Consider the following 57,671-nt stretch of genomic DNA (forward strand, 5'->3'; position numbering starts at 1 on the left):
TTCTGGAAACGTAGCAAAAAGTCTGTTCATCTTGTCAAGCATATCGTTATTTGGAGATATGATGTCGAGGAAGTACTTGATGATGCACATATCAAAGTACACTTTCAAAGGATCTGTCGGCAAGGTAATCCAAGGACGTGACATTCTGATTGGCATGGTAGCACGAATAGAGAATACCCTATTCCATACACGTGCATGATGACAACATGAGTTTCTTGTTACAGTGATAATGGTAAGCCAAGATTCAAAAGGTGCAACTTGCAAGCCAAAAGACTGTGCAATACGCTTCTTTATCTTCTTATTCTTGATGTTGGAATAAATATTGGTGATTACACCAAATGGCAATATCTCGGTCAGCATCCATGAAGGTGGGTACTGATTGGTATATGTCTCTTTGAAATGGTTGATGAAATCCTCTTTTGTATGGTTCAGTTCATCTTCTATAAGACGTATAGAGCGATTGAACTTGGACGGATTTGAGAAATTGTTGGCATCAGTCATCCAAAAAGGGTTACCTGTCATTTCCGTTCCAAAGTTCACGATTGCACAACGCACTGCGACCTCTATCTTTTCAATTTCATTGAATAAAAGTAGGCGTAGCTTCTTGTCAAAGCGATACAACATCATAACCTTACCGAAAGTCACTCCTTGCTTGAATAGATGTTGCTCCTTGGGAATAGAAAGCAATGGGTACATATAGGCAGACAAACGATAGTAACCGATGTGGGAAAGATAATGCTGAGCCTTTTCTTCATCGGTTATCTCCATACCTCTTGTTTTGAGTAGTTGTACTAACTCTTGGGGTGTGGAGTATGTTTTTATGAACGGAATTTTTGTTGCCATATACCTATAAAAACAAAAACGACCCGCACATTTGAGCATCGTTGAGAGGCTTGGCGGGTTCTCGTATTGCAAAGATACGAATAATCATTGATAATACAAACTTTTTAGCAAGAAAAATCACGCAAAAGTGGAATTCTTTGACATATTTATATTTAATAATGTTAAATCGAACCTTAAAATCAGATTTTACCAGCCAAACAAAGTGGTTTCCAAGATAAAAGTGTTATCTTTGTAACGTCTATACCCATACCGGAAGCCCCGATGGGCAGAGGTTGGGCAGACATACATATGGTAAAAGGCGTTTTTGTACGCTTTGGTTTTGACGCTATAAGAATCTCGCAAATTCAACGACAAGTCAAGAACAAAGCAACAAAGAACGCCTCATGAGGTGTATTATATACAGCCCTCATTGGCTTCGGACGATTCCATTGTTCGTTGTCAAGAGTGCTTTCTATATACTTACACTGGCGTGGGGCTTTCGGCGTTGTATCAGCGTTGTACATTGAAAGACTATATTTATTATTTGTTACCTACTTGATTATCAGCAGGTACAGGAAAACTCAAACGTAAGCATCATTTTATTGGGTGACAAGAAAGAACCAACAAAATGAAAAACAAATCTTGTGCAACAAATTTTGCTACCCAACAACCATTTTCCCTGTTACTTTTATTTCAAGAACCGTTTTTACTGGCGGAAAGAAAAAAGATGTGTTACTTGTCTATGGCTGCCAACCAAAGCCAATACACAAATATAAATTCATTCATCTTAGGATATATATACTAATGGATTGGATGAACTGAACGAATTGCGGAGCGATAGCCCAACCATGCCATGTGTTGTATTGGGGTGTCGCTCTCTTTCTTTCCGCCAGTAAGAACTCTTGTATGATTTCTGTTACTTTCCACTTGTAACCGCTTGTTTCAAGTCATTCTTAGCTCTTTTATTCTCATTTCTCAATTATTCTAATTGTTACTCCGTTACCTGAATCTTCATCACCATTTCTGGGCTTTGATAAATTTGGTTGCAAAGGTAATGTCTGTACCCATATTCCTTGCAAGGTCAGTGCCTATGGTCTCTTGCTAAAATCTCCACCTTGCAGGTTGTATTTTAGCAGAGAACCTTGCAGGAAAAGCACAGACACCTTTTGAGGCAACAAAATTTTAATCAATCCCGAAATTGCAGATGCAAAATTAGGGAATAAAAAATGAAGACTTATGGCAAACATTTGTGACACTCAGTACAAGGTGATGGGCGAACGCAAGGCGGTAGCCGACCTTTGGAACACGCTCCAAACAATGGAGGTGAACACCAAGAACGTATATCTCTACAAGTTGGCGGAACACTATGGCATCGACTATGAGAAGATGGGCATATCGGTAAGAGGACATATCTATTGGGCAGAGTTTGAGGCAGACGAGGACATCAGCTTGTTGTCCTTTGACACCGAAAGTGCATGGTCTGCCTGTGAGGAGTTCTTTGATGTACTGAACAAAGTTCTTGGTGGAGAACTTTCCGTCAGTTATCGTGAGATAGAATGTGGATGCGACATTTTCTATGTCCATGACGAGCAAGGCTTCTTCCCAGAGGAATGCTGTGTGAGTTCTTCGGGCGAGCCTTTCGAGGATGCTTGTGAGGACATCTTTGACACTTGCCAAGATGCTATTGCCAAGTGGTGTGAGAAGATGGCTATCTCGCAAGGTGACAGAACCGATGATGAAATGATGGATTTCATCAACGGCTATGAGTATGAGAACGAGGACACCTATTATTATATAAACAAGTTCATGTTTAGCTGATGAAAAGATTTGAGACGATAGAGAAAATCCCCACTTGGGCATTATGCTATATCATCAATGGCGACCCTACGGGATTGAGTGATGAAGACATCAAGATGGTTGATGGCTTCATGCAGAAATGGCAAGTGGAGATTGTTTCTCCACTCAGCCAAGACGGAAACGCATCATTCTCGCACTATCCTGCCTTTGGACTACCTGCAGAGGTTGAGGAGTGCAAGGTGATTTATCATTCGGAGAACCCACAAACTTTATAGAGCTATGTTTGAATACGAAGAATTGACCGATATTATCGGTTGCAGTTGCACACTGCTGATACCCTACAGAGGACGCACAGAAGGTTTCGTTGTTGCAGACTATGGTGAGGACATCGTAGTGAAATTGCGCAATGGCAAGGAAATTGTAGAAAGACGTGATGACGTTCTTGTCTATGACTGACGAAAAGGATGCTTGGTGAAGGTTATACTCGCCAGGCATTTTTTTTTCTTTCCGCCAGTAAAAGCCCTTTTGTATGAAACGGCAAACTCCCTTCATCGTTTGCCGATAAACTTTTATATGGCTATGCTTTGATGGTTGTATTCGCCAAATGGCGACCTGCCTCTTTGTATGAGACAAAATCTGCGACTACGCCTTTCTTGGAGCTTTTCGTACAATGAAGCATTTTGTCTGAGGATGGATCTTGTTTGCAGCATTGCGATTGTAGTTGGTTGCTCATGCTTACTTTCCTCTACAAATAGGAGTAGCCTTCGAAGCTGGTTCTCCTTCTGCTTGTCTTGGTCAATATGCTCATGCGACCACCCTCCATGCGGAAAAGTATATTGCCTGTTGGTTAACCATTGTTGCTGACGGCAAAACGCCATGGAAACGTGCTTTGCATTGATGATGGTTGCTGCAAATGATTGTACCATACGATGCTGTTACGGTGTTCTTGCGTCCTTTTCTGAATTACCGATTTTTTGAAGCCACTATTTTTCCTATGCAAAGGTAGCGTGATGCTTCGACAGATGGAATCCGTCTTGTGCGGTCGCTTCGCTGTGACCAATAAAATAGCCGATAATCTTCCTTTTTCTCCTCACCGCCAACAGAAAACGAGTATTATAGTCGATTTTCATGGTGCTGCCCTCATGTGCCACATCCCTGCTCTTGGATTGCATGTAAAAATTAAGTTTCACTTCAAAAAGTAATTCAATATGAAAAAGATCGAGAACACTTTCGTAGTAACAGGATTCGTAGGCAACAACGCAGAAATCCGTCAGTTCACCAACGCTTCAGTAGCACGTTTCTCATTGGCAGTCAGCCGTCAGGAGAAGAATGGTGAGGAAACCAACAGAGTATCAGCTTTCATGAACATGGAGGCATGGCGCAAGAACGAGCATGTTGACTCTTTCGACAAGCTGCAGAAGGGAACCTTGCTCACCGTCGAGGGCTACTTCAAACCAGACGAGTGGGTTGATCAGCAAGGCACCAAGCACAACCGCATCGTCTTCATCGCAAACAAGTTCTATCCTACACCAGACAAGGAGGAAACTCCAGCGGCAGAGCCTGAAAAGCCTACCAAGAAAGGCAAGAAATAGGATTTCTTCATTCTCTCCAATAAACAAAGCGGCTTCGGTCGCTTTTGTTTTGCTCATACAACCATGTTTACTTTTATACTCACTATTAGCAAGTTTACTCTTATAACCGCATGCGTACTGCTATTATAAGCGTCAAGCCGTCTTCCCTTTTTATTACTTTGTCCCACCCATCTGCGAAACCGCACCAACAGTTCGTCAAAGCGACATTCTTTATTTATCGGGAGTAAGATCCCGAAAGATGAAGAATGACCATTTGCCGAAGGACAAGCACGAACAGAATGGCATTGGCTAACGGCATCCGTGACGCAACCGTCACTTACATGCTGTCTACCAATGCCACCCCTTTCGTTAAGTTGCTTGTCTGGCTGTTGCGCAGTTTCACTCCCACCCATATCTTTTATATTCGCTTCTCGTCTTCCTTTTATAATCCATGGTTTACCCTTTTATAGCCGTTACAAAGATTTCATGCCAAAAGGCTCCTTGACTGTGGCGACCAACTGTCGCTACTGCAATAAGCCACATGGCATGAAGGCTGGAGCGGAAACACACTCGGCATGGATGCCAAGAGAGTTTCCCAATTACTCCTGCCGCATCTTTGTTCCGTCCTTCTGCTATAATCGGCAAACCGTTCTCTCTTTATAGCACTTCGTCCCACCCTTGCGGAATTGCACCGATGGCGCAGTTCCACACCCACCCTTTTCTTGTTGTAATCTTATGTAGTAGCACTTATAGTCATTTCATTTCGTCCATCGTCTTTGCCGCTTCGGATATTTTCCGCAAAGGTACCAGTTGCGTGGCAAATGCCAAATTGGGCATCATGGATGCTTTTCAAAAAATCTTCCTCTATGTGCCTTGCATATAGAGCGTATTTTTCGCTTCCGATTTGTCTTTTTGCCTTCCAACACCTTTGCGTGGCGGAAAAATATCCCTTGGGCAAGCCGAAAGGCTTCCGAAAATAGGGAAAATAAAAATTGAGTTTAACACAAATAATTTTTCCGACTATGGTAAGAATGATAGACGACAGCATCAAGAGACAGCTGAGCAAGAGGATGGATTTCTTCTTGAAGTATTTCCCTGTGAGAGTTCGCAATGTGGGCGAGGACGCAGTGGCTGCACGCCAACTGATTTGGGCGTTCAAGGATGCAAGGGACAACGCTTTTGAGAAGGTGGCGCAAATGACCGCAGCACATCTTATCAAAGTTTGTGGTGAGAAGATAAAGGACATCGTGTTTGTATGTGTGCCAGCCAGCACCCAAGCCAAGAACGAGAGTCGATACATGGCTTTCTGTAATCGTGTGAGCGAGCTTTGCGGCATCATCAACGGCTATTCGCACATATCCGTTTCAGGCGACCGCTTGGCAGTACACGAGCACCGCCATGACAAGGAAAAGAGCATCACTAAGACACAAGTGATTGAGTTTGATGAAGCCTACTTCAAAGGCAAGGACATCTATGTTTTTGATGATGTGGTAACGACCGGCGCAAGCTATGCTATTTTTGCCAATCAGTTGGAAATGTTTGGCGGAAACGTATTGGGAGGTCTTTTCTTGGGACGCACACACTATAAATATGCAAAGTGATATGGATAAGACAAAGTACATCAAAGCCAATTCCGTGGCTTTTTCGGGACATCGCACGATAGCGGAAGACCGCAAGGACGAGATAAGGAAGAAACTGAGGGGCAAGATAAGGCTGCTCTATGCTATGGGTATCACAAATTTCTATTGTGGCATGGCACTCGGCTTCGATATGTTGGCTGCTGAAGTGGTGATTTCATTGAAAGCGGAACTTACCAATTTAAAACTTATTGCCGTCATTCCCTATGACGGTCAGAACGAGAGGTGGAGCGCAAGGGAGCAAGACCGCTATTGGGATATTCTTGACAAGGCGGACGATGCTATCCTGTTGAGTAAGTACTATTTCAATGGATGCTTGCTCAGACGAAATGATTATATGCTTTCTCATTCGTGCGGACTGATTGCTTTCTTCGACGGCAAGCCCAAGGGCGGCACGTTCTACACTTGCCGAAAAGCCAAGTCGATGGGGATGGACATCATCAATCTGTACAAGTCACAAGTATAACAAACGAAAACTATAGCTTATGAACGACATCGTATCTTTGTTCGTGGTATTCTTCGTGTTCAAGGCTTTGGGCGGAACGCTCAAAAGCCTTTTCCACGGAGACAAGCGAAATGATTTCAGAAGAGACAGATAAGGAATTGCCTTATCTGCCAATAATATTATTCCACAAGGTCAGAACATCTTGCGTGCTTTTTCGTGCGCAGATAGCTATGGCTTTGTGGACGGAAAGCGTTCGTGTATTCGAAGCCACAAAAAAAATATCGTATAGCAGCATCTGTAGGCTGAATATTTTTCAACAAGCAAGAAATGCTGTGATATTGATGATTTAATGTCCTATCGCAAAGTCTATCTCGCCATTTTCTAACATATACTGTGCGATACTTATTGCCTCATTTTCATCATTAGCATTTATAAGAATACACTCCGTATCAATTTCAGTTGTGATTTCAACTTGATATAAATTCATTTTGTTGGAGTATTTATTTGAAATAAAAGTCTTTCCGTCTTATGGGATATATCTACAATCTTTAAATTTCCAATGAAGTTGGATTTCTTACTGTGGAAACAAAAGGAATTTGTCCCAGTATGAGTACGATGCCAGATGAACATCTTTTATCTACTTCTTGATTGATATAATCCCTTGTTATTTTTCCTTTTCTAATTAATTCGTTATATGCAAAACGGAAACCGTCTATAGAGATAGAACTTCGTCTTTTATTTGAAGTTATTCTTGTAATACCGCCCCAATTTACATCCAGAATTTTATTTTCTCCTTTTGTATTCCATAGTGTCACTCCTTTTAAAGGCATAATGTATTTTCTCCAGACTTCATCAAACGTTGGATATTCCATACGAAAATCTTTATGGATAGAATCTGAGTTCTCCTCTTCTTTTTCTTTATGAAAAGTTGAAACAAAATTTGTTTTTGTCGTCAATATCTCTATTTTCAGCTTCTTTGCCACTGATATAGCATCATCAAGAAGTTCTCCATCGGTGGCAATTACCGCTTTTGTACAGTCTTGATAGGCCATAGCTCCATATAGTTGCATAATGGCAGCTCTGTTGACTTTTCTTTTATTTCCATACATTTTAGCTTGAATTGCTATTTTTTCTTTACCTTTTATAGCAATAACATCTATACCCCAATCATTGGAGTATGGAGTTACAAGAGTTTTATATCCTTGATTTTGGAATATACTTGCTATATATTGCTCATATTCTTTTGGTGTCATACGTCTTTAATTTTGGAATATACTTGAATGTTATAGTGATTATTCATTCTCATCCTTGGGCTTTCTCTTGCCAAGCGGTCCGCTGAACTTGCCTCTGTTCAGCTTCACCCCATACTTGTTGAGTATGCGGAACACAGAGCTGCGGCTCCTGAAGCCGCTGACCTTCCAGATGTCATCGATAGTGTAGTTGTTGTTATACATATTGACGATGTTCCTCTCACGGTCGATACCTTTCTTTGGAGTTGAACTCTTGGCTGGTTTAATACCCGACTTGATATATTCCACATGGGCAGTAGCCTTGCGCAAGGCTACGACCTCTTCGGACAACGAACCGAACATGAAAAGCACATCGGCTATTGATGTACTTGGGAACAACTCCCCCTTTGAGTCAATCTTATCCTGAATGGATATTATCCTTATCACCTTCACCCTGCAAAACTCCAGGAACATCGCCAATTCCCGAACACCACGCAGCGCATTGCTGAACTTCGATATGACCAGTTCATCACCTCGTTCCAGACAATCCATGAGCTGCTTCCATTCCGGGCGTGTCTTCTCTTGGCTTGCACTATCTTCTATGATACGGCAACAGCCATACTTCTCCATCCAAGCCCGGTCAAAGGTGAATGTGTCATACTGCTCCGAGTTAAATATGTAACCTACTTTTGCCATAGCTATTATACACTGATTTGTAATTTGCCGACAAAGATACTTATATTCCATCAAAGTATAATCATACTCTGATAATTATTATAGTTAATTAAAGATTGATGTACTGCACTTTCTTGGATATATTATCATTTCATATCATGCTATAAAGTATGAATTAGAATAAAATATAAAGTTTGATTTAGTTTGAATGAATACCCGATAAATAGTCGTAAATTCGCACCGCAAATTTCAAACAAAGTCCGAAATGGAAAGTATAAACATTATCATATCTGCGGCAAAAAGCCGATTGAGGGTGAAGTGCAAACAACCTTGCACTTCAAGTTTTCGCATATCATACTTTGGAGGAAGAAAACAAATGTCCATGTTGTCTGCCATCACACTTGCCATTCTTTTGCTGGCATCCTGTTCAAAAAATGCCAGTGAACTGTCTTTCCATGATGCAAGGGAGGCATTGGATGCGCAAAAGGTGTTCCTCTCAAGGATGAAATCAGACAAGGATTTGTCTATGGAACACCTTGCTGACAAAATGTCCAAATGGCGTACTTTAGAAGACTCGGTTTCTGCTTGTCTGATACGGGACACCATCAAAAAGGCACATTCGTTTCCGATGGAAGAATTTTCCAATGTCCATGACTCAATCCGTGACGAGTTTATGCGCATAGCTACCGCCAAGCGAAGGACATTCAAGGATGTGCTCCTGTTGAAGATGAACGCCTCCCCTTATAAAGGTAAGAAGGACACGGACAGCCTTTCCTTGGTGGCTTCAAAGTTTTTTGAGAGTATGGACACCATACCATTATATAAAGGTGACAAGACAAGGATCTTGACCACCTATCATTTCTTCTTGGAGAAGGTGAAGAAGGAAGGCATTGCCAACAAATCACAGTTCCTCGCCTTTCTGAAAACGGAGGATAGGTTATTCAGAACATTTCTATCTCATCTATACGAGATGAGCGACGTGTCGGTTTCGCATATAACAAGTGGAACAGAAGATGTGTGCAAGATGATTGCTCAATCTTCAAGGAAAGGAAACTTACCGGCAAGGGATGCCGTGACCTATATGGCGGTTCGTACCAATCGAAGAATCATCGCCAATGCGCAGACTTGCGTTGCTGATATTAAGAGTGGAAAGGTTACTTCCGCTGAACAACGGACTGCCTATTTTTGGATGATACTGCAACCATTCCTGTCCATTGATGACTTCGGAATGGCGATGCTTTCAGAGAATCAGCGAAAGGATTTGGTGCAACTATCAATAGATGCTTTAGGCACAATCGCCTGTCTTAGCCGTTCCTTGCAGATGGACAAGAATATGACAGACGGGTTACCAGATATGTTCATCAAGCTATACATTTCTTCATTATAAACACAATAGTTATGCTGCATAAATTTCTCAACGACTTCCTGGCACTGGCACCATTGCAGTTGCCAGAGCTTATCAACCAGGAGCGCATGGAACAGCCAGTCTATGAAGACGGCTATGTCCTGCTTGACTTCAAGTTGGAAAAGCCTTGTACTCTCGAAGAGGTGATGAACCTTTTTGAAGACCAAATGGAACTGGTCATCCTTTACCACAAGGTGACTTCCGTATATACAGAGTTCGGACAGTTCTGCTGTGCCTTCTCCAACCCTAATTTCGGGCGGATGTACAAGATGAATGCCAGTACGGATGTCAATGGAAATGTCCACTCCGTCATGGTGACAATCTATGAGTCCTTGGAGTTCATGTACGGTGACTTGTGCCACGACATGGAACTGCAAGCGAGGACAGGCTTCTTCAAGTACAAGCGTGACAAGGCGGACATGCTGATGTGTTTTATGTGACATTACGTTCCATTTATGAGTGACGTGCAGCTTCAGAACATCGTGGACATCATCCACAAATGCCACACATGGATAGACGTTGGCAGTTCGTTCCATTGGAAAGACACCGCCGTTTCACGGCATGGCATGGTTCAGACCGTCTGCTGTCGGTGTCTGACTCTTCGAGCCTGTCATTCCAACAATGATTATGTCCGTGGGCAGGAGTGGCATATTCCTCTGCTTGACATTGACCGAAGTGCCAAGATTCTTATGAGAAAGGATGCTGGTTTCAAGAAACGCCTTGCTTCAAATGCTTTGACAATGACGGATGTCGAGCGACTTTTCATGGAAGTCACCTATGGAATTATTGAGTTGGAGCTATTCGAAGGTTATTGACCGTTTTACATTACAATTTGATCTATGATATTCAAGATTATCTTTCTTTTCTTCCCTATGCTTCTTCTCTTGGCATCAACGATGTGCTACAGAAAGAACAATCGGATGATGCAGAGATTTTATCTCCGCATGGTGTTTTCGCATAATTTTCGGAAACTGTACACATTGCTGTTGCTGATGGCAATATTGGTGTTCAGTTTCGTGGCATATCAAGTACAGCCCAACGAGATTGGTGCTCATGTAACGGCACTGTTGGCATTGTTGCTGTTCAAGTTCTCCTATGCAGACAATCTGCTGCATAGGTTGCATGACAACAGGAAATCATGTGCCATCGCTTTTACAGCCTCATTGGTGTTTATGTTCACTCCCTATCTGTACACATTGGGAGTGATGGTGGGCTTGCTCTTGGTGGCATCCATCTACTATCCGTCCTCAAAGGTCATCTTCAAGGCACAATGTCCTGACAGTGGCAGACACTTGGCGCAATGTCCTGAGGACATCGTAAACTTCTACTTTTAGTCCATTCTTGGAATATGCCACTTGGTACTTGGCACATTCTACAACACTCAGTCTAAAATGAGAATCATTATTTCACAACATCAACAAGACATTTTCAATGAAACATATACCAAAGGAAAATATAAAGGTAAGTCTCTCTGTCGGCTTTCTGGCATCTCTACAGGACCGACATAACGAGCGGTATTCCAAACACGAAGCGTTCTGCTATCTGCTGGACAAGGCTTGTGAACACTACGTGCCGAAAGCCGTAAGCAAGGAAGTGGTAGATGAATTGAAAGATTTTCAGTTTATCACAACCAAAACTCAACTTGCAGAGGACTGGCATTGGCATCGTGCCACCGTGCGTCAGTTCCTCGAAAAATTAACGGAACATGGGCTGATACTCTGCAAGGAGTTTGAAACGAAATACACCATCATCACGATGATTGGCATGAAGGACGGTAACGCTCCGACAATGCGAAATAGCATATTGGAACCAATCATCCGTTTCACAATGGACAGTTGGTTCAATGGCACTTCCACCACAGAAGAGACTGCCGTTGTTTGTGGTCAGATTGTAAAGGGTGCAGTAGCATTATCGCAAGAAAACAACTCTGCTTCTACATCATCTGACAACCAACTTTCATCTGATGATATTGCCACTTACATGATTGGCAGACTTGTAGATTGTATGCCTCTTGTAGATGAGGAAGAACATAACAAACTTCAGTTGCGTAACGCAATCTTCAAGTTCTTCACTCGTGTTCTCAATCGAGACTGGCTCCAGTTGTTTCTTCTGATAAAGGAACTGCCCGAAATCGCCAGTCATGGAAAGTCTGCTTCCGTCAAATTGAACACAGCAGAAGACATGAGCCTTTTCCAATCCCTGTGTTCCGCTTATAAGGCTTGCTGTCCTACCTCAACAGTTGAGACAGCTGCCAAGCCAGTTGTAACCGCCAAGGCGGACAACCATAAGTAGAGTTCATTCTGTTCCATTATAGCTGCCTTACGGACATTCTCCTTTTAAGACCTCACGGTTCGGTACTGGCATATCGCACTCGTCGTGGCTTGCCTTTTTTAGCGCATCGGGCTTGCCCGCTGTTCACGAATTTAGGGAGTGTGGTAACTCATTACCCCTACGACCTAAAAGTCTTCGGGAGAGTGTCCGCCAAGGCAGCAAGCTGGGACACTGTTTTTACTGACACATATAAGCATATCAGAGATATGGAAAGAATAGCAAAGCAGGTTTTGAACGTCAGGGGGCGTAAGGGATGCGCCGCCGCTCTCAGCCGTGAATACCAACGCAACTGGAGCGACAGGGCATGGCAGGTGGCTATTGCAAAAGGCAACTATGACCTCGGCAGACAGCATCTGAACTTCCAAATTTCCAAGGGAGGAAAGATAGCACCTATCGACAAGAGTAAGTATATTCCACAGTTGATGGCTGAGAACTTGGCAGCTCGTGGCATCAAAGACAAGAATGAGGGGTTGGCAGAGCCACGCTTCAGAACTGTAGCGGATTTCATTTTTAGCGGTTCACAGTGGAAGATGCGAGAACTTGCCTTCGGTGAACAAAAGGTTGTATTTAAGCCTGGTGACAACAAGGAAAATTATGCAGTCAAGCGTATGCCTGAGATTGAGCAATGGGCGACGGACATTTATAATTTTGTCGCAGGAAAGTATGGTGAAGAGAATATCGTTGCCTTCTATGTACACTTGGACGAGACTTCACCACACATCCATTGCGTTCTTCTGCCAATCAAGGACGGCAAGTTTGCCTTCAAAGAAATCTTCGCAGGTGCCAACAATCGGGAATATAGTCAACGTACATCGAAACTTCATGACGAGTTGGCGATGGTCAATGAGCCTTGGGGACTGGTGCGTGGAACGAGCCAAACGGAGACTCGGCAACGACACAGACCTACGGAGGAATACCGTAAACACCTGTCCGAGGAATGTTCTTCAAAGGAAGAGGAGCTGGACAACCTTAACAAAGCTGTAAGCGACCTTCGGGTGGAAATAGCACTGGCAGAACGTCGTGTGAAAGGTCTCTCTTCTATGGTGGAACATCTGGAAGAAGAGAAACATCAGAAGATGTTGGAGATTGACAAGTTGAAGATGCAGATTGCCAACAAGGAAGGAGATAGTTCCATCTTGTCGCAGAAGTTGGAAAAATTACAAAATGAGTTGGCTTCCGTTGATGAGAAACTGGCTGACAAGAAAGACAAGCTCGCTGTAGCTGACCAGCAGTTGGATGAGTTGAACAAGGACATGGAGTTTGTCAAGGAGCGGACAGAGACGCTTCGACAGGATGCCATGCAGTTCTCTCGTGAAGCTCAGACTGGTGCTGGCACACTTATCAAGACTGCTATGTTGGAAAGCATGGTCACTGACTACCGTTCTAAGATGACATTGTTGCCACCTGAAATCAAAGTCGCATTTGACGGTTCGCCATTGGAAACCATAGCCGAGCACACTGCCGAAGTTCTTCATTGTGCCACCTTATTATACCTTGGCTACATCGACCAAGCCACGACATTCGCCGAAGGGCAAGGTGGCGGAGGCGGTGGCAGCAATGACATGAAATGGGGACGTAACGAAGACGAGGATGACAGGCGTTGGGCGCACCGTTGCCTTGCGATGGCAAACAGGATGATGCGACCGAAAGGCAGCAAGAGTAGAAAGCGTTAATAGAATAAATAATCGACAAATTGAAATTTATGATTAGAAAAGCAATATTTATGATGGCATTGTGCCTATGCGGACAAATGCAAGTCAATGCAGAGACTATGGATGATGGCACGGATGATTTGGTGCCGTCTGGCATAAATGAGGATATGCTCCGACAGATTGAGCCTACATACCTCAAAGAAGTGGCAGTTCCTTCTGCATGGTCTTCCAACTGGTTCGTTTGTGTATCGGGTGGCACTTCCGCTTTTGTAGGAAAACCGCATGGTAAAGGAAACTTGTTCGACAGGATGAAACCTTCCTTGGCAATAGAGGCAGGAAAGTGGTTCACGCCAGAGATTGGGGGGCGGTTGAGTTTCCAAGGTTTTCAGTTCAAGGATGCCAGCAAGAATGTCCGTGATTACAAGATGGTTCATGCGGATTTTCTTTGGAATGTGACCAACAGTTTTGTCAAAGACCATGCCACCACACAAAGATGGGGATTCATTCCGTATGCTGGTTGCGGTATTATCCATAACGAGGATAACGGCAAGAGTCCGTTTGTCATCAACTATGGTGTGATTGGACAATATCATTTAACAAAGCGTTTGGCGGTCAACATGGAATTGGGTGGCGCAACCACATTCCGTGACTTTGATGGTGTGGGCGCATCCAATAAGTTTGGTGACAATTTGTTCACCTTGTCTGCCGGACTGACTTTCAACATCGGAAAGGTCGGTTGGAAGAAGGTTGTAGATGCCACTCCTTATATCAACCAGAACAAATGGCTGGCAGATTACACCAATGATTTGTTGGCTCGCAACCAAAAGTTAAGCAAAGCTCATGCGGAGGATGCCAATGTCATCGTTGAGATGAGAAAAATCTTGGAGATTGAAGGATTGCTGAAAGCCTATGCCGACCGCCTGACATATTATGCGGATAGTACGGAGCATCGCATCTACCCGAAAAATGACTACAGCGGTTTGAACTCGCTCCGTGCAAGATTGGCTCACAAGGATTGGAATGGCATGGGAAAACCAAAAACAAGCCGCTCTCTGGAGTATAGTTTCTCTGTTTCCGATTCTGTTTCTTGGAACAAATACGTTGCAGAAATGACAGGTGGAACCAAGTGCATCGGTTCGCCAGTTTTCTTCTTTTTTAAGATTGGAACCGCGCAGTTGGTTGACGTTTCACAGATGGCAAACTTGGATGAGCTTGCTCGTATAGCAAAGGCTTATCATCTCAAAATTTCCGTTGTTGGTGCTGCCGACAGTGCCACAGGAAACGATGGCATCAACAATCCTCTCAGCAAGTCAAGAGCGGATTATATCACGCAACAGCTTGTGGCAAGAGGCATTGACAAGTCCATGATAATATCAAAAAGTAAGGGCGGTATTGATAAGTATTCACCAATTGCAGTCAACCGTCATACGGCTGTCAGACTATTTGCACAGTAAATGTGTTTTACTATCATTCATACGATAAGCGGTAATCTGCAAAACAATGATTATCAAAAGAAAGAGTCCGTTCGTGATGAATGGACTCTTTCTGCTATTGGTTGTTTTGTTCTTTCTCCTGTCGCAATATCTTGTTTATGACAGTGATGACTTGCTCTTGTATATAAGCTTTGAACATCGTGTCATCCTTTATGGCAAAGTCCAACTGTTCATATACTACAGTATTGACAGAACTTCTGAGTTGTTTTAACTTGTCATTTACTGGTATCTGTCGATGGGCTTGCCAATAGAACGTAACTTCATCTTGCACTATCGCTTTCAACACCATTTTCTGTTCACGGCTGAGTTTCTTGAAAGTCTTGTTTTCTCGTTCTTCGTTGTTGCCATATAAAATAGTATCGATATATTCATCGGCATCAACGATCTCAAACTCATTGTCCCCGAAAGGCAAGTCCAAAATCTTCTTGTTGCTTTTCTTCATCTCACCCATGCACTCCTTACAGATGTGTTGGACATGACCTTTCCTCGAAAATGACTCGTTCGGCTTGTATTCACCACAAATCTTACAGTAATGTCCTTTATGCTTCTTCTTTGCCATATCTCTTATCTTATCAAGGGTTATGCAACTGTATGAGAATGCAGGATGCATCATCTTCCAAGTATTCTATACGACTTGGCAATTTGTTTTCTACTATAACAGAATCTATGCAATCCTTGGATTGATAAAATCCATCTGTACATAAAAACAACAAGTCCATGTCTGATATTTTTGTTTCTTGAATGGATATAGGGTTGCGGAAACCTCTTCCATTCACGCAACGAGTCAGAAAGGTACAATTATCACCTTCCTTCAGGTGGTCTTCAGTAAGTTGATGTATACCTTTTTCTTTTTTGTAATATAAACGGACATTTCCTTGCCATGCGTAATTGGCAGTATCATCTTTTATGTATAAGACGGTAACTGCTGCTCCCATTTTGCAACAAAGAGCCTTGCATTTATCTGCAACTGCAATGTCTGCTTGTTCAAAAACCTTTGCTAACAGCTCTCTTATATCCACAGAATTATGTTCTGCCAATATTTTATAAATACTTTGTGCAACAGTGGCAGCTGCGATCTCACCATATTGTAAGCCACCCATACCATCGGCAAGGATAGCGATGCAACTCCCATCTTGTAATTGTTTGCACAAAATAAAATCCTGGTTTGTATCACATAAGCCTTTTTGACTACAATAATTTATATCTATCATTATAAATCCCTTTCTTCTGTAGCAGAGCGAAACACTTCTGAAATGACTTGCCATGTTCTCCTTACTTGGTCATAATTCAAACCCGATTGTGAATTGAGAGTTTGGCTTATCAAATAGCTTCTCTCCTCCAACTGCAATTCCTCGTCAATTTTGTCTGCATAATATACAAGTTGGTCTCGGTTCAATAACTTTGCCAAATCGTTTGCCAGCCAATAGCCACCAGCCACATATTCGTCAAAATCTTCCCAATCATACACTTCCATATACGCTTCTCGATCCAAGTTTGCCATAAGGTAGTTGTCCAATATGAACGACATATCCTCTGCATCCTTGTTTGTGGTTAGATGTCTGTCCATCCAAGCATTGAACTTCAGCAAGAATAATCCATGCAAAGAAGCTATCTTTACAGTGAATCTGTCATCAATACTAACCGTTATAGCATCAGAAAGCACTTCGTCAAACCCTTTTACGGACATGGCAATTGTTTCTTCGGGTGGCCAATAGATGTTGTCATCTTCCTTGGCGACATATCCGTATGGAACAACATCTATCTCATAGTCACCATAATAGAAGCGTTGGTGTTTTGACTTGTCCTTCTCGAAACCATCCGCAATCAAACTATTTTTGATTTTGTCAAATTCCTGCCAGTTTGGAACAGCTATAGCTAGATCCAAGTCTCTTGTCTTTCTACGTGATGACGTGTTCAGCATCTGCTGCATGACTATATCTCTAGCGGTGGCTCCTATGATAAAGAAGTCGTGATCCATTCTACGGAAGCTATCTGTAAGTTTCTCCAACAAATCCACAAGAAATGGATTGTTTATCTTTTCACTCGAAATCTTTAAGCTCATTCTTTAATATGCGTTGCGCAGCCTCAAAGCAGCGACTATTGCCACTACCCATCAAGTCTGCATAGATTAATATAGCAGGAACAGTTCTGTTGTCTGTTTCCCAATTCCAAAATTTGTTGTACAGATGAATTTCCCCATTTGCATCTTGCTTGACGACACCTGTTCGTATAAGATGTGCTGCAGGTATTTCCGTGTATATGTCGAAAATTCCTGGTTGTAAGTAGCCATCCGTCAAGTTTGCGGCAGGTTCTCCTCCCCATGACATGCCCTTTGGCAATGCTATGTTTTTCCACTCATTTCTATTCGCTTCTGTTCGAAATGCCATTGCGCCTACCAGCAATTTGGGTTTCAATACTTCATTGTAATTGCTAACCCATAAGTCAAGCAGTTGTTTTTTGTCTTTTATTATGCGCCCGTTTTTAGTGTCACAAACAAAACCACGTCTTGTAAGTTCATCCAAAACGTTTTTCACGCTTCCCAAAGATACACCAATTTGCTCTTTTATCTCTCGATAAGGCTTCTTTATATTGTCTGCATCTTGCAACAGATAAAACACGACCTTCAATCCTGCATCTTGAAACACGGGATAGGTTTTCACCTTGGACTCTGTATTTTTCCTTCCTTGATTAAATATTTGGAAAATCAAGTTTCCTGCCTTTGTATATCTGACAAGGCAGTTTCCTGCACAGTCCAGATAGTTGATACCTCTGTTTGCCAATTCTGTTGATACCTGCGGCGTGACGTATTGCGTAACAAGCAAGATTTGCTGCTTGTCATTGTTCATCGTTTGCATAGTCGCTAATGTCGGATTTAATGTGGCCTTGGTTATGTTTTCCCTTACATGACACACAAAATCTACATTCATTATTTTAACAGTGACATCATTTTCATTGGTACAATTTACTTTGACGGCTGTTGTTGACACAACATCCCCCACAGGAAGGCTTGCTCTAAGAGCATCCAATGCTTGGTTTATTATGATATTGTTTGCCATCATTTTATGTTGTTTGTTCAATATATCAGTTGTGTTCAATTTGATTGAACATTGCAAAGATAATGAACAAAACTTAAACGAACGAACTTTTTGTTCAATATTTCATCTTGTTCAATACTATTTAACATAGTGCGAAGATTGAACAGGGATATCTTCAGAAATACAATTCCCGAAAAGTGACACAAATGACAAAAAACGGGAATGCTCGAACTGTATATGCCGGTTCTAACAGATCTCTCTATTATCAAAAAGTGGTAATCATACCACTTTTCGTCACTAGAATATTCCCATACCCTTCATCCTCCCTTGTTTTTCCTTAGCAAATTTAGTTCAGCCCACCAGACTGTCAAGTACCGCCTTGCTATTAGCAGGTTATTTCATCAGCAGCCTTCCACCAATCAAAGATTGGGGTATTCCAATGAAATAATCTTCCAATTCCTTGTCTTGTCTGCCTCCATGTCCGAACTCTTGATTGCACGTAAAATCAATTCCCTCGATGAAGTCGTAAAGGCTTCGAGAATAGGGAAGAAAAAGAAGTTTCACAATTTAATCCGAACAGATATGAACGATATGATTAACGAAAGAGACAAGGAGTTTGCCAATGAGTTTTCACGCTTCGTGAACGGCAAGATGTGTTCCGCATCCAAGGTGGGTGCAGAGTTTGCCAATGACCACCGCTTTCTTGTAAACGAGAAGTTCAAGGTGATGATGGCTTTCATGGAGCAGTTGGCAATAAACTATCAGAAGGGCTATTATGACCTTCGCAATGAATGGGCTTGCACTTTGGCACATGCAGCCATTGAAGCCTTGCGTGAGCAGCAGCTCTACAATCCATCTTCATCAGAGTATTCACCCAATAAATAATGCAGTTATGACAAGCAGATTGATTACACCACAGTTGGCGGAGCAGTTCAAGCAATATCCGCTTTATTCACAGGACGGCAAGAAGAAGGATGCCATTTGCCAATGCGTCTTCTTCATCGGCAAAGTCCGTTGGTATGTATTGGAAGGTCAGCCGGAAGGCAATGACTTCACGCTGTTCTCTATCGTTGTCGGTCTTGCCGATACAGAATATGGCTATGCTTCCATCAAGGAAATGGAAAGTATCAGCGTGGATGTCGGACATAACCTTCCTAAGATACCGATATTGCAGGACAAGAGCTTCAAGCCTTGCCCAATCGGAAACATTCCCGACGAGAGATTGCAGTCGTTTCTGTCTGACATGTATGACAGGGAAGAAGTTTAAACCAAACATCAGCCGTAGGCTTCTTGCCTATGGCTGCTAAAAATCAAACGATATGATACAGCAAAAGATAACGGAGATAGCCGAGATATTAGGATGGAGCGTTGATTTCTCCGAGCCACAAAACGGCAAGACAGATGTAAACTTCGCCAAATATACTTCCTATGGTCAAGATTTCAATTTCAGCGTGGAACTTGAAGGCGGTGATATGGAAGCCTTCATCGACAATATCCATGAGTATTACGAGAACTTTGATGTTGACGAGGAAGCGTACATTTGGATTGGCTCAGACGGTCACGGCAAAAATGGCGCACCTTACCACATTGCCGATATAGTCAAAGACATGGAGGAAGCCGAAGTCATGATGGCTGACCTTTATGAGGCATTCAGACAATATTATTCACAGTTGGAACTTCAAACCGTATGACAATAGAACAATATCTTTACCGTCTATGTCGAAACATTCTCAATGAGCGTTTCGACTGGCGCAAATACCTTACCACCCGAAGCTATTTCGGCAGAGACCTTTGCGTCACTCCGCTCCATGTCTCCTATGGACAAATCGGCTATACCATCCATTTCCCTTACTCTCGTGACCCAATGCCCGAACTCGCATATGATTGGGAAATGGACGACCTCACCATCGATGAGAAAGATTGGCAGAAATGGCTATCACCCGAAGAAGATGATGAGGAGGAAGAATAAAACTCCCCAAACGAAAAATCCAAGATGCCTACACATTATTATATATGTGCGCATCTTGGATTTTTGCATGTTTGCCACAGATTGACTCGTTACCGACGGAACGCAGACCGTGCGACTTTTTCCTCTTCTACCTCAGTCTGCTCATTATCATTTGATGATGCAGATTGCTTCATGTCCTTCGCATCCTTGTTTTCTTCCGATACTGAAGCTGCAACATCCTCACTCTGTTGCTCCTTCATTTCCAAAGACACTTCGTCTATTCTCTGCGTGAGAATGGACGTTGCCTTTTTCACATCCATCAAGGTGGTCTTGATGAAACTTGGCGTCTCCTTCAGACTGCCGAGCCACGATTTCAGATAGGCGGCACTATCTTCCTTCAGATTCTTGGTCATGCCATACTTCTGGCACACCAACGCACTGCCCAACTCTGCAACAAGTTCCTCCCTTGCATATTCATCTGAGCCAAAGCCCGATTGAGGATGCAAACGGTTCAACTGATTTTCCGCTCCTGTCGAGTGAACCATCTCATGAAACGCTGTTCCATACCACGACTCACCGTCTTTAAACTGTGCCTTCTCAGGAATGGTTATCTGGTTGCGAGAAATGGAGTAGAACGCATTGTCCTGGTGTTCGATGTTGATGGGGCAAATCCACTTCTGTTCCTTGAACATCTTATCTACTGCAGGAAACGAGTACATGTCACCTTCCTGCACCAATGCTTTCTCTGGCTTGTTCTCGGCTTCTAACTTGGCATACAGTTCGGGTCTTGCCTCCTTCAAATTGGTCTGTGCCACATTGAAGACTTGGTACACATTCAACTTCGGATAGACATTATACTCCTTCTGCTCCTCAGCACTCATTCGCTTGTAGTCGTCATAGGGTATCTTTTCTTTTGTCTCCTTGTGTACAATGGTGAAACTTGTCAGCATCACCGGAAAACTCTTCTCTCCCTTGTTGATGCAGACCTTGGGCAACGGCTCACCATTAGCATCCACCATCTGCTTCTTGTTACCTTGCTTGTCGGTCTGATAGTTCAAACCCACTGCACGGTTAAAGGTGCAGAACACTGGCAACTCGTAGCCTTTCTTCTCGCAGAGCATGGTGAGCAACAAGGCATTCATGCCGTTATACTCCCTGCCAGACAGGTTCTTCGGCCAGCTCAATGTACCTTCCGTAAACCAAGGCTTTTGCCATCCGTCCTTGCTTCCCAACGACTCGATCTTCTCTATCATCATGTTTGCGAAGGTGTCCAAGGCTCTGTCCTCAGCATTTTTTCCATCGCCATTATTCTGTGGACTCTTATTGTAATATGCCATACTTGCTAATTGTTAGGATGATACGTTTTCTTCTCCCACTGGTTCAACTCCGCCACCTTGCAGCCTAAGTTGAGTCTGTCGTTATACACCGAGATTTCCAACTCGCCCTTTGCCTCGATGGTGGCTTTCGACTGCAGCCATTCTTCCTTTTTTTCCGAGAACCGGACAAAGCGCACCCATGTAAAGGCAAATTCTTCTCCAATCTTCTCTGCACTGAAAGCAGAAAACATCAGGAAAGCCTTACCATTTTTGCCTTTCTTCATATCAATGTCTTTACCGACCTTGCCCTTGAACTCCATGTCGCCCACGATGCCATCCTTGCTTTCCGATACAGGCGAAAGGTTCACTTCCGATACTTTCAAGTTGAAATACAGGTTGTCATCTCTCTTCTTGAAGGTCAATACACCTTTCACATCGATGCGATTGCCCACAACGATAGCTTCGGCACAATCTCCATCCATGATGCAGCTTACCATCACCGTCTTGTTGATACCTTTCTTGGCTGGCACCACCACATCTACGGAATATGTAGTAAACGGCATTCCGTCCTTTCCATTGCGAACCACAGCAGCCTTGCTAACGGTTCCGCACACACTTACGTTACATTTAATCATAGCTCAAATACTTTTTTATTCGTTTTCAATCGACCAAGATGTGGAACTTCCAAGTATCTTACTTTCTTTGCATTGTCTGACTTTGACCTTCTTGCTGTTCCAGGACTTGCTCATAGTTTTGCGATGCCTGTTGCGTCAGCACGATAGTATTCACCATTCCAGCGATGCGCATTTTCTTGGCATCATTGCTCAGGTTGGTATCACCCAACACTTGCGACAATCTACAGAACTCCGCATTGGTCAGCTCTCTCGTCACTTTGGTAGTGCCATTGTCCGCTTGCAACACAGCCTTTCCATTGTCGCCAACGCTCAGCACACATTCATTCATAGTCGGTATCAACGGTTTCAAGTCCACCTGCCTTTTGCTTACAGCTTCTGAGATTTGCGCTTTTTGCTCTTCCTCGCTTTTACTGTCTATTTGCACAGCGAGGGCAAGCAGACTGCTATACATGGTAGTCACCAATCCCATTATCGGGTCTGTACTTGACAATCCTGTGCTTGCGTCCTCGGATGAAAGCAGTTTCTTCATCCAATCGTCAGGTGACAGACTCGTGTCCACTACCGAACTATTTCCCTTGTATTTTGCCAACAGGTCATTGCCGTTATACAATGCTTGTTGCTTCAGATTACCTTTCTGCGCTATCTCCGCCAAGTATGATGCAGGATCCACGTCCCTTGTCTTGCCGTCTGCCGATATGTTTTTCACTCCGAAATGCAAGTGTTCGCCAGTAGTGCGTGTGCCGGTATTTCCCGACACACCTAACTTTTGCCCAGCTTTCACCTCGTCACCCACCTTCACGGCAATACTGTCCAAGTGCATATATGTGGTCTGCACCTTGCTTCCGTCCGATCTTGCGTATTCCACTGTCACAGACTTGCCACCGCCAGTATTGGCATTGTGGTTCACAGCTACCACCTTGCCACCATTCTCGGTTGCCAACACATCATCATGCTTGGCTCTGATGTCAATGCCCTTGTGCATCTGCTGTTTGCTTTTGTCCATAGGGTCTTGACGCATACCGAATGGAGAAGTGACAAACAAGAACTCGTCCCTTTTCACAGGGAATGAGTATTTGTCGTTGGTTGTTTGAGATGCTGTTTGCTTCTTTTCGTCATTATTGGATGTCGATACCGAAGACGATACCGTTGCTGAAGTCCTTGCATTCTGTTCTACGCCGAACTTCTTGCCCTCAGCCCTCATCTCTCGCATCACCTGTTGGTCATACTTCTGTAATCCATTGATCTCGATAATCTTTTGCAAACTGGCTGCATATCCTCCACTGGTGGCATAACCGCCTCGCTCAATGCCGTTTGTCCATCCCTTGTAATCATCGGGAGAGAGTTTGAAGCATTGGCTGTAGCGGTTGCTGTTCTTCAATATCTTGGAATGGTGCTCGTATGAGTCACCCACCGTGGCATACTTGCAGAACTTCTCATTAGGCTTGTCATCGGTATAGACAAGATAATCGCCACCGTTCTTCAACCAACTTTTCGAAGCCTTCACGCCAAAGTGGTTGTTGCCCAACTGCGACAGTTCACTCTGTCCATTACGACTTTCTAAGATGCCTTGCGCCAAGGTGACGGAAGCAGGGATGCCATATCGCTTCATTTGTTCCATCGCCTCGACAGCATATCTTTCTGCATATTGCTGATTCTTGCTCATGTCTTTATCCTCATTATTATCGTTTCATACCGCCAGAACGCTGCTGTTCCTCAGTATTTTGCTCCTCTTGCTTCTGCTTGGGTGCCTCCAACTGGTCACAGATAGCCACTCGTTCTCCTGCTCGGATAAGTTTGGGCAGATAGGTGTCCAAGGCATGATGTGGAAAGCCAGCCATGTAGATACCAGCTTGGGTGTTTCTCTTTGTCAATGTAATCCCCAACACTTCCGCTCCTCGCTTGGCATCCTGTTCATACATCTCATAAAAATCACCTACACGAAACAGCAGCAAAGCATCTGGATGCTTGGCTTTCAACTCCTTCCATTGCTTCATGATGGGAGAGTCCTTGGTCTCTTCCTTCTGCTTACCCTTTGTTTCTTCCTTCTTTTCCACAGTAGCGTTATTATCTCTTTGAACAGTCGCATCCTTCTCTTCCCTAATATCTGTCTTTTCCTCAGAAGATGCTTGCTTATTCTCTTCCTCGTGATACTCTCGATGTTCTTCCTCATTCTTATCGGTGGAGACTTGCGTTTCTTGCTTCACCTCGGTTTCCTCAACTTGCTTTTCTGATGCAGTCTGCTCCTGCGTCTGTCCTTTCTGCAGGATGTCAGCAAACAGGGTAGCAGCAAGATGCTTTTTGTACTCGTTCTTGTCTTCGGCAATCCACATTCGTTGCCATTGGCTTGGCGATACCACACGAGGCTGCAACTTGTCTGCGCCATCAATGGTGACTGCACACAGAATGACATCGTTCTTTGCCTTGAACACGTTCACTTTCTGTATGCGGTTCATGTCCACCTCGTTGTGCTGACCGCTGCCAAACAAGTCCACCTTCAGGTCAGGCTTTGTCTCTGCCATCGCATAGTATTTCTGTGCCAGTTCCACTCTCAGACTGTCCATCGTGTCCTGCGCCTGTTTCAGTGTGGTGAAGAAGCGGTTCAAATCCGCCTTGTCGGGATAGATGGAAAAAGCCTTCTGTCCTTCGGGCTTGATATACATCGCCCAACGCTTGTTGTCATCCTGCACCATCTGTATGCGGTCGAAGCCCACCTGCTTGCTCTGGCTCACGGCATCACTCACGTCTATCTTGGATATGTCTTCCAGTTGCCAGTTCTTCAATCTTGCCACAGTGATGTCCTTTCCTGCAAAATAGCTGTCATCAGGATGGTAGCCCAAAGCACCATCGGGATTATAGAACTTGACAGACTGAAAATCTTCCTTCTGCAAGGCATGTTCGATGCGCTGCTTGCTCATGCCCGACACCTCATTGTTCACTTCCAATGATGCTCCTGCCGGCAATACCACATCGGCACTCTTGTTTTCTTTGTCCCTTACTATCACCACAAATTTCTGTTCGCTGTCAGGATGCTTGGCTATCTCATCAGCTACAAAGTAATGCTTGGGCATCTGCGCTTGCATCTCGGTGGTCTGCTGCTCGTTCTTCAAGGATGAATATTCTATTTTCTCGCCACGCTCTGCCTTGCGAATAACGTCCAAGGCATTGTTCACATCACTCTCTATGGCATCTATCAGACATGAATTTTCCTTCAATTCGCGGTTCCAGTAGTCCACCAGTCCCATATTCTCCTTGGAAATCTTTGCCGTCATTCCCATCTCTATCATCTTGACACCCGAAGCCAGTTCCACCACCAGTTTCTCTTGCTTCACGGCATCCTCCGATGGCGCAATGCCGTTTTTCATCACCATGCCTTCCCTTGCCAGTCGCTGTTGATGTCCTGTAGCACTCACCACTTGGCGCAGCATTTCCTGCACATAATCGCTATAATGCTCAAAGTTTTCTTGCTTTGGCATATACACAGCATCTTTTTCTGTGTCATAGTGTGCCACTCCGCTTCCGTCTTTGCGCACCGCCATCAGGTTTTCCTTCATCTTCTGGATGAAGTCATTCACTTGGCTACGCAATGCCTTGTCTTCATTCGCACCGACATTTTCCTTCACCACCTCTTCATATTTCTCCTTGTCTTTTAGTGGCAGCATGGTCTGGTCGATGTTAAACAGCACTCGTATTTCCCGATTATGTATGCCCTTGTACTGTGTCTGATCGGTTGCCGACAATTCCTGGTAGTCCTTTCTGCTGATGATGTCTTCCGGATTATGTCGGTTCACATACTTGTTCCACGCATACCAGTTGAACGGCACACCTCTCTCATGCGCCATCACAGACTCGTCTCGCTTCTTGGCTTCACTAAATAACGTGTAAAGATTTGTGGAAAATCCGTTCTTGTCGGAGTTCAATCCCATCACGAGGGCATTGAACGGACTCACTGCCGCTCCCTTTGGGTAAAACCGTGGATATTGTTTTCCTTGCTCGTTCAGCCAAACACCCTTGTTGTCGGCTGCTTTCGACAGGGCTTCGGTAATCAGTGACACTTGACGCTCTGCCGCATTCTTCTCTTGTGGACTTTTCTCTTTCATTGTATGATTGTTTTACGTTTTATCTTATCTTGAACGTTGGATGACTTCTCGCTGCTCTGCGTTTTCCATCGCCTCGTTTCTCACATTTCTCACTTCTTGCTCGCCATAGTTGCGTTCTGCCATCTGTCTCATCTGGTCACTCTTGGCAAGCACGGCATTGGCAAGGGTGTTGAGTGGTAAGGCTCCTGCTTGATATGCTCCAACCACATGCTCTGGCAGTTGGATGGTGTATGGCACTCGGTCGATGGTTGCCACCAAGCAATTGCCTTGCAGCACAGGGTTGGCTATTCGGGGATTCAACGGTTCGTCTGGATAGGACTTATATTGCACTGCTTGTGCTGTTGTATTACCGTATGATACAGCATTTCCATCATTGCCTTCCTGTTTGTTTGCCAATGCTTCATGTCCTGCCTTGTTCAGCAGATTGGCACCGCCCATACCGATGAGTGTCATCTTCAATAGCGGATTCTTCACGAACATTCCTGCAAGGATGGCGGCTATCGGCATCATATTGTCCTTCAAGCCTAATGATTGCGTCTTGCCAGTGAACAGTCCAACAAGAATGTCGGGCAACATAGCTATCACATAGCCGAGGTTATTGCCGATGTCGCTGAAACCGTCCAGTCCGAAGTTCTTCAACAGTCCTTCCCAACCGTTGCTGTTATCATTTTCAGGTTGTTCTTGCTGTTCTTCTTCTGATTGCGCTTGCTGTTGTTCATCAGTTTCTGTTTGTTGCGCCTCTGCATCTTTCTTTTCCTGGATGATGCGCTCTGCCTCTGCAACCTTGGCTGCGTCGTGCTTGGCTTTCTCTTCCAGATAGGCATCTTCCTTGCCGGGTGCCACTATCAGCGGTACATTCTTGTATTTCGGATCGTTCCGTTTCTCTTGCTCTTTTTGGAAAGGAAACTTAATACTGTTATCTGTCCATGCCATGGGTGTAAATGCTTTTTGTGGGATATGTATCTTGTTATGGAGTTTGCTGTTGAGCGTCTTGACATAGCCATTGTCGGTGGCATTCACTTTCTTGGCTTGTGAGCGAAAACCAGTGAAGGCATTGCCGTTCTGTCCGAATACGCCCTTGCTGATGCTCAATTCCATGGCTTGCTCTTTCCGCTGTTCTCCGTTTCCCTTCTTGGAATCGAGGATATAGCCCAATGCCATGTCGCTCCCCACCAAAGTTGCCAATGACTTCCAACTACCGATACCGCCCATAGTCACGGCATCCACTACCGAGGCGGTAGCCCTTCCAGCAAACTTCTCCGTCTTGCTTGGCTTATAGGCTTTCTCGCCACGAGCTTCTATCTCAGCCGTCAATGGTGACTTCATCAGTTCTTCTTGCAGTCCCCAGATGCTGTTTTGTGCTGCCTTTCGCAAGATGTACTCCATCGTTGATTTGGGTGTATTGTCCTTGACGAGTTTCCCAATCATCAGGTCTTCCATCCTTTGTGCAACGTATGCGTATGCCAAATCCTCGCCACAGGCTTTCGACAAAGCGTCGTATTTGCTTCGTCCAATTTCCTTCACCACGGCATTGCGCCACTCGCCAGCAAGAAGAGCCAAATCCTTCACGATGTTTTTGTCCTTCCATATTTTCTGGTTGCACATCGCCAGATAGTCCTCCGTGGTTTTGCTGTTCCATTTGCCTGTTTGCTTTAGAACAAACTCGGTGTTGTCGGCATACGGATTGGCAGAAGCAAGCACTCCTGCCAAACTGCTCTGGTACCTGCCTCTTTCCTCCAGTTGCTTGTGAGTCAAGTCATCTCGCACCTGTTTCATCACAGGTGCCAGCTTGCCGTCAAAATATCCTTGAAGGCAATACTCCAGTTCTGCAAAGCGTGTCGGGTTCTTGATAGTACTCATTATAGCGTTACGTTTAGTTGACCTAATATCTGTTCTCTTGTCTGCTCGATGGCTTGGCGATACACTTCCATCTGTTTGGGGAAGTATTCCTCCAGCCAAGAGTCCTTCTCTATTCTGTCATGGATGAAGAGGATGGCTTGCTGCAGTTCTATCTCCACGGAGCATTCTCCTTCCTCTCGGTTATTGAACCACGCCTTTGTCCACCATCTCACTCCTGCACGGTCGGGATAGACGCTCACCAACCTTGGAATATCAAAGCTCTGCACATCGATGTCCAGTTCAGCAAGCGGGTCGATGATGCCACTCGTCCTTATGGCTTCGTCATGGAGTTTTTTTTTAGAACTTCGCTCAATGTGGACAGATAGATGCCATGCCGCAATGCCAGATAGTTCAAAAAGTCCGCAATCAGCAGGTTCTGCACCTTGCAAGCCAAGGGCATGGCTCTCTGCCCGATGCCTAACGGATTGCTGATGGATGGCATAGCTTCATAGAAATAGTGTTTCGCCGCGGACAAGGTAAAGATGTTCCTTAGCGACTGCTCTGCATGTTGCGGTGTCACATACATACCTTTATACAGGTCTTCCATATACGATGGCATGAAGCGCAGCATCAATTCTTCTATCTCTTTCTGGTCTTTGTCATACTGTGTGGCTATATTCATGTCGTAGGTCTCAAACTCAGGAAAACCTGTCTTACCGGTCTGTTCCATTGCCTTCACATTGCCATATAGCATGGTCAGAAAATCAATCGGATTGATTTCCTTGCCGTCAAACTTCACCTCGAAATGCAGTCTGTCACCGCTCAATGCCACGATGTTTCCTGCCTTCACGGTTTGTCCGAAGTTCACGAACACGTTGGCAAGGTGGGCGTAGGTCACTTCATATTTGCCGTAGCGTATCACTTGGTAGATGCCGTGTGTCGCATCATTGCCAATGCCCGATACCGTTCCGCTTGCCAAGGCTGACAGCAGATAGTGGTTTGCCTCAAAGTCCAGTCCGTGGTGGAAGAATGGCTCTCCAGTTACAGGATGCTTCTGTTTTCCATATCCAAGTGTCAGTTCCACGTCCTTGCCTCGCTCCTCAAAGGGCATGCAAAAGCCGCTTTTTGATTGCAGCATCATCTCTTCTGTATATCTCATGTTGTTGTCGTTTTATGTTTTTATCGTTTCATGCCGCCACTGCGTGCGGTCGTTTCTGCTTCGTTCACATTTCTTCCTTGACCGCCATCACCACTGACGATGTTCTTGATGTTGGAATTGTTGCCGATGAGCATCATGCCGAGCATGGCTCCTGCTATCTTGCCAAGCCATCCGAAACGTCCGAAAGTGAGGAACGCTGCTGTTACCAGTCCTGCAAGGCTCAGTCCCGACACATTTCCTTTCCCTAAGTTCTTGAAGAAGTTGCCGAACATCTCCAGTCCGTTGCCTCCGAAGATGCCACGGAAGAAGTTGCTCATTCCGCTCCACTTGCTGTTGATGTCGCCCATGGCACCATTCACAGCATCCACAGCTTCTCCAGCCTTGTTCTTCAGTCCTTTCACGTCTTCCACAGCTTCGGATATTTTCTCCGTGGTGTCTTTTCCTACCACCACATCACTGGCTATCTCCACCATGCTCTTGTCGTTGACAAGGTTCTGCCATGCCACATATCCTGCTGCGCTGCCCACAGCGGCTGTTTTCATCGCACTTCCTGCGCCTTTTAGTGCTTGGGTGGGATGCACAGCCGTATTGCTTGCAGATTTCAGTCCTTGCTTGGCGACACTACCTGCACCTTTCAAGGCACTGCCGCCATACTTTGCTATCTTTGCCCATATACTCATAGTCGTATCTTTTTATTGTTATTTGATCTTTCCGTTTCGCTTCCACCTGTTCATACAGTCCTTCACGATGGCTTTCTTGTCAGCCTTGTCGTGGCTACCTTCCTCTATCTCTGCCCAGATGTCCGCCATCGAGGTGTACTTCACCGCCTTGGTCAGCCGTTGCAGCTTTTTGTTCATTACCTTCAGCTTGGGGCGGATGCCGAAAACGATTTCCACTCGTTCTTTCTCGGTCATCTTGTTGCCCGACAAGCATACAAGCCTGATGTCATTTACTATCTCCACGCTGCCCATAATCAACTCCCGATAGATCTTGTTGCGCTTGGCTGACAGTGCCACAGCAAGGGCATTGCTCGGATGTTTATCCAGTTGTTTGGTGAATCCTCCCAAGTTATCCACCAGTCGGTCTATCTCGTGATAGAAGCCATATACCTGTGCAGCATACACCACGATGGAGCGGAACGAGTCCAAGTAGTTGTTGAACTCTCGTTGCAGATTGGTGGTTCCTTCCACTTCCTCTTTCAACCATATATGACCAGTGGTCTGCATCAGCATCACCTTCTCCTGGTTCTTCAACTCTTTTTCAGCCTTGTCTGTATATGCGTATATCATTCCTGCCAACACAGGGTCGTTCTGGGCTTGCATCTTGCAGACAGAAAGCAACATGATGCCAAAGCAAAATATCCATGTTCTCATACTCGAATGCTTTTATATAATTATGGTGTACTGACTTTGGCAGCTCTCCGCCACCGTCCCAATGCTTGCGTAGCAATCTCACCATTACTTCTGTCTATCATCCCTGCCGTGACATTGTTCCACACATCACTCATTGTATAGTAGCGGATGCTTAGATACAGTTTGTTGAGCTTCTTCTGAAATGCTGACATCTTATCATTCAATGCCCACAAAGTCTTCGAACGGTCTGCTCCTGTCAACATATTCTCCGTTCCTCCTTTTGCCACGGCATCATTCAACAGATTGAAAACCGATACCAGTTCCGTTGCCGTCTCGATATACAGGTTGTTCATGCTCATACTTGCCACGATGCCTTGCGGATTGTTCTTAATGGCTGTCTTCAACTTGGCGAGCGTGATGAAAATCTTCACGCCATCATCATACAGATGGGTACAGGCTTTCAGCGAAGAGGCATAGCCGTTCACTGATTTCAAGTAGCTGTTGTACTTTTTCTCCCATTTGTGTATTTGATTAAACTCAGCAGCCATCGTGTTCTGCAACAACGCCGTCTTGGTCTGTCCGTTGATTTGCTTTTCAATCTCACTGTTGATAAGTTCATTGCCTTCTGCCAGTGCCATCCATTCCAAGGGATTGGATGACACCAATTGTGCCTTGACTTCCAATGCCGTTGCTATGCCGATAATTGCTATTAACCATATCTTACCTATTTGTAATTTCATAGATGCTCCTCCTGCATTTGTTGGTTTCTACTCGTTCTCTGATGGTTGTCACCAGTTCTTCCTTCATCGGTACTCCAATAATGTCAAGCCTTGGTGTCGTTCTGTCTCCAGAATATATGCTCACGGTTTTCAATCGGAATAGTTGCTGCATGAAAGTTTGACTTTCGTTGAAATCCACCACACGATACAGTTCCTGATAATCTACTTCACGATGAAACACGCCATGCTCAAACACTAATTGTTCGTTACTGATGATGTACCGCATCCTGCATAGATAGACCATTCGATATGCCAAACATAGGGAAAGCAAGAGCGAGAGGACAAACACCAAAGTGGAGAGGACGGCATCATCAATACCTGCATATACAAAACCTACACTTATAAGCATAAGCAAGTGCAGCTCGTTGATGACGAACTGCATCCAATGGGGCTTGATGATGATGTTTCTATACCGATATGTCTGCTGCATAGTTCTCCTTTTTGATAATGACACCGTGCTTTATCTGCGGAAGCCCGATGTCTGTTCCTCTTTTTCCTTCTGTTTGGCTTGCTCTTGTTGCCTCTCAGCCTCTTGCGCCTTGGCGAACTCGAAATAGTCGAAGTCTATCTCTCCTTGGTCTATCAACCGTTGGTCTCGTTTGCCAAGCAAGGCATCGTTCCAGTCTTTATATTGTCCCAAAGGATGAAAGGCTTGCACCGTGAAGTCTGCAAATCCCATTTCCTTGGCGATTGCTTTGAAGTTCTTCACAAAGCCACGTCCTGCCTCGTCTTTGTCAAAGCCCAAATAATGGTTCGCTTGTCGGGTCTCTTCCAGCATTCCCTTTATTTGCCCCTTTGTCGGTGTGCCTCCGGTCGAGACATACACGTTCTTCACTGGATTGATTTGGTACTCTGCCATAGCATCGTAGGCACTCTCGAACCATAGAATATTTGTGGCTTCTTTCAATGGCTTACCTGTCAGGTTGGCTATCCACAATCCTTCACTGCTGTTGCTTCCTTCCGCCTTGCCCTTGTATGCCTTGCCGTCCTCTCGTCTCGGTCTACCTCGCTCTTCCAATCCAACGATGCTGTCCGGCTTGGACGGCAAGGATAGTGGAAAGGCGAGATTGGCAAAGCTCAATCCGTCATTTCGACGCTTGGTCGCCAAGAAGAAATGCTTGTGAAAGGCGAACTGGGTTCCCATGTTGATGCCTCTTTCCTTGAAATAAGGATAGTGTTTTCGTTGGGTGTCCTTTTCCCTTGGGTTGAAACGCAAGATGTCATAGTCTGACAGGTTGAAGGGCTTGGCATCTCGCTTGGGTTCTGCCACTCTGCTTTCACGCACGTCAATGGGATTGTTCAACAGTCTGTTGCATACAACATTCACCAGTCTGTCCAATGACATCCCTGGCTTATAGTCGTCAAACAGCGTAGGATGCTCCTTGATGAAACCTATCACGTTGTAGTTCTTCTGCTCTGGTGGCTGAAAACAGCACTTGCCGTTGCCTGTGACAATAAACTTGTCGCCTCTCACTCGCTGTCCATGACTATCCACCTTTACATACGACGGATAGCGCAAGCCATCTCGTTTGTTCAACTGATAGCCTGCGTCCACCAACAACTCTTGTATGTTCAGACGCTGTAAGAAATCATTATATGTCAGTTCGTTGTTTGCCATAAGCGTATTCCGTTATAGTCCTTTCCCCATGTGCGGATGCAATACCTCTTGGTTCATGGCAGCCTCAAAGTTTCTCGCCGCCACATCCATCGGTGTATCTACTCCTGGTTTGAAGTAGGGACGAGGTGGTGCAGGGGCTGCACCATGATGGTGGTCAACTATCACCACTGGACTACAATGTGGTCGGTGAAGTTCACTGCCGACTTCGGCTGCAACACCCAGTCCTGCCAACAAAGCTGCTCCTATCTTGGTTCCCAAACTGGTACGGTCTTTCATATCTACCTCACCGAATATCTTGGAAAAGAGTTTCATGCGATGGTAGTCATCCACTGCCATGAACTTGTCATACTGCTTCTGCGTTATCTCGTGGCTTACTCGCTCACCGTTGATGATGGCTGTCATGCGGTGCTTGCCTTCTTGCTCCGCTGGCTCCACTCGTATCTTACCAACAGTTACTTCTCTGCCATGCTTGCCTTCACGGAACCATCCCTTGTTCTCGTCCAAGTCCTGCCCATCCACAATACCTACTTTATTATTCATAGGTTCTTGCTGCACTTGCAATGGCTCAACGGTAGATTGCAACCGCATCTTGCCATCCAACTCCTGCTGCACCTCTGGGCGCAAACTGATTTGGATGCGCTCCTTACTGTTGAGCATGTCCATTGTTATCTTGTCTGCGAAATCATCCTTGATGACATTGTTCAGTATCTCCAGTCGTTTGGCTACAGATACTTGCTTGACTGAATTGTTGGTCAATGCTTTCAATTCTTCGTCGGTCAAGTCATACACCATATCACTTTTGGTGCTTTCTGATTGGATGGTGAGTGTCTTTGCCTTCTCATCGATGATGATACCGTGTGAAGACAGGCATTCCTGCCATTGATCGTTGGAGAAATATACAGGTGAGCTTATCAGTTCCTTGTAGGGTTTGGCTGGCTCTTGACTTCTTGGACGTGTTTCTACAGGTGTCATCACGGCTTGCAGGTTTTGCAATACATCTGCTTGTGATGCTACTTGTTGCTGTCCTTTATAGTAAAAGCCATAACCTCCAGAGGTTAACTCACCAGGTTTCAGCCTTCTGTCTGGTCTTTCCGCTACCATTGGTGCTCCTGCATAGAACATCTGTCCTCCGACTCTGCGTAGATGATAGCCGTCCTGCATTCTCGGTGTCCAACCTAAAAACTCTGGACTCCATCCTAACCGTCCGTATTCTCCAGTACCAATCCTATATCCATGCAGTCCCATAGCCACTCTTCCATTGGCATTTCTTGCATGGACAAGGTTTCTCGGCATATAGAAGTCTTTGCCGATGATGCTGGTAAAGACATTGTACGCCTTCTTGTTGGCAGAGTTGGTTCCCCAATCGGTCAATGCCAACATCTGTTTCTCGGTGAGGTTGTAGGTCAGCAGTGGGGAGTCATGTCCCTGCACTGCCAGTTGATAACCATCGCCATTGGCTATGATATGGGCTTGCATACCATTGCGCATCAGGATGTCACGCATCTCTGGCTGCAAGTCCATCTGTCTTGGATTCAAGTTCTTTCTTATCGCCATAGCATGATTTTATTAAGCGTTCTCTGTTTCCATTCCTTGCTCCAACAGCTCGTCCTTGTACTTCACAAACTGTTCTGCACTCTCGTTGCCGATGCACAGGGCGTGTTCCTTGCAGTATTCTTGATACTCGTTCTGCCATCCCTCACTGAAATGGTTCACATAGTCAAGCCAACCGTATTCGCCGCTCTGCATCTTCTCCACGAGAATGTCTTCTGTATAATAAGGTCCTTTTCTCATTTCTTCCCTAAATTTGATGTTTCACTTTACTTTCTTGCAACGGCAGAAGCATGTCTTCCAGCAGCCTTTTTCTGCTCATTCCACAGTTCTTCGGTATATTCCTCCTCTGGAACATAGTCGAGATTACCGTCAACATCCATTACCCAACAGCCATAGATGCCGAAAGTGTATTTGTCCCACTCTCGCTTGCCTTCCTTGCGCCACTGCTCACCATCGCCGTTGGCGAAGCGGATGCCAGTATCGCTCTTCAGGTCGATGCCTACAGTCACAGGCTCGTCTTCTACGGCAAATGTCAGTGCCTCGCCATTTTGGATGCTCTTTAGCTCCGTTCCTCCAAGACTGAGTTCGTCAGATAGCACCTGCAAGTTTCTACCAATCACAGGTGTCGGCACAGCCATCACTTGGTTGGTCTCTCCGTCAATCTGTACAAATGCCTTGACATGTGTGCCATCTGGCATATCCACATCTGCCACCACAGCCTTGCCCTGCTTCAACAGTTCCTGCTGCTCCTTGGTGAATTTGTCCAATGGGGCGTACTTCAATACAGGATAGAACATCACATCCACATTTCCGTCTGCCATTCTTACCAAGGCAAATCGGGTTCTGCTCTTGATACTGTAGCCCTCGTTTACTTCCATGCTCACAGGCAACACTGGCGATGGACGACCATTGCTGATGTCATCCAAGGCATGCATCTGAAGGTCTTCTATCATCTCATGGGTAAGACCGAACTTTGCAAGTGTCTGATACGGCACTTCGCTTTCTTCAAATGAGTTTCTTTTCATATTCTGATTATATTTTGAATGATACTTTGCATATAGCCATGCAAAGATAGCCCAAGAGTAATGAATACAAGAAAGCCTACGTTCTTCTGCTCAATCTTTTCCGTTTTATTATGATTATATCATCATTTCATACTCTCAATCATACTTTAATCTTATTTTATGTTATACTTTTACAGCATCGACAATCACTCTTGATATCTTTCCCTAACTTTGCACCATGAAAAGGAAAATAGTGGCATTATGGGTAATAAGTTGTCTGGCGGTATCAAGTGCAAAAGCACAGTTCAATACCGTCAGCGATAATGTATGCCGTTACAAAGTCAAGAAAGTTGAGGAGAAGTTTCTGCTTCCTGCCAATCAACCTGTAGATTCTATACAAGCCAATCTACTTCAACAGGAAACAGACTCAATGGATAGCAAACAAAAACAGCGGATAAGCAGCTATCCAAGCATCACTTATCCACTGAAATCAATCAAGGTCACCAGCCCTTACGGCTATCGTCGTGACCCTATCAATGGAAGAAAGTCTATGCACCATGGTATAGACCTTCAAGCGCATAACGAGTATGTGTATTCAATGATGGATGGTAAAGTGGAGAAGGTTGGCTACGATGCTCGCTCTGGCAATTACATCATCCTTCGTCATGCCGACTTCACCATCAGCTATTGTCATTTATCTAAAGTTCATCTCGCCCCAGGAACTCCTGTTTTTGCCGGCACCATCATTGGTAGATCAGGCTCCACAGGACGTGCAACTGGCGAGCATCTGCATATTGTGACCAAACATAAAGGAATTATTTTCGATCCCAAAATTCTTTTTTGTTACATCAAAAGTCATCAAAAGTAGTTTTCTTATACATATTATTGTGATTTTTGTGAAATAATCTCAATTTTTATGGCTATATGGAGATTTATTTGTATTTTTGCATCCGTAACAAACAAGAACGTATGAACAAATGCTGATAGAATTTACGATAAGAAACTTTATGTCATACAGAGATGAGGTTTCGCTTAGTATGGTTGCTAGCACTACTGTCAAGGAGTGCGAGAGCAATGATGGTTACTCGAATGTTTCCACCATGGATAACGGCAAGCGTTATTTAAGGTCTGCCGCCATCTACGGTGCAAATGGTTCGGGTAAGAGTTCTGTAATTGCAGCTATGGATATTTTCAAGTCTATGGTGCTACGGTCATTTGTCGATGAGAGCATCGTCAAGCGTCTCTCTCTTCTTCATTATCGTTTTGATGTGGAAAGTACAAAAGAGCCTATTTCTATGCAAATGATATTCATCTGCAATGGAGAAAGATACAGATATGGATTTGAGGTCAGTCAGAACAAAGTGCTGACCGAATGGCTCTTCGTGTTACTTGAAGGAAGTACAAAAGAGAGCTATTGTTTTAAGCGTGAAGGACAAAATATCAAGGTCAACTCAAAAGTGGTAAAGGGTGCAAGGGGAGTTGACACAAAAACCAGAAGTAATGCCCTATACCTTTCCACTGCAGCTCAATTCAATGTGGAAGTGGCAATGAAGGTGAAAGAATGGTTCCGCAAGCGCTTCAATATTCTTTCAGGTTTAGATGATAACACCTTGGCTTATACTGCAAGGACTTTTATACACAATCCTTTGATTCGTGAGCAAATCCTCAACATGATTGGCATAGTGGATAATTGCATCAAGGATATGAACGTTAAAGAAAATGTCAAGGAAGTTGATACGCAAGATACTCCTTTTGAAATATTGTCTCGTTTGGGCATCCATTTCCCGACAGATTCCAACCAACGTATAGAGCAACATGAGTTGGAAATTCTTTCAACCCATGATCTGTATGACAATGGGGCGGTAATTGGTAAGGAGCAGTTGAATTTCAAATTTGAGTCCTTGGGTACAACCAAACTGTTTGCTCTTCTTGGTCCATTCTTCGACACCATTCAAAATGGTGGTGTGCTTGTGATTGACGAGTTTGGCGCAAGTCTTCACACACAGTTGTCAGTAGAATTGCTCAAACTATTCTATAGTGTGATGAATACCTTGGGGGCGCAGTTGATTATAACAACTCACGATACAAACCTCTTGCGTAAGGATTTGCTTCGTCGTGATCAGATATGGTTCGCTGAGAAATCTTCTGAGGGTGCATCTGATTTGTACTCTCTGGTGGAATACAAAATCAATCAGGCTAATAGCGTCCGTAACGATGCGTCTTTCTCAAAGGATTATCTGCTGGGACGCTATGGTGCTATTCCTTATTTCGGCAACATTGATAAATTCATCATGGAGTATGGCAGCAAAAAAGAAGAGTAAGTTTGAGAATAAGTTCAAAAGCACTGCTGCTTCCGAAAGCCGTACTGCCAATGTGAGAGATGAGCGTAAGGTGAAAGATGAACAGCCCAAGTTATCTTTCAACTTCAAGGATTTCGATTTCAACCAATGTCCTCCAGGACAGACTCTTGAAAAATGGCAAGAAGAGAAAATGCTTGATAAACTTGTTGGGCGATTTGTAGAAGTATGCTCTTTTACAAGACAAGAAGCTGTACAGCAGGGACTCTTGAAGGTATATGGTGATTTCCCTGAAAACAGCCACTTCAAAATTCCTCCGCATATCAAGGGCAAGGTTTCTTGGGGTACGATTCGGAAAATCGGCGGTCAAAAGCCAAGGCTTGCAGGTTACATCATAGAATCTGTATTCTATCCTGTATTCTTGGACAAAGATCATCTGTTCTATCCTTCTACGAAGAAACATACATAAACGAAAACAGACCGACATGAAATCTTGTTCATATCGGTCTGTTTTCGTCACCACCACCTACTTCTTTTACGTGTTTTTATCACAATTGGTGTGTAAGGAAATCCTTCTTGGGTCATTTTCAAGCCCTCGCCATCAAATTGAGTAATTTGGATCTCAGTATCATCCTTGATGAGTTCACTTTCATAATAGCATGCCAATACAGAAAAATAAGTGAAGTCATCTGTTCTCCTGCATATCTTGTACCATTGATCAGTCTCACTTTTCTCTATCAGATACTTATTATTGATGACACAGATGTTGTCATCTGCCACAATTTCCCATTGCCTTAATGGTCTGTTCATGAGTCTCTGGATGTTTCTTACATAGCACCAGTCGCCTTCTTTCAATATGTTCAGATAACCACGCTTGAACAGGACCGGTCTTGTATAATGTTTCCTGTGTGTGATAGGGTCAACCCAAAAGCTTTCATTACTCTGTGCATCATCCACATGCCAAATGCCGTCTTTCTCGATTCTTATATTATCTTTCGCTGTTCCAAGATATTTCTTGATAGGATAGAAGTTATCGACAGGATAATATTCATAAAGTTTATATGAATTCTTAAGCTTTTCTAAGCCTTCCTTCTTTTCTTCTTTGTCTTTTTTTGAAAACTCAGCCAACTCCTCACGAGAGTCAACTTTCTCCAGTTGACTGCCGATGTTCTTCTGTACAAAATATTGTTCGTTCTCATCAACATACAGTCGTGCGTTGCCTTCTCCTTCTTTGTACATATACACCTTGTTCGGCTCGTCCCAAGGAATAAACCTATGCTTCCAACTTAGTCCTGTTCCTACTTGTAGTTCCAAGGTTTTCACCGTCAGATAGGTCTTTTCATCAATATACTTCGATAGGATGCGAGGGTACAGCTTTTTGCCATCCTCTGTACTGAAATCGATGCCCATCAGCTTAACACTTTGTGGCTTATTGGCAAACCACAACCTGTTCCGCAAGTCAATCCATTCCTTCCTACCTACTTTCTTTCTTATGTAGCAATAGGCAAAGCCATCATTGGTCACTTCTATCTTCTTATATATGCAATCCAATATCACATTGCCGTCATTGTCTTTGATGCCCAACAACCCTTTGTCGTTCTCCATCAGGCTATAGCCATAGGTGTCCATAATCATCTGCTGTTGACGCTCATGATTGATGATTTTTATCATCTCCTCATCACCATCCATCACCAGGTCCATCCTACAGTTGTGACTATTGACTTGCATACACGTCTCTTGCAGGACATCTTCCAGAGAAGTACGTCCTTCAAACATACTCTGCCAATCTCTATCCACAGAAGGCAATCCGAACCGCTTATAAAGTCCCACATTGTCCAGTATCACGCAGTATTCCTTACCCTCTGCTACTCGCAGTCCTCGTCCTACCATCTGCATATACTTTGCCAATGACAGCGTAGGTCTTGCCAGTTGGATAAACTCCATATCAGGACAGTCGAAGCCTTCTGAGAATAAATCCACGCTCACCAGTATCTCAATCCCCTCGGAAGCATTTGAAGCAGATTTTATGGAAGAGGATAGCGAGGAAGATTTGAACCGTTCTATCATGTCTTTTCGTTCAGCAAGCGGAGTCTTGCTCGAAATCGCAACAGCCTTGATGCCATTCTCTCGATAGAACTCTGCAATATGCTCAGCATGCTGAATACTTATGGCATACACGATGCCTTTCTTTCCTGGTACATATTGTTTGATGGTTAAACAAAGCCTTTCGAGCGATGGTCTTACATCCATAACCTTGTTCAACTCTTTCTGCTGATAGTCACCATCAACTCCTCGCTTCTGTAACGAATCAATAAGTAGTTGGTCGGCACTGTCTGGCTTGATGGAGTAATAGTCATACAGACTCAACCGCCCTTCGGCAATAAACCGTTCCATGTTCCAAGAACATAACAGCATCTCAAACAAATCCGTGAACCCTTTGCCGTTCATTCTGTATGGTGTAGCCGTCAGTCCCAATTTCTTCGCTTTCGGATAGGCGTTCATCACCTCAGCGTATGTCTCTGCCAATGCATGGTGTGCCTCGTCAATCACAATCAGACTCGGCTTCTCTTTTATCTCCCGATAGTGTCTTGACAACCATTGTATGGATGTCACTTGGATTTTCTCTGAATCCAAGTCAGGAAAGAATCTTGCAAGCGTGTCTTTGATTTGTGATACGAGTTCTCTGCGATGAGCCACCACCCATACATACTTATTCAAGTACATCTCCACAATGGCTGCAAGCACATGGGTTTTCCCTGTTCCAGTCGGCATTTGCACCATCACAGAATCATGGCGTCTAAATGCCTCCTGCACTCGTTTCACCATATCCTCTTGGTAATCAAACAGCTTTATCATCTTCATTGTCATTTCAAAAAGCAAAAAGCCTTTTTGTCCTTTTACTTTTTTACCTTTTTACTCTTTTACCTTTAAAAGATTGATTGTCTGTGTTTTTCCCGTGATGTTTGTTACCATGGCGATACCGTTGTCATGAATCTCCACCTTCTCATATCTGGCATCAACAATCACTTTTCCTTTTAATGTCATAACACCCCAATGTCTGGGAATCTCTTCAAAGGCGCAATAGGCCCCGACAGGTTGTGATATACTGTGGTAAAGAGGTGGCACGATAACTTTACCATCTACCTTCACACCCCATTTCTTTCCTGCCTGATACAATTCCACATGCCCTGCCTCCGACTTCTCATGCAAAAGAAGCAGCTCGTTTGCTTCCATTTCCTTCTTTTGCGACATCATCTCGTGATAGAATTTCTTACCGAGGCGAGGCATCACGACTTTCAAATCTTCCTTCTCATTCTTAGGGTTATTGCACCCTATATAAGTCTTCTTCAAATTAGAATCCACCAAGTAGTAGTCCTGCTTGCTATCCATGATAACGATACCGTCACCACAAAGATTGGCACACAGCCAATATACATGCTCATAATCATTACGCAAAAAGCACACATCCTTACTCGCCGTATAATCCTTACGCATCAAGCCGTCACCACCTTCATAATAGTACCATACTTGGCAACCACTGCCTACGGAAAAATCATTGTGATATATTAAGTAATACCCACGATTCAATATGTCATTTTGTAAAGGACGATAAGGTAATGCAAAGTCCTCATAGGTACGAGACTTGAAGAGGCCATTATATACGACGAACTCCCATTCATTTATGGTGATTACCTCGGGAACATCCTTCGCGTGAATGTCCTCGTCGATGAGAACTCTCGCCAAGAGGTCGTAGTAACATACTGTTTTTCTGCGAGGTCGATAGGACAAGATATTCCCACGCAAGAACTTCATATCATAATAGTTACCAGGCTCCAGAACCTGTTCGCCTTGTCTGTTAACCACCGTCATCTTTCCGTCAGGCAGCTTGACAATGGCAAAATCATCATTGCAATCAACAAACTCCCGATACTGCAACGCATGCATCAGTTCCTCATGGCTCATCACTATCATCATTTCCGAATCTTGACTAACAGGCATCGTTTCTTGCTTTCCATTCATCAAGAAGAAATCTCTTTCTTTCGGAGTCTCCTTCTTTCTGCAGTATTTCAGTCTTCCTTCAAACGTAGCCTTCCAGTTCCATACTTGCGACGGCAACCCGAATACCCGATACAATCCCACGTTATCAATAATCACACAGTTCTTCTTCCCCTTGGCAACACGCAGTCCACGTCCCACCATCTGCAGATACTTGGCAAGCGAGAGTGTAGGACGAGCCAACTGCACAAACTCCACATCCGGGCAGTCGAAGCCCTCCGAGAAGATATCAACATTCACCAGCACTTGGATATCGCCTTTCTTGAAAGCCTCAATATCAGCTTGTCTTTCCATGGCAGGAGTCTTCGAGTCTATGGCAACCGCCTTGATGCCATGCTCTTGATACAGTTCCATAATTTTCTTTGCATGAGATATGTTGATAGCATACACTATGCCCTTTCTATCTTTGCCATACTCCTCAAAGCTTTGGTAAAGCCTTTCGATGGAAGGTCTTTTGTTCAGCAGCATATCCATTTCCTTGTTCTGGTAGTCACCATCTGCCCCTCGCTTCTGCAAGGAGTCGATGAGCCGTTGCGTCACACCATCCGACTTAATACTCACGAAGTCGTAGGTCGCCAATCGTCCTTTGCTGATAAACTCAGGAATATTCCACGACTGCACCAAAACATCAAACAAGTCTGTGAATCCCTTACCATTCAATCGACAAGGCGTAGCCGTCAGTCCCAGAAACTTTGCTTTCGGGAATCTCTCCCACATTTCCTTATAGGTCTTGGCAAGCGCATGGTGCGCCTCGTCAATCACTATCATCCCAGGTTCTTCCTCAATCTCATTATAATGCCGAGCCAACCATTGTATAGACATGGCTTTTACAGAGACCAATAGTGACTTGTTTTTTGACGAAGAGTAAGAATAGAACTTCTTTATGGTTTCCTCTATTTGCGAAACCAATTCTTTACGGTGTGCAACAATCCAAACCTTCGTGTTTGGATTATCTTCCACAAAAGAGTCTATAGCTGCCGTCAACAGGTACGTTTTTCCTGTACCTGTCGGCATTTGCGCCATTACGGACCGATGAAGGCGCAACGCCTTCTCAATCCGTTCCTTCATATCCTCTTGGTAATCAAATAGCTTGATTTCCTTCATTCCAAAGAATTTATTTCTTCAATAGATTCTCAACATCCTTGATGGCTTTATCAAGGTCAAAAGCCTCTTTGCCTTTGAAAATCTCCCAACCATAAGACTTCAATTGCTTCAGCATCTTCGCAAAGGCTTCTCTCCAGTTGGATGGGTCGTGTGGCAATGTCTCCATTACCACCTCATAGCCATCACGCACAATCTTTTTCATGCGAGTAGCCTGTTTCGGATAGTCTGCGATATACCAATCTGAGTAGTTGGCACCACTGAAGACAATAGAAGAGGCGATAAAATTAGCATAAGCATAGTTGTTGCTTTCCAGATAAACATGCGCTTGCTTCATCCAACCTTCCAACACACGCAAACCATAGTTGAGGTCAGTGGAATCCTCCACCGTCCACTTAAATACCTCGTTGATTTTTCTTACAAAATATTGTGAAGGACTCTTACCAGTAGGCTTGTACTTGTAATTCGGTTGCTTACGACCTTCCTCTCTGTTACGCTTCCGCTTCCTTGCTGCTTCTGCCTCAATAGGGTCTTCACCAAGATTGAAATCAAGATTTCCCCATAAATCGAAATCTGAAATCACATCAGGATCTTCCTCGCCATAAGCATCCTCATAACAGCTTACATGCTCACCTGAAGGTGCCGTGAAGTAGGAACAAGAACAGTCATCACGCTCATCCTCCTCGATACCATCCCATAGTTTCTTGTTGTCCCATCTTTCATAGACAGCCATATCCATCCACATGCCAGAACCATTGATATAATAATCGCCATTCCATCCCACCATCTGACAGATAAGACACTTCTCTTGGTGACCATCAGGAATAGGAGTCGTGACAACTACAGGGGAATACTGCTCGTTATCCTTGTTCATCAAGGTCAACTTGCCATCCTTCGATGCCACCACACGGTAGCAGTCCAATCGAATACCTCTGATAGTGGAAAGGGAATGTGCCGTTACCGCATCTCCCATCCGCTCAAAGCAATGTCCGAGGCGTTGCATCACCGTTACTCCCTCCTTATCCTTCCAGTTGAAAGCAAAGTCAGAGGACACCATGTTGGATGCAATCCGGCTATCCTCATTGAAGAGTTGCAGATATACCTCTTCTCGGTAATTACTATTTGGAAAAAGCAAACCGACAGCTAAGTCAGCATGGGCAAAGAACAAAGCCACAGACTTCATTTCATTGAAATCATGAGATGCCACGCTCTCTTGAACCCATTTCACCAGAGCACTCTCTGGAGCTGTTCCTATAGCTTCACCCACAATCATCTTCACTGCATTCACTGTTGGAACTGACAACTCCATCAGTCCGCACCAATGTCCAACCATATCTTCCGAACGGCGGTACAATTGGCATATACGTCATCCAATTTAAGATGTCCCATGTTCTCCACATACAACAGTATCTGGATGACATAAAACTCGTTGATTTTCTTGCATCCATCTTTCGCAACGGAGCAAATTCTTTGATATATATCGTAATAGAAAGGCACCTCAGCCTGCAAATCCATCGTTGGATAATGCTGATGTTGCCATTTCTCTGCAAATTCTTCTCTTGTCATTCCGCTAAATAAGCACTAAACATTAAACATTTCTACAAAATGCTACCCAAATAACTCTTGAAATAATATTTGTCGGGATAATCCGCAATAAGCTGTCTGATACCATTCTTGATAATTTTATCTACGGCAGCAGACTTTCTCATTACCCTCTCTATTTGTCCCAACAACCAGTTGAACTCCTTTGGCTTTTCTTTGAGCAAAGCCAATCTCTTGATGTCCTTGAATAGTATCTCACCCACAAAGGCATGGTCTTGCTTGGGTACGTACTTGATATATTCAGGATAAAGTTCCCACAGGTTCCAATGCTTATGCACAAACATATCTTTGAGCAAGTCCAACCGTTCCTCCTTGATGAGGATCTTGGCTTCTGCATCCTCATAGTCATGCTCCCAATCGGGCATTTTCCAAAGCTCATCAAAGAAGGCGGCCCAATCTTTCCTGTCTATCACCTCTTTCAGAGCCTCGTAATATTTGATTCGATACCCACTAACGATAAATCGTTTCTTGCATTCTTCTATTAGCCAATCCTTATCATCTGATAGTTCCAATGCTTTCACCACTTTGTCCTCCCATTTCTTGGAGTAGGAGTGAAAGTCATCCTTATTATCGTCTATCACCTCCACAACCTTCTTATACTCACCCCATTCAATGAGGCAGTCGATATAATGGTCACGGATATTCTCGTCATCACGTTTCTCCAACATCAGTTTTTCTGCCTTTGCACGCTTTCCATGCGCTGCCCAGTAATCTGCCTTTTGGATGTAATAGCGATAATGGAAGTATTTCTCTTTCTTGTTTTTCAGTCGCTTGCTAATATGAGCCAGATACGCCTTTTCGTCATCACCGCAAAGCACAGGCATTGCCTCATCCACAAACCACTCAAAGCGCATGAAATAGTTGTCGCCAATTTCCTCACATTGCTCTGCTATCTCCCCAAGCATTCCCAAGCGAGAATCCTCCTCTATCTCATCACTATTGATCAACAACTCCCTCACCATGTCTGCCGACTGGTTGACAACATCCTTCAATACCTTGTTTTCTTCTGCCCAAACATCATACCTAGCAGGAGTGTAAGCCTGATGGTCGTGTTTGAACTCTCGGCAAGTGATGGTCATTACATATCCAGCAATCAGGGCAGCATCAATCAGATTTCCTTTCTTCTTCATGCTCTTGGCTTTCCTCATCATTGCCCCCAGGTCTTGCTCTATCTTCCTCCAGTCCAGTTGGGGTTGCCCGAATCTCTTACCCAACACACCAGCATGGGCAAAGCAAGCCTCCACCTGCTCCTTGTAGTTGCCACGCTCTGGCTTCCAATACTTTTCCACCAAAGCGGTAGCAAAGTCCTCATGCGTAGCTGCATACTGTCGAACAAAGCCTTTCATCTCCTTGCCCGATATTTTCGAGAGTACCTTATCTATCTTGTCAAAATCCGTATTTGTGTTCATAATTTATGTCAATTCCCTATATCTTATAAAATCAATGGATGTGTAATTTTGTAAGCATCTTCCAATAGCTGTCTGTACATTTCATTACAATGACTTCTCTGAAGTTGTACCTTTAACCGAATTGCTTGAACATAGTCCATATCTTTAAACAAAGCAATAAAAATGCTTAATACAAAATTCGTAATGTCTGGTGTAAATATTCTACCATCAATAAGTCTTATTGCCGCTTCTTTCACTGCAGAAACTGGTTTGAAACGTTTTATATTTTCAACCAAGACTGGCAAAACTTGCTTTTTTGTTGCCGCATCTAAAAATGGAATTTTAAAGATGTGGTCACTTGTTATTTCACATCCTAAATATTTTAATCCGAAAATATAGTCATCTATTTCTTGTATGGAATCTGTTCTTGTTAAAGCAAGCCAATTTGTTACAGACATAGCGCAGAAGTTGTTGGGATAATATGTCATTATTGACACAATCCAATCCTCAGAAATTAACACCCTATTTTTATTTAGTGTAAGCATCGTCGAATCTAAAAACATTCGGTGTGTAACACTAACAATATCTTTAGAATCATGATTCAATATTTCTTTATTGCTCTCTACAGAACAATTTAACGTTACCCATTCTAATAATGATTTTAATTTAGAAACAAATGGTGATTCTTCAAGTTTACCATTACTTGTTTCTATTGTCAAATTGGCTAATACTTTTGGTTCTATAAAAGAAGGAATTCCTTTATTCTCCGCAGACAGAGTATTTTGTATAGCAGTTTCAATGGACTTAGGAAGTATAAATTTATTTTTGAATTTTAGATTAAATCTAACAGATAATTCCTGCATAAGAATCAAGCCACTAAAATCCAACACAGGCTGCAAACTTGCAATATCAATTTTAGAGTTCTGCAATTTTGCCATAATGATATTTCTTGGCAAAGAACATATTATAAAATCACCAAAAATTTTATTATACAAATTAGCCACCAATGATGATTCCTCAACTAATTCATATAATGTGGTTTCTCCATTTTTATATTTTTCAACAGCTTCATTCCATGCTTTTTTATAGTTCTCGTCAGAGCCTGACAATTTTCCCAAATTCACCAAAATACCATCGCCGCTTTCTAAATCTTCAATTGTAAAAGAACGTATAGATTTGCTTTTATGCTCATGTATCTCTTTCATTATTTCCATATAGAGCTTGTGGTATTTATTAAATATCGCCAGCACTTCTACATGCTGCGAATGATTAAATAATTCAATATCAATACTATCACCTGGTCTTTTCCCTATCAGAATGTCATATTGTGAACAAAGTAAGATTTCCAAATAATCATTTTGCCCATCAATATCAACCATTACATAGCTTCCTGTTTCAATAACATCATACTGCTTATGTACTAAGTTGCCAATTTCCTTGTTCATTGACGCTTGATAATAGAAATCACGAAGTTCCTGAGAAATGCCAACTTCTACCTGTGAATATAGAAAGTCCAGAGCCTCAAAATACATGTCTACCAACAAATAGACATTAAATATATTTTTGATAGAATTTACATTGTCAAAAACATATTCTTTGAGATGAGGATAAAATTGTGCAATATCATCCTTCTTTTGGTTCTTATATAGAGCCATGAGATGATGTTCTACAAACACCCCTGTTCGTTTTGAGTTATTCATCATCATTGTGGTTATTTCAAGAGCCTTGCCAAAATCTTCCAATTTTTCTGCCATCTGGAGTTCACAGAGTAAAGTTTCTTCTGTTTGGCTTCCATTTTTCCTCATCTTTTCACAAAAATCATATAGTTTTGTTCCATAGCGTTGTTCCTTACGTAAAAGATTAAAATAGATGAAAGCTCGAATGTCGAAATAATGATAATCCACAATAGGCTCTATGATATTAATCGCAGAATCTACTCCAACATACTTCTCGAAAATCATGGCTATATAAGGCTTCAGTATATTAGGGATTTCATTAATATGCTTATTCAGATAGTCCATATCAACATTTTTTTCAGCAAAGAATAAAGCTACAGCAACCACGCATCTTTTCTTTACGTCATCCTCGAAATGGAGTTTCGGAACAAAATCAAAAACATCAGAATTATAATACTGGATACAAGAGAGAAGATTTGCTAATAAATTATCTTCTATGTGTTCGTTAGCCGATATTACAAGAGAGAAGATTTCCTTAATCGTTTCAGTTTGCCCTAATTGAAATGCAAATTTTAATCTATACCCTAAGATGTTCAAACTTACTGCTGTCACAGAATTTCCAAGAAAATCTACAGCCTCTTTCATTTTATTTTCAGACACAAGCATTGAAGCTACTGCAATAAAATATAATTCCTTATTTTGAGGAGAGTAAGAATAACTTTTTATTTTATCTATCCAAAGAGGACTATGGTCATGAATATATGCTACCCATGCATGAATAAAGTCTATATCAGGAAATATCTTTCCAAGCTCTGTCTTAGCCTGCAATCGTAGATACTTCTCTGTTTCATCATATAATTCTTTAGACACTTTGACCTCTTTCTTGTTTTTCCCTTCGGGAGCAATCATCCATTCATTTAGGAAACGAGTCTGTAACACACTAAAATGTAAAGCCCAAAGAGGTATATTATCCAAGGTAAGTTCTTTCAATTCTCTAAGAAAAAAATTCTCAAAATCCAATTTTTTAGGATTGAAATGCTTACTTTCATCTAATAACAAAAGATAGGCGAGTAATTCTTGATTGGCTTTCAATTCTACGGGTTGATTATCATAAGTATCAAAAGGATTTTCCGATGACAGAATCGTCGGAATTATTGTCCAAATGCTATTGCAATTACGTTCTTTAAGTTGTTCAATAATTGCAAATGTTTTATCATACTCACCATTTTTACACAAACAAAATATTTTTGCTATGGCTACATCTTGATCAAACAACTGCGCCTTCTCCATTGCCTGATAAGCATTATTAAAAGCAGCCAATGCTTTTTTCTCATCAGCATACCGCATACATCTTCCGATATTGTATTCCAATTGCATCAATAGAGGAAAATCCACAAATTTCTCTTGCAAGACCAACACTTTCAATTTTTCCAATATGTCATCAGCAGTCTTTATATGAAGTGATTTTATAGAATCTTGTAATTGAGGAATAAGCGACTTTGTAATACTTGTATTTGACAATCTATTAAGTGCAGCCTCAAGCTTCCTACCGTTTGACTCTCCTATATTTTTAATACTAGACAAGGTCGCATCAGAAGGGATTTGTAATTTCTTCCTTTCATATAGAATGTAAATGCAATAAGCAAAAGTAAGTAGTAATGCTAATATAACGCAAGTAATATCTATCCAATCATTTCTCCAATCGAGGCTTGCCCAAATATCTCCGTTTTTAGTATTCCAATTTATCTTAAAACATAATTTTAAAATCGGGTTGGCAGCAGCAATCGCACCAAAAGTAGAAAAATATATAATCGTTATTTTCCTAACAGTTGTTACAAAATAATATCGGAAAATAGGCGCCCCTATATGTTCCCATATCCACGGCATTCTTTTTTCCAACCATTTTGGCTTTGACAGATAGAGAACAGCTAAAATACATAAAAATAAGATTATTATAAGAATTTGGATCATGACTATCAAGTTTTTTATTAAGCAAATATTTGAAAGAAGTTTTCAAATTCATTTATTTCTTAGTTTTTCCAAAAACTGATTCCAATCGCAATATTCCCAATCGTTTCATGGGATTTACAACAGTACCAAGTTCATTAATGATGCGTTCATATTCCACAATTAACTGGATTGCATCTGCTAAATGCAAGTTTTCCGTTGTATTTATTTGCGTACAAACATCTTCATCCCGATGGGCATCTATCTTGTTTCTTACGCTCGTAAAAGAATCTTTATTGTCTTCTCTGAATTTTGTCAACTCTTTTCTAATATCTTTGAATAAAGAGATGTCATAACCTGGAAACTCACTATTAACGAATTTCATTAGCTTACCTGTGCTATCAACTAACTTCTTTGAAGTCTCATAAATGGCAGTATAGACTGATTTGATAGCGTCATATATTATCCATTCATCAACATCTGAAGACAATACCTTTGTATATCTTTTTATTTCGATACTTGCCATTTGAATAAGTCCCAAGGTGTTCCAAATAACAAGATTATCTTTGAAAGCTCCTTTTTTGGCATTCCAAACAGCCATATTAGAAATGGAAGCTTTTTCCAATGCTTTATTACATTTTTCTATATTGCTTTTGCAATGTTTTATACCTTTGACTATTTCTTCCAAGCAATTTTGTTCATATTGAAGCGTTGCTTCAATATTACGACTAAGTTCCTCTTTATTCTCTCTAATTCGCTCTTGAAGAAATAAATCCAATTCACTTTTCTTGTATTTCATAATAACTTTTTTCATTGTTTACTTTTCCCCAGAAAAACTATCCAACTTTACCCATTCACGACTTTCTTCATTGTTGCAAAACAAGACAACATTTGCCTTTTTAGTCTTACAACTTTTATATACCAAGCCATCAACATGTCGTCCTTGTTTGTCAGTAAACATCCACCTCAAATATTCCGTGAATATCTGTGACGGTACATATTCTATTGCCTCTTTTGCTTCTTTCAGAAGAGGTTGGATAATATCCTTATGGAATGATTTCAGGAAGGCAATTCCTTCCCATTTGTCCATCCATATCGAAACATCTGTTGGCAGTGCAGTCAAATCAACCACAGTAAGTTCTCGTATTGTTTTGAACTCTCCAATGACCAATACTTTCTCAACTGCCGACTTTATACTTTCGGATATAGCTGTTTCCTTATCAAACGCACCGTAAAACATAGATACACCAGCAGGACTCATACGACATTGACCAGCAGAAGCATTAGGAGCAGAAGTAATGTCTTTAAAACCGAAAGAGTTGTCAAGTGCCTTATCGAGACTACGAGTCCGATACAATATTGTTCCTATAGGTATTTGATGAAGAACACCATCAGTATGCAGGATGACCTCATTCAATTCTTCAAGAATATTTTCAGAACCACTTACTTTAGGCATTGCCAAAAACGTAAAACGCCTTGAATGTTTGACCATTTCGGCAAATCTTTTCCACTGCAATTCCATTTCCTCGTTCCACCATAACTCAAAAGGATTTTTCTTAATCCACATATTATCTTCAAAAAGATGGTCAATATCATCATTCAGACTGTCACAATCCGTATGTAGTCCCAAGTCTTCCATCATCTCTGAAGTGTCTTCATATATCTCCGCATTCTCAGGAACAGCAAAGCATCCTGCTCGTTTTATACCAGGAATCTGCTCCTCTTCATCGTCAAAATATGAACTCGCCAAAGGCAGGCACTCAGAATCAACATCATTAAAGTAAACCGATATTGTCATTCCTATATGGTCTGCCAAATCGCTCATGTTAATGACCATTTCTTTGTGTCCACAATATGAACATACACCAGTTTCACCATACTTCTTTATATAGCCATTCAGATATTTATCCTCAAAATGGTGCGAACATACATATTTTTCTCCTCTTTTAAAAAAATCATACCCATGCTCTTCCATTTCCATCATAAGCGCTTTTACTCTTCCCATAATGCAGCAAAACTTTCTTAAGCTTTTTATTCATCCAAAATTTTGCGTCTTTTAGAAAAAGACAATTTGATTTCCCAAATTTGTTTGATTAACCATGTCTGTTGTATGATTTGGATGTCTTTCGTCTTATGAAAAGCAGATATAGAATATTCTTTCTTTTCAGTCTCTTCATCAAATCAATCTCTTTCACTTCCGTCTTCACTATTTACTTTGTCAGAGTATATCGTGGTGTATGGGTCTATTTCAGGGAAGTATTCTTCTCGGATATTGTTGAATAGATGGAATTCTTCAACTAAATGTTTGAATTTGTTCTCATCCATTTCAAGGCAATTGAAGAACAATATCAAAAGTTCAAAGCAAGATAATTGAGCCCGAAAGATGGAAGCATATCCTTCTCTTTCATCATCGTCAATTAGCTTGCTGGTCTTTACGTATTTCACAATTCTATAAGCATACCGAAAATAATGATCCAAAGTTCCGTCAAAGAAATTTTTTCGAATATCTTCCATTGATATGTCAGAACTAACCTCTACCAACCTTTTTAAGCCTTGAACTACTTGACCATTGTCATCATTTACTGGCTTATAAAGGTATAAGTATCTGAAAATTTCTCTACCATGGATTTCTTTCTCATTTTGGGGTGTAGTAACTATGGATTCGGTTTCATTTGATGGATATAGAGAACTTTGTAAAGGAATAGAATTTACACTTCTCTCCTGTACTTTATACACAAGATGTGAAACAATCTCTTCAAATGTAGAAGTCATATTGAAGAATACATTCTCAAATTGGCTTTTTCTTGCAAGCTGTTCATTTTTATTGTCTTTTCTGTTTTGTATAACGAATGTCACCACTACTGCAGCAAAAGCTAATAATGAGAAGCAAGCATTCATGAGTCCTGCACTATCTCCAAATGTTCCCATGCATGCACCAAAATCACAATGTACTCCTAATAGTGAACGATGGGTATATAATAATGGTGTAACATATAGAATCAATGCCAATGCAGCTAATCCTGTAATTATGACACCAAGTAAGATTGAAATCAAATATTTCATTATGCGTTATTAATGAGGTTGAAAATATTTTTTGTACTCTTCTTTTTGTGGCACGTTCAAAAGAAGGTCTTTTAATTTACCAGCATCTTTGCCGCCAAATTCTATGTTTTTACAAAAATCCATCCAATAGTCTGTAGGATTGCTATATATATAAGACAGTTCTTCTATCGTGAATGTTGGATGTCCTTTTTTAACAATAGCTATATCATTATCTTCTAGTTCCTTTTCTATTTTTCCCTGATTATCATTAGGATTTTGCTGCAGATTTCTTTCTAATGCAGCCTGTGAAACTTCTTTGCTTTCCAAAATTTGCTGAGCTCTGAGTGCTAAGATGTCATTGTGTGGTCTTAAAGCTTCTCCTTGTTGAAATTGATTAAATATCCTTTTCGATATGGCGTTGTCATGCTTAAAGACAAATCCTACAGTGAATTGGTGATCTTTAAAATCGACATCCTTTGGTAAATTGATTGCAAATTCTTTTTGCAATCCTGGTCTAACAAATGGTTGCAATCCAACAGTCGACAACCCCGGTATAAGTCCAAATGGAGCCATTAAGTTAAATACGTAGAGTATTCCTGTCTTTGTGTTATCAGAATTGTCTATTGGTTTATATTTTTGTTCTGTTTCATCAAATTCTGTCACTGCAAAGAATGAGGCAATTTTTATGTCGGATGTCAGTGATAATAATTGTGTAGGAAAGCCATATGACATAGCTATTCCATACGGATTATACATTCTTAATCTGAACCTGTCCGTTAGTTGAATGCCGTCTCTAAATAACTGGTATATTGGATGCGAATTCATCAGCAATTCAAATTCATTTCTTTTGACGTTCTCAACTGTACATCTGTCTTTCCAGTTCCTTGAAAATACAGACTTGCATGTTGAATGTACATATGATTCTCCTCTAAATAATGCTTTGCTAAATCCTATATTTGGCTTCAACGAATACCTTCCACTCATCAATCTTGTGACAACAAAACAGTCTCGCCTTTGCACCAAGCGCTCCAAAGGGTTCAAATGCAAAACAGGCTGCTGTGCCAAAGCATAATTCAAATTATCTACCAACTCGTCAAGAGTTGGTAGATTGTTGTATTCTGCATTATAAATCATACCTTTAATAGTCTTGCAAGTTTCTTAAACTTTGGACTTCAAACTCGTCTCTAAAGGCTATTATTTGGGCAGTTGCAGATAACAATAATTCTTTCTTAAAAGAAGAACCACCTAAGTCTAACTTTTTTATTGCTTCCTTTATGTCTGCAAAATTCCATAGAATATAACTATTGTACGGTTCTGCTTCCTCAAAACTATTCTTCATGTTTATTATTAAGCGGCTGAAGTCCTTTTTGAATTTATCCTTTTCCTCTTCTGGTGCTACTAACACTTGGTAAACAAGGGTATAATACTCTATCAAGAGCTTGTCAAAATACTTCTCTTGTTTTTCTCCTTTCAAGACCTTAAAAGCATCCTCTCTATATGTCACGATCTTTTCCTTAGCATAGTTCTGCATGTTTTTATAGTCTTTCATAAGTTGCAAGTCCAACAATTCCATTTTTGTTATTTTGCAATAGATTGGACTTAATTCCTTGTTCATTGGAAGTGTTTTATCGGATTTGTTCTCCAACATTCCACTTTCAATGTCACGTATTAACTCATCACATTTGCAGATGGCTTTTTCATATTGCTTAGTTTCATAAAGCATATCGAAAATACCATTGTATGCTCTTGTACACTTTCTTATATAATAATCACGGTCTTGTTTAAGAGCAATCTTTTCGTGGCATTTGTTGCTGAACATTTTTCTAATCAACTTGATGACCTGCGAATATTCTATTATCGCATTTTCTTCGTATGTGATAGTTTTGTTTGCTCTCTTGATGTGCTTATAACAAACAGCCAAAGAAAAATGCATCTCTATTAGTTCTTCCATGGTTGCCTTTTTTCTACATTCGCTCTCATAAAGTTTAAAGAACTCCAATGCAGCCTCATAGTTTCCATTAATCATGTCATCGAAACCTCGTGTATAAGCACTAATTTCCAACTTTCTATATGGAATAGTTTTACGATTAGCATGGGCAAATCCAATGCTATCATTAAAAATTGTATCTTCGGAAACATTAAAGAATGCTTCCATCGCAAGCAGAATGCATTCTTTCTTATCAGCGTCTATTCGTATTATTTCTATTCCGTGATCTTTTACAATGAATTTCTCCATTCCAAAAACAAAGACACTATCTTGTCTTATGATTCGGTTGTTGCGTGAAGAAGGTTCCCAAATACAGAATCTGGTATCAACATCTGAACAGATATTCGTTTCTCTATAAGTCTGCGCCAACAAACTTTCTACAGGTTGTGACTCGTCTTTTATATAGGATAAGCAGTCATTTACAATTATATCATGCATCACGTCATAACAATAGACAAATCCATCAGCATCTGTATCAGCATTGCATGCAAACCATAAAGCTGTAAGGACATTCTTGCTAAAATCAACTAAACAAGTTGCACCGCCATTATGCTGTATATCTGCTAAGATGTCAAGATCACTCATTTCCTCTTGATATTTATCAGGAAAATGTCTTTTTGCTGTCTTTATCATGTCGCGCAGGATGTTGACATAATTTGCTCTTATATAAGGCTTTGTCTCTGGTTTGTTATTATCGTAACTATCCAATCGGACAGACAAACCAGAACGTATAGTATCATTTTCTACTTGCTTATTTTCTGGAAAATTTATTCCTGTTTTTGATTGGTAAGGATAGAATTTACTAATACCCCTAAAAATGAATTGAGGGTATTTGTAATATTTCAACTGTTTGGATGTCACAGTTTTTACTTCATGCAAGAAACTGATAACGTACTCAACTCCTTTAAGTAAATTCTCATGATTCATGATGAATTTACCTTTGTCTTTCGTTTTTTCCATAATAGTTTAATCTTAAGTTTTTTAATAGCGACTAAGACTCCCAACCGAAAAATAGCTCATAATAAAATGGGAGCCGTTCGCCGTATATCTATTATTTTTTGTTCTTCATTCTCCATAAAAAGTGCCAAACTCTGAATATCGGTTCACTCAAAGCCTCGGCAGGATAATATCTCAGAAGACGAGCATCACGATATAGTCGCAGGAGGTTATGCCCCAAAACGTGATGTTTGTCATAATACCCAAAATTGCCTCCGTTCAAGATGTCATCAAGAAGCATTTGCCCTCTCTTTGCATCCATTGGTGCAATCATCTTATCTTTTGGCATTCCCATGACCTTATGTAATACATACATCATTGCCCCTGCAAATTTCCACAATCCAAGATGCTTCAATTCGCTCTGCAAGGAACTTAACATTTCACATTCAACATTTAACATTGTAACTACGAAGTAGTAGTCCACTACCTGTCTCAACCCTACACCCTCATAGAAATAATGATGATAGAGGTGATAAAGCTGATACACGATATTAAAGGAATGTGTTGGGACTGCAACAAGACCTGCATCATCAGGCAATGCCACCATATTGCTACATTGCTCATCAACATTCTGCTTCAACCATCTTTGCAATCTCCGATTATACACGAAGTTAGCCATAAAGCCTGGAGTAGAATGTAGCTCCACGGTAACGCCGTTGACAGTAAGACCTATATGGTTAAAACTCTCATCATCTACATGCCCATTGGAATTTTCAGCAAGCGAGTGGGCAAGAGAACGAATCTCATCACGCCCTGCATTCACCCATACATCCACATCACCAGATATTCTTATCAACGGATTAGGATACATCACCGCATTGCCTTGCCCCTTCAAAATACAACAGCTATATCCCGAATCTTTCACCTTATTATATATAGCCACCGTAGCCTCATTCAGAACATTGTTGCGTTGCATAATTTTCTGGTTTATGCCAAACCAACGCATCAGCAATTCCAAATTCGGTGCAGCATCCTTAAGTAGTTTTTGGATGCCATCAAAGACTACTCCGACAAGCGTCTGCTTCTTGGCAAATTCATAGAAAGTATTCCAATCAAGATCCTTTAGAGCAGAACCATCAAGAAACTCCTTGCCCTCGTAAACGCCCAAGGAAAATTGAATAAAGCGAAAGTAAATATCAGTCACGCTACCTTTCAATTCAACATTCAACATTTCTCTTTCAGCATATTCCAAAGGAACAGCGCATTGCCAATAATATATCGTCTCCACATACGCTTCGGTTCCTTCAGCAGACGATATAGCCATTCCAAGCCATGACGCTGCCACCACATAGGAGCACGTTCCACCGTACCAGCGAAGAAGTCGAATACAGCGCCGATAGTTCCAACGTGGCAGTGAATATCCAACTCTTCCCAATGCGAATAAATCCATTTCTCCTGCTTCGGCGCCGTCATGCCAATCCACAGCAAGTCAGGATTAGCCGCATTGATGGCATCAATGATAGCCATGTTGTCCTCATCAGAGAACTCAGGCTTATAAGGAGGCGAGTAGGTCACCACCTTCAAGTGGGGATACACCTCAGCGGCACGCTTCACAATTAGGTCAAGCACACGTTGCGAGCTGCCCATGAACATTACCGTCTTTTTCAATGTTGAATGTTGAGTGTTAAGTGTTGAATTATTTTCCCCCAACTTAACATTTAACATGTCACATTTCTCACTCTCTCTTTCGAGCTTATCCATTTCGAAAGAGAACAAATCCCATCCTGCAATACGTTCCTTGGGTTGGCTCTTTGCCTTAATCCATCGACAAGCCTTCACAATGCTCACTCCGTCAGGAATAAGCACATCACCATTCATTAACGCCTCAGCAAACAGTTTGTCCTTACGAGCCGTATTATAAGAATGGGCATTTATCGTGTTGATAAGCAACTTGCCCTCTGGCAGCGAGGCAAGCTCCGCCTTGCTACCCAAAATATCTAAATCTTTAAGTCTAAACATCTTGTTATTTTCTAAGGATTTTCTCATACCATTCCACCATGATCTTAGCTTTCTCTTCCCAAGACAATTCCGCTTGTCTCTGCTTGCAGTTCTCCGACATCTGTTTTAGCAAATCCCGATTCCGTTCCAAGTCTTTCAATACCTTGGCAAAATCATGCACGGATTGCATCGGTTTGGATAGAGGAATCTTTCTGCCTACCTTGTCATTTACGGCATCACCTTGCCCACAG

General features: G+C 42.4%; 58 protein-coding genes and 1 pseudogene (2 of these 59 cut by a window edge). 21 read left to right on the forward strand and 38 right to left on the reverse strand.

All coding sequences use genetic code 11. The features are described from left to right. A protein-coding gene (locus P3T48_RS06105) for an Abi family protein (RefSeq protein WP_276506024.1) crosses the window boundary here: on the reverse strand, positions 1-843 show its 5' portion. It extends 60 nt beyond the left edge of the window; only the first 843 of its 903 coding nucleotides appear in the window; it begins with the start codon at positions 841-843; the stop codon falls past the left edge of the window. Positions 844-2,058: 1,215 nt separating this feature from the next. On the opposite strand from P3T48_RS06105, the gene P3T48_RS06110 reads away from it, so the two are divergent. The 3 genes from P3T48_RS06110 to P3T48_RS06120 are packed head-to-tail and all read left to right on the forward strand — an operon-like array spanning position 2,059 to position 3,075. After that, a complete protein-coding gene (locus tag P3T48_RS06110) occupies positions 2,059-2,640 on the forward strand; it encodes a hypothetical protein (RefSeq protein WP_276506025.1) in 582 nt (193 codons plus the stop codon). Then, entirely contained in the window at positions 2,640-2,894 is a 255-nt protein-coding gene (locus P3T48_RS06115; RefSeq protein WP_106813560.1) for a DUF6926 domain-containing protein, read from the forward strand. The genes P3T48_RS06110 and P3T48_RS06115 overlap by 1 nt, the downstream gene beginning before the upstream one ends. A 4-nt stretch (positions 2,895-2,898) precedes the next feature. Next, on the forward strand, positions 2,899-3,075 hold the full coding sequence (locus tag P3T48_RS06120; RefSeq protein WP_010537206.1) for a hypothetical protein: 177 nt from the start codon (positions 2,899-2,901) through the stop codon (positions 3,073-3,075). Between the two features lie 536 nt (positions 3,076-3,611). Here the strand turns inward: P3T48_RS06120 and P3T48_RS06125 are convergent. After that, positions 3,612-3,809: a hypothetical protein gene (locus tag P3T48_RS06125; protein WP_141565419.1), complete on the reverse strand. Its 198-nt coding sequence runs from the start codon at positions 3,807-3,809 to the stop codon at positions 3,612-3,614. Positions 3,810-3,827: 18 nt separating this feature from the next. On the opposite strand from P3T48_RS06125, the gene P3T48_RS06130 reads away from it, so the two are divergent. The 4 genes from P3T48_RS06130 to P3T48_RS06145 all read left to right on the forward strand — a co-directional run bounded on the left by P3T48_RS06130 (position 3,828) and on the right by P3T48_RS06145 (position 6,293). Beyond that, on the forward strand, positions 3,828-4,211 hold the full coding sequence (locus P3T48_RS06130; RefSeq protein WP_117701448.1) for a single-stranded DNA-binding protein: 384 nt from the start codon (positions 3,828-3,830) through the stop codon (positions 4,209-4,211). A gap of 278 nt (positions 4,212-4,489) precedes the next feature. Continuing rightward, complete coding sequence (locus P3T48_RS06135; RefSeq protein WP_276506026.1) at positions 4,490-4,660, forward strand: hypothetical protein; 171 nt, start codon at positions 4,490-4,492, stop codon at positions 4,658-4,660. A 552-nt stretch (positions 4,661-5,212) separates the two neighbouring features. After that, the gene (locus P3T48_RS06140; protein ID WP_058322074.1) at positions 5,213-5,791 is read left to right on the forward strand and encodes a hypothetical protein; all 579 of its coding nucleotides are present in this window, start codon (positions 5,213-5,215) and stop codon (positions 5,789-5,791) included. Between the two features lies 1 nt (position 5,792). Next, the gene (locus tag P3T48_RS06145) at positions 5,793-6,293 is read left to right on the forward strand and encodes an SLOG family protein (protein ID WP_276506027.1); all 501 of its coding nucleotides are present in this window, start codon (positions 5,793-5,795) and stop codon (positions 6,291-6,293) included. Positions 6,294-6,618: 325 nt separating this feature from the next. Here the strand turns inward: P3T48_RS06145 and P3T48_RS06150 are convergent, their stop codons facing one another. From P3T48_RS06150 to P3T48_RS06160, 3 genes are all read right to left on the reverse strand, one after another. Continuing rightward, positions 6,619-6,759, reverse strand: a complete 141-nt coding sequence (locus tag P3T48_RS06150) for a hypothetical protein (protein WP_276506028.1) — start codon at positions 6,757-6,759, stop codon at positions 6,619-6,621. A 61-nt stretch (positions 6,760-6,820) separates the two neighbouring features. Then, a complete protein-coding gene (locus P3T48_RS06155) occupies positions 6,821-7,525 on the reverse strand; it encodes a restriction endonuclease (protein WP_264905490.1) in 705 nt (234 codons plus the stop codon). Positions 7,526-7,564: 39 nt separating this feature from the next. Continuing rightward, positions 7,565-8,197: a recombinase family protein gene (locus P3T48_RS06160; RefSeq protein ID WP_276506029.1), complete on the reverse strand. Its 633-nt coding sequence runs from the start codon at positions 8,195-8,197 to the stop codon at positions 7,565-7,567. Between the two features lie 355 nt (positions 8,198-8,552). On the opposite strand from P3T48_RS06160, the gene P3T48_RS06165 reads away from it, so the two are divergent. The 7 genes from P3T48_RS06165 to P3T48_RS06195 all read left to right on the forward strand — a co-directional run bounded on the left by P3T48_RS06165 (position 8,553) and on the right by P3T48_RS06195 (position 15,018). Further along, the gene (locus tag P3T48_RS06165; protein WP_276506030.1) at positions 8,553-9,563 is read left to right on the forward strand and encodes a hypothetical protein; all 1,011 of its coding nucleotides are present in this window, start codon (positions 8,553-8,555) and stop codon (positions 9,561-9,563) included. An 11-nt stretch (positions 9,564-9,574) separates the two neighbouring features. Further along, positions 9,575-10,021, forward strand: a complete 447-nt coding sequence (locus tag P3T48_RS06170) for a hypothetical protein (protein WP_276506031.1) — start codon at positions 9,575-9,577, stop codon at positions 10,019-10,021. Between the two features lie 15 nt (positions 10,022-10,036). Further along, positions 10,037-10,396 (forward strand): hypothetical protein, encoded by a 360-nt coding sequence (locus tag P3T48_RS06175; protein WP_258982467.1) that lies wholly within the window; start codon positions 10,037-10,039, stop codon positions 10,394-10,396. 24 nt (positions 10,397-10,420) lie between these two features. Further along, a complete protein-coding gene (locus tag P3T48_RS06180; RefSeq protein ID WP_276506032.1) occupies positions 10,421-10,915 on the forward strand; it encodes a hypothetical protein in 495 nt (164 codons plus the stop codon). A 97-nt stretch (positions 10,916-11,012) separates the two neighbouring features. Further along, positions 11,013-11,873, forward strand: a complete 861-nt coding sequence (locus P3T48_RS06185; protein ID WP_276506033.1) for a hypothetical protein — start codon at positions 11,013-11,015, stop codon at positions 11,871-11,873. Between the two features lie 245 nt (positions 11,874-12,118). Continuing rightward, a complete protein-coding gene (gene mobV / locus P3T48_RS06190) occupies positions 12,119-13,585 on the forward strand; it encodes a MobV family relaxase (RefSeq protein ID WP_276506034.1) in 1,467 nt (488 codons plus the stop codon). A gap of 29 nt (positions 13,586-13,614) precedes the next feature. Next, positions 13,615-15,018, forward strand: coding sequence for an OmpA family protein (locus P3T48_RS06195; protein ID WP_276506035.1), 1,404 nt, complete (start codon positions 13,615-13,617; stop codon positions 15,016-15,018). Between the two features lie 94 nt (positions 15,019-15,112). Here P3T48_RS06195 and P3T48_RS06200 read toward each other — a convergent pair whose 3' ends face one another. Genes P3T48_RS06200 through P3T48_RS06215 form a run of 4 tightly spaced genes read right to left on the reverse strand, consistent with a single transcriptional unit; the run spans position 15,113 to position 18,113 of the window. Continuing rightward, positions 15,113-15,616 carry a hypothetical protein gene (locus P3T48_RS06200; protein ID WP_081978992.1) on the reverse strand — a complete coding sequence of 168 codons (504 nt, stop codon included), beginning with the start codon at positions 15,614-15,616 and terminating at the stop codon, positions 15,113-15,115. Between the two features lie 13 nt (positions 15,617-15,629). Continuing rightward, positions 15,630-16,268 carry a PP2C family protein-serine/threonine phosphatase gene (locus P3T48_RS06205; RefSeq protein WP_276506036.1) on the reverse strand — a complete coding sequence of 213 codons (639 nt, stop codon included), beginning with the start codon at positions 16,266-16,268 and terminating at the stop codon, positions 15,630-15,632. Beyond that, the gene (locus P3T48_RS06210) at positions 16,268-17,119 is read right to left on the reverse strand and encodes a nucleotidyl transferase AbiEii/AbiGii toxin family protein (protein WP_118313254.1); all 852 of its coding nucleotides are present in this window, start codon (positions 17,117-17,119) and stop codon (positions 16,268-16,270) included. Before P3T48_RS06210 ends, P3T48_RS06205 begins: the two co-directional genes overlap by 1 nt. Continuing rightward, a complete protein-coding gene (locus P3T48_RS06215; RefSeq protein ID WP_259337707.1) occupies positions 17,097-18,113 on the reverse strand; it encodes a type IV toxin-antitoxin system AbiEi family antitoxin in 1,017 nt (338 codons plus the stop codon). The genes P3T48_RS06210 and P3T48_RS06215 overlap by 23 nt, the downstream gene beginning before the upstream one ends. A gap of 561 nt (positions 18,114-18,674) precedes the next feature. Between P3T48_RS06215 and P3T48_RS06220 the strand changes: the two genes are divergently transcribed. The 4 genes from P3T48_RS06220 to P3T48_RS06235 are packed head-to-tail and all read left to right on the forward strand — an operon-like array spanning position 18,675 to position 20,061. Then, positions 18,675-18,977, forward strand: coding sequence for a sulfide:quinone reductase (locus tag P3T48_RS06220; RefSeq protein WP_276506037.1), 303 nt, complete (start codon positions 18,675-18,677; stop codon positions 18,975-18,977). A gap of 7 nt (positions 18,978-18,984) precedes the next feature. Then, complete coding sequence (locus P3T48_RS06225; protein ID WP_010537185.1) at positions 18,985-19,359, forward strand: DUF2958 domain-containing protein; 375 nt, start codon at positions 18,985-18,987, stop codon at positions 19,357-19,359. 52 nt (positions 19,360-19,411) lie between these two features. Further along, positions 19,412-19,783 (forward strand): hypothetical protein, encoded by a 372-nt coding sequence (locus P3T48_RS06230; RefSeq protein WP_225492323.1) that lies wholly within the window; start codon positions 19,412-19,414, stop codon positions 19,781-19,783. Further along, positions 19,780-20,061 (forward strand): hypothetical protein, encoded by a 282-nt coding sequence (locus P3T48_RS06235; RefSeq protein WP_032836839.1) that lies wholly within the window; start codon positions 19,780-19,782, stop codon positions 20,059-20,061. The genes P3T48_RS06230 and P3T48_RS06235 overlap by 4 nt, the downstream gene beginning before the upstream one ends. Positions 20,062-20,177: 116 nt before the next feature. Here the strand turns inward: P3T48_RS06235 and P3T48_RS06240 are convergent. The 15 genes and pseudogenes from P3T48_RS06240 to P3T48_RS06310 all read right to left on the reverse strand — a co-directional run. Then, positions 20,178-21,377, reverse strand: a pseudogene (locus tag P3T48_RS06240) (ArdC family protein); the annotation flags it as partial. A gap of 5 nt (positions 21,378-21,382) precedes the next feature. After that, positions 21,383-21,991, reverse strand: coding sequence for a hypothetical protein (locus P3T48_RS06245; RefSeq protein ID WP_276506038.1), 609 nt, complete (start codon positions 21,989-21,991; stop codon positions 21,383-21,385). A gap of 58 nt (positions 21,992-22,049) precedes the next feature. After that, positions 22,050-23,654 carry a glucosaminidase domain-containing protein gene (locus tag P3T48_RS06250; RefSeq protein WP_276506039.1) on the reverse strand — a complete coding sequence of 535 codons (1,605 nt, stop codon included), beginning with the start codon at positions 23,652-23,654 and terminating at the stop codon, positions 22,050-22,052. A gap of 16 nt (positions 23,655-23,670) precedes the next feature. Further along, positions 23,671-26,088, reverse strand: a complete 2,418-nt coding sequence (locus P3T48_RS06255) for a MutS N-terminal domain-containing protein (RefSeq protein WP_276506040.1) — start codon at positions 26,086-26,088, stop codon at positions 23,671-23,673. A 24-nt stretch (positions 26,089-26,112) separates the two neighbouring features. Beyond that, on the reverse strand, positions 26,113-27,948 hold the full coding sequence (locus P3T48_RS06260) for a hypothetical protein (RefSeq protein WP_276506041.1): 1,836 nt from the start codon (positions 27,946-27,948) through the stop codon (positions 26,113-26,115). Further along, on the reverse strand, positions 27,948-28,247 hold the full coding sequence (locus P3T48_RS06265; RefSeq protein WP_276506103.1) for a hypothetical protein: 300 nt from the start codon (positions 28,245-28,247) through the stop codon (positions 27,948-27,950). Before P3T48_RS06265 ends, P3T48_RS06260 begins: the two co-directional genes overlap by 1 nt. Before the next feature lie 11 nt (positions 28,248-28,258). Further along, on the reverse strand, positions 28,259-29,086 hold the full coding sequence (locus P3T48_RS06270; RefSeq protein WP_225492334.1) for a M23 family metallopeptidase: 828 nt from the start codon (positions 29,084-29,086) through the stop codon (positions 28,259-28,261). 20 nt (positions 29,087-29,106) lie between these two features. Beyond that, the gene (locus P3T48_RS06275) at positions 29,107-29,766 is read right to left on the reverse strand and encodes a hypothetical protein (protein WP_118416628.1); all 660 of its coding nucleotides are present in this window, start codon (positions 29,764-29,766) and stop codon (positions 29,107-29,109) included. Between the two features lie 18 nt (positions 29,767-29,784). Continuing rightward, a complete protein-coding gene (locus tag P3T48_RS06280) occupies positions 29,785-30,459 on the reverse strand; it encodes a hypothetical protein (protein ID WP_225492336.1) in 675 nt (224 codons plus the stop codon). 20 nt (positions 30,460-30,479) lie between these two features. Next, positions 30,480-31,178 (reverse strand): hypothetical protein, encoded by a 699-nt coding sequence (locus P3T48_RS06285; RefSeq protein ID WP_276506042.1) that lies wholly within the window; start codon positions 31,176-31,178, stop codon positions 30,480-30,482. Then, complete coding sequence (locus P3T48_RS06290) at positions 31,159-31,647, reverse strand: PH domain-containing protein (protein ID WP_276506043.1); 489 nt, start codon at positions 31,645-31,647, stop codon at positions 31,159-31,161. Before P3T48_RS06290 ends, P3T48_RS06285 begins: the two co-directional genes overlap by 20 nt. A gap of 30 nt (positions 31,648-31,677) precedes the next feature. Then, entirely contained in the window at positions 31,678-32,835 is a 1,158-nt protein-coding gene (locus P3T48_RS06295) for a toprim domain-containing protein (RefSeq protein WP_276506044.1), read from the reverse strand. A 12-nt stretch (positions 32,836-32,847) separates the two neighbouring features. Then, positions 32,848-34,389 carry a hypothetical protein gene (locus P3T48_RS06300; protein ID WP_276506045.1) on the reverse strand — a complete coding sequence of 514 codons (1,542 nt, stop codon included), beginning with the start codon at positions 34,387-34,389 and terminating at the stop codon, positions 32,848-32,850. A 12-nt stretch (positions 34,390-34,401) separates the two neighbouring features. Then, a complete protein-coding gene (locus P3T48_RS06305) occupies positions 34,402-34,626 on the reverse strand; it encodes a hypothetical protein (protein WP_106813471.1) in 225 nt (74 codons plus the stop codon). 26 nt (positions 34,627-34,652) lie between these two features. Further along, the gene (locus P3T48_RS06310) at positions 34,653-35,411 is read right to left on the reverse strand and encodes a DUF4099 domain-containing protein (RefSeq protein WP_276506046.1); all 759 of its coding nucleotides are present in this window, start codon (positions 35,409-35,411) and stop codon (positions 34,653-34,655) included. Positions 35,412-35,628: 217 nt separating this feature from the next. Here P3T48_RS06310 and P3T48_RS06315 point away from each other — a divergent pair, with 217 nt between their 5' ends. From P3T48_RS06315 to P3T48_RS06325, 3 genes are all read left to right on the forward strand, one after another. Next, the gene (locus P3T48_RS06315) at positions 35,629-36,258 is read left to right on the forward strand and encodes a M23 family metallopeptidase (RefSeq protein ID WP_276506047.1); all 630 of its coding nucleotides are present in this window, start codon (positions 35,629-35,631) and stop codon (positions 36,256-36,258) included. A gap of 109 nt (positions 36,259-36,367) precedes the next feature. Then, on the forward strand, positions 36,368-37,711 hold the full coding sequence (locus P3T48_RS06320; protein WP_276506048.1) for an AAA family ATPase: 1,344 nt from the start codon (positions 36,368-36,370) through the stop codon (positions 37,709-37,711). After that, positions 37,689-38,156, forward strand: coding sequence for a hypothetical protein (locus tag P3T48_RS06325; protein ID WP_276506049.1), 468 nt, complete (start codon positions 37,689-37,691; stop codon positions 38,154-38,156). Before P3T48_RS06320 ends, P3T48_RS06325 begins: the two co-directional genes overlap by 23 nt. Positions 38,157-38,203: 47 nt before the next feature. Here the strand turns inward: P3T48_RS06325 and P3T48_RS06330 are convergent, their stop codons facing one another. The 14 genes from P3T48_RS06330 to P3T48_RS06395 all read right to left on the reverse strand — a co-directional run. Next, positions 38,204-40,549, reverse strand: coding sequence for a DEAD/DEAH box helicase (locus P3T48_RS06330; RefSeq protein WP_276506050.1), 2,346 nt, complete (start codon positions 40,547-40,549; stop codon positions 38,204-38,206). A gap of 51 nt (positions 40,550-40,600) precedes the next feature. Next, complete coding sequence (locus P3T48_RS06335; RefSeq protein ID WP_276506051.1) at positions 40,601-42,847, reverse strand: DEAD/DEAH box helicase; 2,247 nt, start codon at positions 42,845-42,847, stop codon at positions 40,601-40,603. 10 nt (positions 42,848-42,857) lie between these two features. Beyond that, positions 42,858-44,177: a hypothetical protein gene (locus P3T48_RS06340; protein WP_276506052.1), complete on the reverse strand. Its 1,320-nt coding sequence runs from the start codon at positions 44,175-44,177 to the stop codon at positions 42,858-42,860. After that, positions 44,153-44,410, reverse strand: coding sequence for a hypothetical protein (locus P3T48_RS06345; RefSeq protein WP_276506053.1), 258 nt, complete (start codon positions 44,408-44,410; stop codon positions 44,153-44,155). The genes P3T48_RS06340 and P3T48_RS06345 overlap by 25 nt, the downstream gene beginning before the upstream one ends. 32 nt (positions 44,411-44,442) lie before the next feature. Beyond that, entirely contained in the window at positions 44,443-45,855 is a 1,413-nt protein-coding gene (locus tag P3T48_RS06350; RefSeq protein WP_276506054.1) for a hypothetical protein, read from the reverse strand. A gap of 23 nt (positions 45,856-45,878) precedes the next feature. Next, positions 45,879-49,481: a hypothetical protein gene (locus P3T48_RS06355; RefSeq protein WP_276506055.1), complete on the reverse strand. Its 3,603-nt coding sequence runs from the start codon at positions 49,479-49,481 to the stop codon at positions 45,879-45,881. A gap of 52 nt (positions 49,482-49,533) precedes the next feature. Further along, positions 49,534-50,256, reverse strand: a complete 723-nt coding sequence (locus tag P3T48_RS06360) for a hypothetical protein (RefSeq protein WP_276506056.1) — start codon at positions 50,254-50,256, stop codon at positions 49,534-49,536. 18 nt (positions 50,257-50,274) lie between these two features. Next, the gene (locus P3T48_RS06365; RefSeq protein ID WP_276506057.1) at positions 50,275-51,462 is read right to left on the reverse strand and encodes a HEPN-associated N-terminal domain-containing protein; all 1,188 of its coding nucleotides are present in this window, start codon (positions 51,460-51,462) and stop codon (positions 50,275-50,277) included. 176 nt (positions 51,463-51,638) lie between these two features. Beyond that, positions 51,639-52,520, reverse strand: coding sequence for a putative phage abortive infection protein (locus P3T48_RS06370; RefSeq protein ID WP_276506058.1), 882 nt, complete (start codon positions 52,518-52,520; stop codon positions 51,639-51,641). A gap of 9 nt (positions 52,521-52,529) precedes the next feature. Beyond that, entirely contained in the window at positions 52,530-53,633 is a 1,104-nt protein-coding gene (locus tag P3T48_RS06375) for a hypothetical protein (protein ID WP_276506059.1), read from the reverse strand. A 4-nt stretch (positions 53,634-53,637) separates the two neighbouring features. Then, on the reverse strand, positions 53,638-55,446 hold the full coding sequence (locus P3T48_RS06380; protein WP_276506060.1) for an FRG domain-containing protein: 1,809 nt from the start codon (positions 55,444-55,446) through the stop codon (positions 53,638-53,640). 91 nt (positions 55,447-55,537) lie between these two features. Further along, the gene (locus tag P3T48_RS06385; RefSeq protein WP_276506061.1) at positions 55,538-56,653 is read right to left on the reverse strand and encodes a nucleotidyltransferase family protein; all 1,116 of its coding nucleotides are present in this window, start codon (positions 56,651-56,653) and stop codon (positions 55,538-55,540) included. Next, on the reverse strand, positions 56,647-57,441 hold the full coding sequence (locus tag P3T48_RS06390; protein WP_276506062.1) for a WecB/TagA/CpsF family glycosyltransferase: 795 nt from the start codon (positions 57,439-57,441) through the stop codon (positions 56,647-56,649). Before P3T48_RS06390 ends, P3T48_RS06385 begins: the two co-directional genes overlap by 7 nt. 4 nt (positions 57,442-57,445) lie before the next feature. Further along, a protein-coding gene (locus P3T48_RS06395; RefSeq protein ID WP_276506063.1) for a glycosyltransferase family 4 protein crosses the window boundary here: on the reverse strand, positions 57,446-57,671 show its end. It continues 1,004 nt past the right edge of the window; the window shows 226 of its 1,230 coding nt (coding positions 1,005-1,230); its start codon lies beyond the right edge, outside the window — the gene reads right to left on this strand; its stop codon occupies positions 57,446-57,448.

It is taken from the genome of Segatella intestinalis (assembly GCF_029348455.1).
Taxonomy (GTDB): Bacteria; Bacteroidota; Bacteroidia; order Bacteroidales; family Bacteroidaceae; genus Prevotella.

Coding starts and splice junctions, on each gene's coding strand:
- P3T48_RS06255 (WP_276506040.1), bottom strand. CDS start 26,088: ATGAAAGAGAAAAGTCCACAAGAGAAGAATGCGGCAGAGCGTCAAGTG.
- P3T48_RS06315 (WP_276506047.1), top strand. CDS start 35,629: ATGAAAAGGAAAATAGTGGCATTATGGGTAATAAGTTGTCTGGCGGTA.
- P3T48_RS06140 (WP_058322074.1), top strand. CDS start 5,213: ATGGTAAGAATGATAGACGACAGCATCAAGAGACAGCTGAGCAAGAGG.
- P3T48_RS06350 (WP_276506054.1), bottom strand. CDS start 45,855: ATGAACACAAATACGGATTTTGACAAGATAGATAAGGTACTCTCGAAA.
- P3T48_RS06355 (WP_276506055.1), bottom strand. CDS start 49,481: ATGATCCAAATTCTTATAATAATCTTATTTTTATGTATTTTAGCTGTT.
- P3T48_RS06325 (WP_276506049.1), top strand. CDS start 37,689: ATGGCAGCAAAAAAGAAGAGTAAGTTTGAGAATAAGTTCAAAAGCACT.
- P3T48_RS06370 (WP_276506058.1), bottom strand. CDS start 52,520: ATGAAATATTTGATTTCAATCTTACTTGGTGTCATAATTACAGGATTA.
- mobV (WP_276506034.1), top strand. CDS start 12,119: ATGGAAAGAATAGCAAAGCAGGTTTTGAACGTCAGGGGGCGTAAGGGA.
- P3T48_RS06215 (WP_259337707.1), bottom strand. CDS start 18,113: ATGGCAAACAATATCATAATAAACCAAGCATTGGATGCTCTTAGAGCA.
- P3T48_RS06270 (WP_225492334.1), bottom strand. CDS start 29,086: ATGAGATATACAGAAGAGATGATGCTGCAATCAAAAAGCGGCTTTTGC.
- P3T48_RS06160 (WP_276506029.1), bottom strand. CDS start 8,197: ATGGCAAAAGTAGGTTACATATTTAACTCGGAGCAGTATGACACATTC.
- P3T48_RS06200 (WP_081978992.1), bottom strand. CDS start 15,616: ATGGCAAAGAAGAAGCATAAAGGACATTACTGTAAGATTTGTGGTGAA.
- P3T48_RS06120 (WP_010537206.1), top strand. CDS start 2,899: ATGTTTGAATACGAAGAATTGACCGATATTATCGGTTGCAGTTGCACA.
- P3T48_RS06330 (WP_276506050.1), bottom strand. CDS start 40,549: ATGAAGATGATAAAGCTGTTTGATTACCAAGAGGATATGGTGAAACGA.
- P3T48_RS06245 (WP_276506038.1), bottom strand. CDS start 21,991: ATGATTAAATGTAACGTAAGTGTGTGCGGAACCGTTAGCAAGGCTGCT.
- P3T48_RS06130 (WP_117701448.1), top strand. CDS start 3,828: ATGAAAAAGATCGAGAACACTTTCGTAGTAACAGGATTCGTAGGCAAC.
- P3T48_RS06275 (WP_118416628.1), bottom strand. CDS start 29,766: ATGAGTATATGGGCAAAGATAGCAAAGTATGGCGGCAGTGCCTTGAAA.
- P3T48_RS06340 (WP_276506052.1), bottom strand. CDS start 44,177: ATGGTTGGACATTGGTGCGGACTGATGGAGTTGTCAGTTCCAACAGTG.
- P3T48_RS06235 (WP_032836839.1), top strand. CDS start 19,780: ATGACAATAGAACAATATCTTTACCGTCTATGTCGAAACATTCTCAAT.
- P3T48_RS06320 (WP_276506048.1), top strand. CDS start 36,368: ATGCTGATAGAATTTACGATAAGAAACTTTATGTCATACAGAGATGAG.
- P3T48_RS06165 (WP_276506030.1), top strand. CDS start 8,553: ATGTCCATGTTGTCTGCCATCACACTTGCCATTCTTTTGCTGGCATCC.
- P3T48_RS06115 (WP_106813560.1), top strand. CDS start 2,640: ATGAAAAGATTTGAGACGATAGAGAAAATCCCCACTTGGGCATTATGC.
- P3T48_RS06375 (WP_276506059.1), bottom strand. CDS start 53,633: ATGATTTATAATGCAGAATACAACAATCTACCAACTCTTGACGAGTTG.
- P3T48_RS06145 (WP_276506027.1), top strand. CDS start 5,793: ATGGATAAGACAAAGTACATCAAAGCCAATTCCGTGGCTTTTTCGGGA.
- P3T48_RS06175 (WP_258982467.1), top strand. CDS start 10,037: ATGAGTGACGTGCAGCTTCAGAACATCGTGGACATCATCCACAAATGC.
- P3T48_RS06365 (WP_276506057.1), bottom strand. CDS start 51,462: ATGGGAAGAGTAAAAGCGCTTATGATGGAAATGGAAGAGCATGGGTAT.
- P3T48_RS06250 (WP_276506039.1), bottom strand. CDS start 23,654: ATGAGCAAGAATCAGCAATATGCAGAAAGATATGCTGTCGAGGCGATG.
- P3T48_RS06205 (WP_276506036.1), bottom strand. CDS start 16,268: ATGATAGATATAAATTATTGTAGTCAAAAAGGCTTATGTGATACAAAC.
- P3T48_RS06170 (WP_276506031.1), top strand. CDS start 9,575: ATGCTGCATAAATTTCTCAACGACTTCCTGGCACTGGCACCATTGCAG.
- P3T48_RS06390 (WP_276506062.1), bottom strand. CDS start 57,441: ATGTTTAGACTTAAAGATTTAGATATTTTGGGTAGCAAGGCGGAGCTT.
- P3T48_RS06220 (WP_276506037.1), top strand. CDS start 18,675: ATGAACGATATGATTAACGAAAGAGACAAGGAGTTTGCCAATGAGTTT.
- P3T48_RS06195 (WP_276506035.1), top strand. CDS start 13,615: ATGATTAGAAAAGCAATATTTATGATGGCATTGTGCCTATGCGGACAA.
- P3T48_RS06290 (WP_276506043.1), bottom strand. CDS start 31,647: ATGCAGCAGACATATCGGTATAGAAACATCATCATCAAGCCCCATTGG.
- P3T48_RS06335 (WP_276506051.1), bottom strand. CDS start 42,847: ATGAAGGAAATCAAGCTATTTGATTACCAAGAGGATATGAAGGAACGG.
- P3T48_RS06345 (WP_276506053.1), bottom strand. CDS start 44,410: ATGACAAGAGAAGAATTTGCAGAGAAATGGCAACATCAGCATTATCCA.
- P3T48_RS06280 (WP_225492336.1), bottom strand. CDS start 30,459: ATGAGAACATGGATATTTTGCTTTGGCATCATGTTGCTTTCTGTCTGC.
- P3T48_RS06185 (WP_276506033.1), top strand. CDS start 11,013: ATGAAACATATACCAAAGGAAAATATAAAGGTAAGTCTCTCTGTCGGC.
- P3T48_RS06110 (WP_276506025.1), top strand. CDS start 2,059: ATGGCAAACATTTGTGACACTCAGTACAAGGTGATGGGCGAACGCAAG.
- P3T48_RS06210 (WP_118313254.1), bottom strand. CDS start 17,119: ATGAGCTTAAAGATTTCGAGTGAAAAGATAAACAATCCATTTCTTGTG.
- P3T48_RS06380 (WP_276506060.1), bottom strand. CDS start 55,446: ATGGAAAAAACGAAAGACAAAGGTAAATTCATCATGAATCATGAGAAT.
- P3T48_RS06300 (WP_276506045.1), bottom strand. CDS start 34,389: ATGGCGATAAGAAAGAACTTGAATCCAAGACAGATGGACTTGCAGCCA.
- P3T48_RS06360 (WP_276506056.1), bottom strand. CDS start 50,256: ATGAAATACAAGAAAAGTGAATTGGATTTATTTCTTCAAGAGCGAATT.
- P3T48_RS06305 (WP_106813471.1), bottom strand. CDS start 34,626: ATGAGAAAAGGACCTTATTATACAGAAGACATTCTCGTGGAGAAGATG.
- P3T48_RS06385 (WP_276506061.1), bottom strand. CDS start 56,653: ATGTTGAATGTTGAATTGAAAGGTAGCGTGACTGATATTTACTTTCGC.
- P3T48_RS06260 (WP_276506041.1), bottom strand. CDS start 27,948: ATGAGTACTATCAAGAACCCGACACGCTTTGCAGAACTGGAGTATTGC.
- P3T48_RS06230 (WP_225492323.1), top strand. CDS start 19,412: ATGATACAGCAAAAGATAACGGAGATAGCCGAGATATTAGGATGGAGC.
- P3T48_RS06310 (WP_276506046.1), bottom strand. CDS start 35,411: ATGAAAAGAAACTCATTTGAAGAAAGCGAAGTGCCGTATCAGACACTT.
- P3T48_RS06135 (WP_276506026.1), top strand. CDS start 4,490: ATGGCATTGGCTAACGGCATCCGTGACGCAACCGTCACTTACATGCTG.
- P3T48_RS06150 (WP_276506028.1), bottom strand. CDS start 6,759: ATGAATTTATATCAAGTTGAAATCACAACTGAAATTGATACGGAGTGT.
- P3T48_RS06285 (WP_276506042.1), bottom strand. CDS start 31,178: ATGAAATTACAAATAGGTAAGATATGGTTAATAGCAATTATCGGCATA.
- P3T48_RS06295 (WP_276506044.1), bottom strand. CDS start 32,835: ATGGCAAACAACGAACTGACATATAATGATTTCTTACAGCGTCTGAAC.
- P3T48_RS06225 (WP_010537185.1), top strand. CDS start 18,985: ATGACAAGCAGATTGATTACACCACAGTTGGCGGAGCAGTTCAAGCAA.
- P3T48_RS06155 (WP_264905490.1), bottom strand. CDS start 7,525: ATGACACCAAAAGAATATGAGCAATATATAGCAAGTATATTCCAAAAT.
- P3T48_RS06180 (WP_276506032.1), top strand. CDS start 10,421: ATGATATTCAAGATTATCTTTCTTTTCTTCCCTATGCTTCTTCTCTTG.